The sequence below is a fragment of the Pandoraea iniqua genome, from assembly GCF_902459685.1.
GTDB lineage: Bacteria > Pseudomonadota > Gammaproteobacteria > Burkholderiales > Burkholderiaceae > Pandoraea > Pandoraea iniqua.
This window is the reverse complement of sequence record NZ_CABPSF010000007.1, coordinates 55739-110520: the sequence shown is the minus strand read 5'-3', so window position 1 is coordinate 110520 and position 54782 is coordinate 55739. Positions and strand designations below refer to the sequence as shown.

The following is a 54782-nucleotide window of genomic DNA, read 5'->3' as shown; positions in this document are numbered from 1 at the left end:
CGGCGGCACTGCGCGCAAAGCTCGACGATCTCTCCACCTTGCTGGGCGATCTCGGCTTGCCCGACAGCGTCGTGAAGATGCCCGAGGCCGGGCCGCAGAAGGCGCTGTGGGAAGTGCGCAAGGCGGGACTGAACATCATGATGAGCATGAAGGGCGACGGCAAGCCGGTGTCCTTCATCGAAGACTGCGCCGTGCCGCTCGAGCATCTGGCGGAGTACACGCGGCGTCTGACCGAGGTGTTCCATCGTCACGACACCGAAGGCACGTGGTATGCCCACGCGAGTGTCGGCACGCTGCACGTGCGTCCGATTCTCGACATGCGGCGCGACGGTGCGCACAAGATGCGCGCGATTGCCGAGGAAGCGGCGGCGCTCGTGCGCGAGTACAAGGGCGCTTACTCCGGCGAGCACGGCGATGGTCTGTGCCGCGGCGAATGGGTGGCTTGGCAGTACGGGCCGCGCATCAATGCGGCGTTTGGCGAGATCAAGCAGTTGTTCGATCCGGAGAATCGCTTCAATCCCGACAAGATGGTGCGCCCGCCGAAGATGGATTCGCGCGAGCTGTTCCGCTTCGCCCCGGGGTATGCGGCCAAGCCGCTGACGCCCGCGCTCGACTGGAGCGCATGGAACGTGAAGCGCGACGCGCTCACGGGCGAGCAAACCGCGCCCGGCACCGGTAGCGACGCCTCGAATGGTCTCGCGTCGGCCGTGGAGATGTGCAACAACAACGGCCATTGCCGCAAGTTCGACGCGGGCACGATGTGCCCCAGCTATCGCGTCACGCGCGATGAGCAGCACGTCACGCGCGGGCGTGCCAACACGTTGCGCCTCGCCGTATCCGGGCAGTTGGGCGAGGACGGGCTGGCCAGCGACGACGTCAAGGAAGCGCTTGATCTGTGCGTGTCGTGCAAGGGCTGCAAGCGCGATTGCCCCACGGGGATCGACATGGCGCGCTTCAAGATCGAAGCCCGTCATGCACGGGCGAAACGGCACGGCGTGTCGCTGCGCGACAAGATGATTGCGTATCTGCCGCGTTATGCCCCGTGGGCCAGCCGCGTCGGTGGTCTGCTCGATGCCGCGCAGCGCCTGCCGGGCGGGAATGCCGCCAAGCGCTGGCTGGGGCTCGCGCTGGAGCGCTCGGTGCCGGCGCTGCGGCGGTCGTTCCTCGATGGGCAGGCAGCGCTCCCGAATCTTGCGAACGGGCATCAGACGACGGCAGCGCAGGGCGAGCGCGAAGTGCTGCTCTTCGTCGATACGTTCAATAACTACATGGAACCCGAGAACGCGCTGGCCGCGAAGCAGGTGCTCGAAGCGGCGGGATATACGGTGCATGTGAACCGGCGTGAGGGTGAGCGGCCGCTGTGCTGCGGACGTACATTCTTGGCGGCCGGAATGGTAGACGAGGCGAAGGCCGAAGCGCGCCGGTTGCTCGATGCGGTGCTGCCGTATGTCGAACGCGGCGTGCCGATCGTGGGGCTGGAGCCGTCGTGTCTGCTGTCGCTGCGCGACGAAGTGCTCGGCTATGGTTTTGGCGACACGGCACGCACCGTGGCCGATAACGCGTTCCTCTTTGAGGAATTTCTGGTTCGCGAGCAGAAGGCAGGCCGTTTTTCGGTGAACTGGCAAGCGTTGCCCGATGGCGTCGGCGAGGCGCTCGTGCACGGTCATTGCCATCAGAAGGCGTTCGACGCGTTCTCGCCGGTGACGGCGGTGCTTGGTTGGCTGCCGGGGCTGAAGGTATCATCGATCGAGTCGTCATGCTGCGGCATGGCGGGCAGTTTCGGTTACGAGGCCGAGCACTACGACACCTCGCGCGCGATGGCCGAATTGTCTTTGTTGCCGGCGGTCCGGCAACGTAACGCCAATGCCATCGTCGTGGCCGACGGCACCAGTTGCCGTCATCAGATTCACGATGGTGCGCACACGCAGGCGCTTCATGTGGCGCGCGTGCTGGCGAAGGCGCTGCCCGCATCGCTGCCCGCGTAATTTGCCGCGCGCTTCCGTCAAAGGATTGTTATGCCTGATTCGGTCAACGCTGTTTCGACGTCTGCTTCCGTAGTGTCTTCCGCCGCGCCGCCGGTTGCCGGCGGTATCGCCGTGCCGCCCGTGGCGAAAGTGGGCGACGCGCTCGCCCAGATCGCCACGCCTTCGCTGGTGCTCGATCTCGACGCCTTCGACGCCAACATCGAGCGCATGGCGAGCGCGGCCGCAGCCCGGGGAGTCGCGGTGCGCCCGCACGCCAAGGCGCACAAGTCGACGAGCATTGCCCGTGCGCAAATGGCTGCCGGCGCTGTCGGCGTTTGCTGCCAGAAGGTCACCGAGGCTATTCCGTTCGTCAATGCCGGCATCGGCAATATCCACATCAGTAACGAGTTCGTTGGCGAAGCACGTGTCGCGCTGGCAGTGGCGATGGCGGCGCGCGTGACGTTGTCGGTTTGCGTGGACGATGTGCGTCAGGTCGCGCCGCTGGGCATGGCCGCCAAGCGCGCGGGCGTGCGCATCGCCGTGTTGCCCGAAGTCGACGTGGGGCAGGGACGTTGCGGGGTGGATTCGACCGATGCGGTGGCGGCACTGGTCGATGCCATCGATCACTACGAAGGGCTGCGCTTCGGCGGCTTGCAGGCGTATCACGGCAGCGCGCAGCACATCGCCAGTTGGGATTTGCGACGCGACACGGCGCGGCAGGCGGCAGACAAAGCGGCCGCCTATGTCCGCTTTCTCGAGGCGCGCGGCATCACGTGTCCGGTCGTGACGGGCGGCGGCACCGGCACGGCGGAATTCGATATCGAAAGCGGTGTGTACACCGAGATTCAGCCGGGCTCGTACGCGTTTCTCGACGGGCACTACGGCTCGCTCGAATGGCGCGACGACTGGCGCTTCCGGCACGGGTTGTTCCTCGCGTCGACGGTAATGAGCACCGCCCGTCCGGGCGTGATAGTGTGCGATGCAGGACTCAAGAGCGTGGCGACCGATTCGGGCTTGCCGCGCTTCTGGTCATCGCAGAAAGCGGGTAAGCCGCATTACCGTACGGCCTCCGACGAACACGGCGTACTTGAGCTGGCGTCGGCGACCGAAGACAGTGCGCCGTGGCTCGGCGAGACGATTCTGCTGGTGCCGGGGCACTGCGACCCGACGGTGAATCTGTATGACCGGTATGTCGCCGTGCGGCACGGACGTGTTGAGGCGCTTTGGGCAATCGAGGCGCGCGGGCTGAGCCAGTAAAGGCTCGGGTGTTGTCGAAATTCTCCAAAAAAATTGGAGAGGGGGCTTCACAACTTCAAAAAGCTGCGCTATAGTCTCACTTCTTCGCCGCACGGGGGTATAGCTCAGCTGGGAGAGCGCTTGCATGGCATGCAAGAGGTCAGCGGTTCGATCCCGCTTACCTCCACCAAACGGAAGACTTTAAGTCCCCTTCGTCTAGAGGCCTAGGACATCACCCTTTCACGGTGAGTACAGGGGTTCGAATCCCCTAGGGGACGCCAGATTCATCGGCGTGACACTCGGTTAGCTCCGGTTGCACGTCAGATAATCGGTTGTCGGCAAACGCGCTTGGCTTCATCGCCAAGCGCGTTTTGTTTTTTGTGCCGCAGAAATTCACCTTCAGCGCACCGGCGTACTCGCCATCTTCCCTACGACAGTTTTCCACGGCCGCACGCGCCACGATTTCACCAGCCCGTTGCGCACATACGGATCGGCATTGGCAAACGCCTCGGCCGACGCGGCACTCTCGCCCTCGAACAGCAACGCCGCCGTATCGACGGGATCTTCCAGCGCACCCGCCAGCAACAAATCACCCCGATCCACCGCTTGCCACGCGAGCGCCAGATGCGCGTCGCGATATTCGGCGCGCCGGTCGAGATAGTCGTCGACGAGTTCGTAAGTCAGCAGGTAATGCATGGGGATGTCTCCGTAAACGATCAGCGATCAGCGATCAACGATAAAACGCTGACGGCGGCACGCCGAAGTGCCGCTTGAACATCGCGGCAAACGCGCTTTGACTAGCATAGCCGTGATCGAGCGCCACGTTGACGATCTTCTCGCCATGCGCGAGCGCTTCGAGTGCCTGTAGCAAGCGTGCCTGCTGACGCCACCGCCCGAACGTGATCCCCGTCTCTGCCGCAAATCGCCGCTGGAAGGTCTTGGCCGACAGGCTGACTTCGCGCGCCCAGTCGTCGAGTGTGGCGGCATCGGCCGGCGTTTGCACGAGCCGGTCGCACACACGGGCGAGCCGCGCGTCGCGTGGCCACGGCAGATAGAGCGGCAGCACGGGCAGGGCGGTCAGCTCGTCCAGCAGCAGCCGCATGAGCCGGGCGTCGCGCGAGTCCGGCGCGTAGTCGAGCGGAATGGCGATGGCAGCCAGTATCAGTTCGCGCACGAGTGGCGAGATATCCACCACGCAACTCGCTTGCGGCAGCTTGGCGGCATCGGGTTCGACAAACACCGTGCGCATTTTCACGTTGCCGCTCATCTGCACCGTGTGTTCGAGCCCGGCGGCCAGCCACACGCCACGTGTCGGCGGCACCACCCAGCGGCCAGACGGCGCCGCGACGATCATCACCCCCTCAATGGCATAAAGCAGTTGCGCGCGCCGATGCCGGTGCGAGGCGATGAACGTGTTGTGGGCGTAATCGACGGCCATGGCGGCCATCGGCATGGGCGTGCGTTCGAAGCGAAGATGATCGGTCGAAATCAGATCCGTCGGCGGCATGACGATGTCTTTTTTGAGATAGGTTTGGTTATTTTAGCGTGAGACACCCAAAAGGTTATCGCCGACGATGGCCCTTCCTTTTTCTGACTCTCGTGGGAATCGTCATGGGGTACATCCTGTATCCGTTGGGCGCCATGCTGTTGTGGGCCGGCAACGTCATCGTCTCGAAACTCTCTGCCAGCGCGATCGCGCCATCGGCGATTACGTTCTATCGGCTAGTACTGGCCGTAGCGGTCCTGACACCGTTTGTCATTCGGCCGCTGATGCGCAACTGGTCGCATGTGCGCCCGCAGTTGGCGAAGCTCGGGTTCCTCGGCTTTCTGAGCATGTCGTTCTATCAGAGCCTGTCGTATCTGGCGGCGCATAGCACCACGGCGACGAACATGGCCATCGTGACGGCGCTCGCACCGCTGCTGACGTTGCTCTGGAGTGTGGCGCTGCTGCGCGAGCCGCCGACCCTCGGCATGCTCGTCGGCGGTTTGCTCTCGCTCGCGGGGCTGGTGTACCTGATCGGGCGAGGCCATCCGGCCACGCTGCTCGACGGCGGTATCCATCTGGGCGACGTGCTGATGCTGATCGCCTCGGCGTCTTACGGGCTGTACAGCGTGTTGCTGCGTCGCTGGCATGTGGCGGTGCCGTCGACACAGTCGGCGTATGTGCAGGCGTGGGCGGCATTGATCACGATGATTCCGATGGTCGCGCTGGTGCCCGCCGGTCAGGCGCAACTCAACGTGGCGACCGTGCCGCTGGTGTTGTACGCGGGGCTGGGCGCATCGATTCTGCTGCCGATTCTGTGGATTCAGGGCATTCGCCATCTCGGTCCCAATCGTTGCAGCATGTTCATCAACGTGCTGCCGGTGATGACGGCAGTGCTGGCCGTGCTGATGCTCGGTGAGCAGTTGCATACCTTCCATATTCTTGGTGGTGGCGTGGCGCTGGTGGGTGTGGCGATCGCGCAGCGCTGGAAGCGTCCGTTGCCGGGCTTCGGCGGGGACGATGCCGCAGATTCGGATGAGGTGCCGGCATGACAGGCACCGCGTGGAAATCGACGGCGCACCGGGAGCGAGGAACCACACCGGCCAACGGTCATGAGGCCGTGCCGGGACAGGGCGCGGGCGACCGCGCTTCGACGGACGCGCCGTTGTACAGCGGGCAGCAGGGGCCGGGGGGCACCTCGCCCGTGGCGCGGGCGTCGGCAGCGCAGGCATCGCCATCCATCAACTCAGGAACGACACCGGGCGGCGCACCCGGCAACGGCGGGGGGCAAGACGCCCTCGCCCCGTTGTGCGCACGGCTGGATCGCCTCACGGCGCTGGTCGAACAGTGGCTGACCGGCGATAAGTTGTCGACGGTCGACTGGAGCGCGTCGGTGGCCTTTCACTGGCGCGGCTCGCGGGGTGGACAGGGCGGGCAGGGCGGTGCAAGGCTGGTACCCGTGACCGATCCGCAACTGATCTCGTTCGACGACTTACGCAACGTGTCGCGTCAGCGCGAAGTCATCGAGCGCAATACGGCGCAGTTTGTCGCGGGGCATCCGGCTAACAACGTGCTGCTTACCGGCGCGCGTGGCACCGGTAAGTCGTCGCTGGTCAAAGCGTGCCTGTACCAGTTCGCGCCGTTGGGGCTGCGGCTGGTCGAAGTGGATAAGGCCGATCTCGACGATCTGCCGCATATCGTGGGCTTGCTGCGTGCGCGCCCAGAGCGATTCGTGTTGTTCTGCGACGATCTGTCGTTCGAGCCGGGTGAGTCGAGCTACAAGGGATTGAAGACGGCGCTCGATGGCTCGGTGTCCGGCGGCGCGGCGAACGTGCTGGTGTATGCGACATCGAATCGCCGGCATCTCGTGCCGGAGTCCGCCAGCGACAACCTCGACACGCACGCGGGCGCGAACGGCGAACTGCATCCCGGCGATGCGGTGGAGGAGAAGATCTCGCTCTCGGAGCGCTTCGGTCTGTGGCTAACGTTCTACGGCTTCACGCAGGACGAATATCTGGCGGCCGTGGCCCTTTGGCTGGGGCATCAGGGCTTCGACGATGCACAGATCGCCGAAGCACGAGAAGCCGCATTGCAGTGGGCACTCACCCGGGGCGCTCGCTCCGGGCGCATTGCCGCACAGTTCGCCCGTGACTACGCGGGGCGGCGCTTCGCGGCGTCGCTGGACGCTGTCCCATCGGACGTCCCGCCCACGGCGACCCCGTAAGTGCTCACTATGCGACGGTCCTGCTCGGCGGCGGAAAACGCCTCCCAGAGCAGGCCGTTGCAATCGGTGCTGCTGCTGTATTCCGGTGCGGTATCGTCTTCGAAGCCGACGTGGCGCAACTCCCCTGCCCGCGAGGGCGACTGGTTGATCGAGAAGTTGAGCAGATCGGTGCGCCACATGGCGTAGGCGCCGGGCACGACGGCCGAGGGCGGCTGGCCGAGGCGGACCGAATAATCTTCGATGGACTGGTCGAGGTCGCGCACAGCGAGTGCGATGTGAAAGCGTTTCATGGGGTCTCCCTTTTTCAATGACGAACGACGCGTGCGACGGATGCGACGCGAGCGATCACTCGCTTACCGTCGGCGGTCGTTGTCAGAGATCGTAGGAGAGGCCGGCGGGGCTAACCAGACGGCGCGTTATCCCGGTACCGGAAGTGATGGGGTAGCGGGATGGGCCGGAAGAGCGGGAAGAGCGGGCGGGCCGCGTGTTAGCGGGCGCTTACTGGGGCCGTTGAAAGTCGTTGGCGACCCACGCCTGAGCGCTGTTGCGCGAGAGCTTGAAGTTCGGCTGGACTTTCACCGACGCGATGGTTTCGCCGAAGCGGTCGATAGCGCTGAGGGTGGCGTACGGATCGTACTCGTCGGGCACGATGTCGAGCGTGACTTCGATGTCGCCATCGGGGCCGTCGACGCTCACCCGCTTGTGCATTTGCGCGCGCAGTTGCTGCTCGTGACGGCGCAGCACTTCCGCCGCGGTTTTCACCAGCGTATTGAAGGCGTTCACGTCGAGCGGTTTCGGATTCTTCTTGTCGCGGCCCATGGTCCACGGGCCGACGAGGGCGGGTTCGGACTCGCCGTCCTTGTACATCGCGACGGCCCAACCGTCGTCTTCCTCGTTCTTGATCACCTTAGCCGTCCAGCCGTCGTCGCACCACAGACGTGCCTCGTGGATGACGCCATCGTTGTCGATGAGGTCAGCGTCGGCAGGGGTCTCGAGGGCGTTCGGATCGGTGTTGGCGGGTGTTGCAGTCACGGTCGGGTCGGGAGGGAGAAAGGCGAAGTGCGCAATTTTACCGCGTCCGGCGTTGGCGCGGACGCGGCCGTAGCTGACGGGGCTCGGGGAAGAAGTTCAGTCCCGAAGTTCAGCCATGAACTTTAGCCCCGAGGATTAGCCTCGTCAGCCTTTCACCAAGCCCCCGTCCACGATCAAATTCTGCCCCGTCACCGCGCGCGCCCATGGCGAGAGGAAATACAGCACGGCGTCGGCGAACTCTTCCGGCGTCGTGACACGGCGCAGCGGCGTGAGGCTTGCAATGAGGTCGAACACGGCCTCGGGCGTGGCGGCGCTCGCATCGGTCACGCGCAGCAAGCCGCCGGAGACCATGTTCACCGTGATGCCGTCGGGGCCGAGATCGTTGGCGGCCGTGCGTGTCAGTGACAGCAGCGCGGCCTTGGCGGTCGTGTAGTCGTGGTACGGCACCACCGGGTTCTGGAACAGGTTGGTACCCACGTTCACGATGCGCCCGAAGCCGGTCTCGCGCATGCCCGGCAACGCGGCCTGCATGGTATTGAGCGCGCCTTTGACGGCGCCTTCGAACTGTTGCGTGAAGCGCGACCACGAGATATCGGCCAGTTGCGGGCGCGCGTCGCCGTCGAAGCGGAAGTCGGCCAAGGCATTGTTCACCACCGAGACGATCGGTGCGCCGGTGCGCTCGCGGGCTTCGGCAAAGAGCCGGGCGACGGCTTTCTCGTCGGTCACATCGGCTTGCAAGGCGATCGCGCGCGGCCCGAGCGATTCGGCCAAGGCGCGCGCGGCGACATCGCTGCGCAGATAGTTGATGATTACCCCCGCGCCCTCGCGCGCCACGGCGCGCGTGATGGCCGCACCCAAACCGCGGGCACCGCCCGTGACGAGCACCCACTGCGATTCCAGCTTCATTCCGATGTTCCTTGTCTTGGTTTGTGATGTTCTGAGGTGCGCCGCGCGCACCGGGCGTCACTGAGGCGCGCCGGGCGTCATTATCGCGCGTTCTGCGCAGTGCCTGATGCCTTGCGCCCCGAGGCGTCACTCATTTGCTGCGGCTAGCGCACTCAGTAGCGCCACGGGCAACAGCACGCACCAGAAGCTCGTCCCGTGATACGCGAACCCGCCGAAAACCGCGCCGACGGCAAACGCCGCCAACGCGGGAATCATCTTCTTCAGGCGGGTGCGCGCGGCCTTGTCGTCGCCCGAATTGCCGCTCGCCAGTTCCACCATGTCGATCACGATCTGTGTGGTGTTGCCCGTCATGATCGTCGTGGGAGCGAGGTCGGCCAGCAGCAGCCGTCCGACGGCGTTTTGAATGGCCAGCGCCGCAACGCCGAGCATGCCCGCCAGAATCGCCAGCGGGGCATCGGCCGAGACGATGGGGCGCGCGATCAGGCCCACGATCATGAAACCGAGCAACAGCAGCGTCTGCACGCCCAGCAGCAAGCGCAACGGACGGCGCCCGGCACGCGAGAAGCCCTGCACCGCGAGTTTCACCATCGCGACCACCGCGACAAACACCGGCAACGCGAGCAATTTCGCAAGCACACCGATATGTGTGCTCGCCACGAGCTGCACGCCAATCATCACAAAGTTGCCGGTGACGTGGGCGGTGAACAGGCCGAACAGCGCAATGAAGCCCACGACGTCGATATAGCCGGCGACAAAGGCCAGCGTCATGCCGATGTTGGTCGGTTTCGCGAAATGCGTGACACAGAGGCGGGCGAATGATGCGGCCTGCGTCGGCGTGGGGATGTGACGGGGCGTTCCCATGAGGACTCCTGTTCGCAAGGCGGGACAGTGCGGTGCAGTGCGTACGTGGGGCATGGCGGATGCTGATGAAGCATATCACCGCAAGTTGGATGTCACCGTCAGGTCGACCCGCTATACTTCAACCCACTGCGGGGCACACGGTATGAAACACTGAACAACACGCCGCGTCTCACGTATTGTCCGAACCAATGAATGGAGATTCCCGATGAAGACCAGCGCACGTAACCAGTTCACCGGCAAGGTCGTCGCCCTGCAACGTGGTGCTGTCAATGACGAAGTGACGCTGCGCACCGATGCGGGTCAGGAAATCGTCGCGGTCATCACGCACGAGAGCACCGTGAACCTCGGTCTGAAAGAAGGCAGCGAGGCCGTGGCGCTGATCAAGGCATCGTCGGTCATCGTGATGGTCGATGCCGACGCGAGCAAGGTGTCGACGCGCAATGTCATCACCGGCAAGGTGTCGCGCGTGGAAACCGGCGCAGTGAACAGCGAAGTCGAGATCAAGGCCGATAACGGCGCGGTGATCGCGGCCATCGTCACGAACGAAAGCGCCAAGCGCCTCGGCCTGCAAGCCGGTCGTGAAGCCGCTGCACTGGTCAAGGCATCGAGCGTGATCGTGGCGGTTGCCTGAGCGACCCTGCCGACCCTGCTGCATGACGATGGAGACATCGTTGACGCCTTTGCAACCTTCGCACGCGCGCCCTGAGGGCGCGATCTTCGCCGCGTTGTTCGTCCCGAACGCGACGCCCGAGCGGGCTGCCCGGCTCGGGCTGTCGGGGGCCGCATTCGCGGAATTGCTGCGACGCCATTTCGCCCCCGTGCCTGCCGAGTGGCGGGCGCTGGTGGCGGATCTGCCGACGCCCGCGTGGGCGGCCCACGCCACGTTCGTGGTGGAAATGCGCGAGATGCTGCGCCGCCGCGCCGACCCGATTCTGCATCCGACCGACGCCGCCGATATGGCGACGATTCTCGCCACGGCCTGTCTGCGTCCCGATCACCTTTGGCGCGATCTGGGCTTGTCCGGGCGTGACGATGTCACGGCACTGCTCACCCACTTCTTCCCGGCCCTCGCGGCGGAAAACACACTGAATCTGCGCTGGAAGCGGTTTCTCGCGGAAGCCTGCGCCAGTGCCTACGGCCGTGCGCCTGCGCCGGCACCGGGGTGCCCCGGCTGTGAAGCCTACGGCGAGTGCTACGCGCACCTGCGACAGCGCTAAGTAGCGGACCTAGCAGACCTAGCAGCACTAGCAGCACGCGCTCGGACGTGACGGGGGCGTGAAGGGGGGTGGGTCCACGGCGAGAATTTCCACGCGCTGATAGCATGTGCGTTTGCACGGCGCAGTGCCTGCTGCGCCCACGTCCCTGCCCCCGGAAGGAGCCTCACTATGTCGATTTCCCTTTATCGCGCCACCGTTCCCGTCTACCTGCGCGGCCTGACCGTCATGGCCGACTACATCAAGAAAGCGCGCGCGCACTGTGAGGAAAAGGCGCTCGATCCCGAGTCGATTCTCAAGGCGAAACTGGCCCCCGACATGCTCGATTTCACCGCTCAGGTGCAGCGCGTCAGCGATACGGCAAAGTTCGCCGTGTCACGGCTGACGGGTGTGGAATCGCCGAAATTCGAAGACAACGAAACCACGTTCGATCAACTGCGCGATCGCATCGCCAATACCGAAGCGTTTATCGCGGGCGTGCTCGAAGACCGTTTCGAAGGCGCGGAGTCGCGCGAGATCACGTTGAAATTCAAGGCGCATCAAACGACGATGGACGGCGTGGATTACCTGCTGAAATTCGGCTTGCCGAACTTCTACTTCCACGTGACGACGACGCACGACATTCTGCGCGCGCAAGGCGTGGCCGTCGGCAAGACCGACTACCTCGGCCCGTACGAAATGGAAAAGATCTGAGCCTGAACCGCCGTCGTCAGCGCTCAGTGCGTCGAAATCGGCAGGTACATGCGTAATTCGTCCTGATACGTGTTGCCGATGCGCATGGCATCGGGCTCACGGCCGATTTCGACAAAGCCGAACGATTGATAGAGTGCGATCGCCGCCCGGTTAGTCGCACTCACTTGCAGCGTCAGATGGCGCAGGCCGGGTTGGGAACGCGCGAGCGCCACCGCCGATTCGATCAGCGCCCGGCCAATGCCGCGCCCGACGCTGTCGGCCTGCACATACATCCCCCACAGAAAGCCCACGTGCGCGAACTTGCTGGCCTTCTGCCGGCCGAGACCGAGTACGCCCACGAGACGCTCGTCGCCGCCTTGGCGATCGAACGCACCGAAGACGCCCACATCCGGGCGCACCTCCAGCCACTCGCGCACGCGCTCGATCGGCCAGTCTTTCTCGACTTCATAGCTGGAACCGAACGCTTCCGGGTGCGCCTGTAAGCCGGCGAGACGCAGCGCCTGAAAGGCGAGTGCATCGGCCGGCACCAGACGCCGCACGTCGACATCTGCGGCCACGGCCGTGGCCGTCGTTTTCGCCATCGTCGGGCGGGCAGGAGGACTCATGGCAGACGTGGCTCCATCATGGCGAGCACCGTGCGGGCCGCTTCTTCGGACGAGGCGGGATTCTGGCCGGTCACAAGGCGGCCGTCGCCGACGACGTGCGATTGCCAGTTGTCGGCCTTTTCATACAGTCCGCCCAGTTTCGCGAGTTCGGTTTCCACGAGGAACGGCACGATGTCGGTCAGCCCGACGGCCGCTTCTTCATCGTTGGAGAAGCCCGTCACGTGACGTCCGCGTACGAGCGGCTCGCCATTGGCGTCGCGCACTTTCAATAACACCCCGGGCGCGTGGCAGACAAAGCCGATGGGCTTGCCGGCGCGCTCGAAAGCTTCGATCAGACGGATGGAATTCGGGTCTTGCGCGAGATCCCACAGCGGGCCGTGGCCGCCGGGATAAAACACGGCGTCGTAGTCGTCCTGCTTGACGTCGGCCAGCCGCAGCGTGGTGGCGAGGGCCTTCTGCGCGTCGGGGTCTTCGCGAAACCGGCGCGTGGCGTCGGTCTGTGCGTCGGGCTCGTCGCTCTTCGGATCGAGCGGCGGTTGTCCGCCGGCCGGTGAGGCGAGCGTGACGGCGAGCCCTTCGTCGATGAAGACGTAATAGGGGGCGGCAAATTCTTCGAGCCAGAAACCGGTCTTCTTGCCCGTGTCGCCCAAGCGGTCGTGCGAGGTCAGAACCATCAGGATGTTCATGAAACGTCTCCCTGTCGAGTCAGCCGTGCGAATCATTTTACCTGCCATAGCGTTCACTCGCAGGCGACAGGTTGTGGATTCACATGTTCCCGGCAAAGATGACCGAATTCAGCGAACCGCTCAAGGTCACTGGCGCGGCTTGTGAGCGGAATTGGCAGAAAGCCGCAAAGGAATTCGATTTGCGGGCCGCGGCGCGTCCGCTATGCTTGTGCGGATGCGGGCCACGCCCGAAGCCCGAAGCCCACTGGAGCGAGACATGCAATTGATCGGAATGCTGGATTCCCCGTACGTACGCCGCACGGCCATTTGTCTGAAGCTGCTTGGCCTGCCGTACGAGCATCGCTCGCTGTCGGTGTTCAGCACCTTCGACGCCTTCGCCGCCATCAACCCGGTGGTGAAGGCCCCGACGCTGATCACCGACGATGGCACGGTGCTGATGGACTCGACGCTGATTCTGCAATATCTGGAATCACTGGTCGATGCCGAACAGCGCTTGATTCCGGTCGATCCGGCCGAGCGGCTGCGCGCCTTGCGCCTGACGGGGCTGGCACTGGCGGCCTGCGAAAAGTCGGTGCAACTGGTGTATGAGCGCGAACTGCGTCCGCTCGAGAAGCGGCACGAGCCTTGGACGGATCGTGTGCGCACGCAGGTGCGTGCAGCGTTTCGCGGGCTGGAGGTGGAGTTGGCGCAGGTGCCGATTCAGGCAACGCCGGACGCGATCGGCGAGCATGGCGTGACGATTGCCGTGGCGTGGCGCTTTCACCAGTTGCTCTTGCCGGAGGTCGATTTCAGCGCGGAGTTTCCGGAAGTGGCCCGGTTCTCCGCGCAGGCAGAGGGGATGCCCGCGTTCCGCGAGACCCCTCCGATCTGAAGCTGAACGAAGTCAGTTCTTGAGACGGTAGCCCGTCTTGAACATCCACGCGATCACGGCGACGAACACGGCGAGGAACACCAGCGTCATGCCGAGGCTCACGCCGACGCTGACGTCGGCCAGCCCGTAAAAGCTCCACCGGAACCCGCTGATCAGATACACCACCGGGTTGAACAGCGTCACCGTGCGCCAGAACGGCGGCAGGATATGCGTCGAGTAGAAGCTGCCGCCGAGGAACGTGAGCGGCGTGATGATGAGCAGCGGTACGAGTTGCAGTTTCTCGAAGCCGTCTGCCCAGATGCCGAGGATGAAGCCCAGCAGGCTGAACGTGATCGCGGTGAGCACCAGAAACAGAATCATCCAGAACGGATGCTCGATGCGCAGCGGCACGAACAGTGCCGCAGTGCCGAGCATGATCACACCCAGAATGACCGACTTGGTTGCCGCCGCCCCGACATAGGCGAGCACGATCTCCATGTACGACACCGGTGCCGAGAGTAACTCGTAGATGGTGCCGGTAAAGCGTGGAAAGTAGATCCCGAACGAGGCGTTCGACACACTCTGCGTGAGCAGCGAGAGCATGATCAGGCCCGGCACGATGAACGCGCCGTACGGCACGCCCTCGATCTCCGGAATGCGCGAGCCGATGGCCGCGCCGAACACCACAAAGTACAGCGACGTCGAAATCACGGGCGAGATGATGCTTTGCATCAGCGTGCGTCGCGTGCGCGCCATCTCGAAGTTGTAAATCGCCTTCACGGCGTAAAAATTCATGGCGCGGCTCATCCTTCTTTTTTGTGCACGAGCGAGACGAAGATGTCTTCGAGCGAGCTTTGCGTCGTATTCAGATCCTTCACAGCGATGCCGGCGCGCTCCAGATCGCGCAGCAGGGCGGCGATGGTCGTCTGTTCGATGTTGGCATCGTAGGAGAAGACCAGTTCGTTGCCTTCCTGTCCGATCGTGAGGCCGTAGCCGCCCAGCGCATCGGGCACGGCCGAGAGCGGTTCGCTCAGTTGCAGCGTCAGGTGCTTGCTGCCGAGGCGGCGCATCAGTTCGGTCTTCTCTTGCACCAGCGTGATTTCACCGCCGGTGATGATGCCCACGCGGTCCGCCATTTCTTCGGCTTCTTCGATGTAGTGCGTGGTGAGAATGACGGTCACGCCGGTCTCGCGCAGCGACTGCACTAGCCGCCACATGTCGCGGCGCAGTTCCACGTCGACACCGGCGGTCGGTTCGTCGAGAAACAGCACACGCGGCTCGTGCGAGAGCGCTTTGGCGATCAATACGCGCCGCTTCATACCGCCCGAGAGCTGCATGAGACGGTTGTCTTTTTTCTCCCAGAGCGAGAGCGAGCGCAGCACCTTTTCGATGTGCGCCGGGTTCGCGGGCTTGCCGAACAGGCCGCGCGAAAAAGAGACCGTGGCCCACACCGATTCGAAGGCATCGGTGGTCAGCTCCTGCGGCACGAGACCGATGGCTTCACGCGCCGCACGGTAGTCGGTGACGATGTCGTGACCGTCGACCGTGACCGTGCCCGAGGTGGGCCGCACGATGCCGCAAATGGTGCTGATGAGGGTTGTCTTGCCGGCGCCGTTGGGGCCGAGCAGTGCGAAGATCTCGCCGCGATGGATATCCAGGCTGATGTTCTTGAGCGCCTGGAAGCCCGATGCGTACGTCTTCGACAGATTTTGGATTGAGATCACTGGAGGCATGGCGGCGACGATAGCACAGGCTTGCGGAATCTGTTGGCGAGGGGCGACGGTTGTGCCGCATGCGAAACGGGCATCGCGTTGTTGCCAACCCGATGCCCGCAGACCCGCCCTTGAGCGGGCGGGCCGATGCATTGCTTGCTGCTTGCTTGCTGCTTGCTTTCTTCTTGCGGCCGATCGTCAGGCCTTCGGCATCTCGCGCGGCACGATGACCATCCAGTTCATGCCGAAGCGGTCCTTGACCATGCCGAACGTGATGGCGAAGAAGGTCGGCCCGAGCGGCATGCCGATCTCGCCGCCGTCGGCCAGCGCGTTGAAGGCTTTTTCGGCGTCTTTGCTGTCGGTGAAGTCGACCGACAGCGAGAAGCCGCCGAAATTCGGCTTACCGCTCACGCGTCCGTCGGACACCATGACCATCGTCTCGCCAATGGTGATCTCGCCGTGCATGATCTTGTTGTCGCTGCCCGGCGGCAGCATGCCTTCCGGACACGATTCCGGGCTGTCGCCGTAGCGCATCAGCATGCCGGGCTTGGCACCCAACGCCTTCTTGTAGAACTCCAGCGCTTCTTCGCAACGACCTTCGAAAAACAGATAGGAATGAACTTGCATGGAATGCTCCTCGATCTCTTCTGGGGATGGGGGGCTGACACCCGCAGGCGACGGCCCTTGATGCGCTCAAACAAGATGAATCAACGGTGACAGCTCAACACGGTGCCAGCGCCATCGGCACCGACGCGTGCTCGTGCACGACCCGCCAGCGGCCCTCTGTCTTGCGATAGCAGACGGTGGCACGCACGGTGGCGCCGCGCGACTGGCCGTCCGGGCTCGTATTGCGCACAGTGTTCACGCTGTGGCTAAACGCCAGTTCGCCGGCGAGCGTGAGTTGCCACTGCGCCACTTCGAAATGAATCGGCCCGACCGCATGGCTGAACCAACTCTCGAGCAACTGGCGGTACGCCTCGATACCGCGATGCTCGGTGGGTGGCATCACGTCGAACAGCACGACCTCGGGGTCGTAATGCGCGAACAGTGTGCCGACCTTCTTGTTGCGCACGGCGTCGAGCCATGCCGCATTGATCGCACGAATGGCGGCTTCGTCGCCGTGTGCGGGATACGTCTCAACCATAGTGCCTCCTGATGCAAAGCGTGTGACTTCGGGGGGACTGCAACGGCGACGAAATGAAACGAATCGAAACGAAATGAAACGACTGAAATGAACGCGGGCGCGGCATGAAAGCGGGAGGGAATAACGCCTGCGTCGACCATCCCGGCGAGTGCAAATGACGCTTTTTGCGCACTGCAACTTGCCTTTGTGGACAGTGTACACAAACAATAGCAGACATAATGGACACTGTCCACAAGGAGTTGCAATGACAGAAGAAGACACGACAGCGGGGCCGGTGCGCACGACTTACCGTCACGGGGACCTGCACCGGGCCTTGCTGGAGGCGGGGATTGCGCTTGCGCGCGATGGTGGACCGGACGCCGTGATCCTACGTGAAGCGACCCGCCGCGCCGGGGTGGTTCCCAACGCGGCGTATCGGCACTTTGCCAACCGGCAGGACTTGCTGGATGCGGTGCGCTCCGCCGCACTGGCCGAATTGGCGGTGGCGATCGAGCGCGAACTGGCGACGCTAGACGCGATGCCGCAGGACGACGCGGTGGCCCTTGCGCGTGCTGGTCTGCGGGCGGTGGGGATTGGCTATCTGCATTACGCACGCCAGCATCCGGGGCTGTTTCGCACGGCGTTTGCGAGCTCGGAGAATGTGCGCGGGCCGGCCGATCCGGAAAAAGCGGGCGCGAGCGGGTTGAACCCGTTTCAGTTGCTCAGTGCGGCGCTCGACCGGATGCTGGCGGCGGGGGTCATTGCGCCGTCGCAGCGGCCCGGCGCGGAATATCTGGCTTGGGCCGCCGTGCACGGCTTGTCGGTGCTGGTGATCGACGGGCCGTTGCGCGACCTGCCCGATGCGCAAGTCGATGCTCTTGGGTATCGGCTCGTGGCGATGGTGGAGCAGGGGCTGTAAGGCACATCGCGGCATCCGGCGCGGGATGACGTGCTGGCCGATGTGCTGGCTGATGTGCTGGTGTGCCAGTTGTGCCTATTTGCCCTCGGTTGCCGTCAGCTTCGGTGTGAGCAAATCGGCGAGCCAGTTCATGAAGGCTTGCGCGCGGCGGGGCAGGTGGCGGCGGTTGGCGTAGAGCAACGTCACCGCCAGCGGCTCGGCCTGAAAGTCCGGCATCACCTCCCGCAACGTGCCTTCTGCCAGATGCGTGCGTACGCCGGTTTCCGGCGCCTGAATCAACCCGAGTCCCGCGAGACAGGCCGACTGATAGGCATCGGTGTTATTCACGGTCAGCACGCCGTCCATTGGCCACTGGGCGTAACGCTCGCCATCGAAATACTCCCAGCCGATGGGGCGCGTGCCAAGCGTGGTCGTGTAGTGAATCAACCGATGCTCACGCAGGTCGTCGAGCGACTTGGGCTCGCCATAGCGCTTCAGATACGTCGCACTCGCGACATTCACCTGCCGTAACGACCCTAGCGGCCGCGCAATCAGCGTCGAATCGGCATTGGTGCCGATCCGCAACACACAATCAAACCCCTCGCGCACGAGATCGACACGCCGGTCGGTGCTAGACAATTCCACACGCAGCGCCGGGTGCAGCGCCAGAAACGCCGGGAGTTGCGGAATCACGACGGTGCGTGCAATCGTCGCCGGCAGATCCACGCGCAGCCGCCCCGTGAGCGCTTCGTCGCGCGCCACGAACATCGTCTCCCACTCTTCCATATCGGCGAGCAGGTCTTTGCAGCGCTCCAGACACGCCTGACCGTCCTGCGTGAGTTGCACGCGCCGGGTGGTCCGATGGAGCAGGCGCGTGCCCAGTTTGGTTTCGAGTTGCTTGATGGCGTTGGATACGCTGGCGCGCGGCAGTCCCAGACTGTCGGCGGCCTGCGTGAAACTGCCGGTCTCCGTCACCCGGACGAAGATGCGCATGGCGTCGAGTTGATGCATGGCGGGGAGTATCCGGCAAACGTGCCGGTCGATTGTTATCGGAATTTGATCAGTTTAATCAAATTCATCGGGTTTATTGGTGGAATTCGTTGCAATAGGATGTTGATACCGAGGCGTTGACAGCACCTACCGCATGCAGCGCTCGAACTCAGGAGTTACACCATGACCCGCAAGATCGTTCTAATCACCGGTGGCAGCCGCGGTCTGGGCCGCGCTTCGGCACTGGCCGCCGCCCGTCGCGGTATCGACGTCATCCTTACCTATCGCAGCCAGCGTGCTGAAGCCGACGCGGTCGTCGCCGAGATCGGCAAGCTTGGCGCCAACGCCGTCGCCCTGCCGCTCGACGTTGCCGACAGCGCCCAGTTCGCTCCGTTTGCCGCCGAAGTGAAGCGTGTGCTCAAGGAAGTCTGGAAGCGCGACACGTTCGACTTCCTCGTGAACAACGCCGGCACGGGGTTGCACGCACCGTTCGCGGAAACGACCGAAGCGCAGTTCGACGACCTCGTGCGCATTCACCTGAAGGGGCCGTATTTCCTCACGCAGACGCTGCTGCCGTTGATCGCCGACGGCGGACGCATTCTGAATGTGTCGAGCGGTCTGGCGCGCTTCTCGCTGCCGGGGGCATCGGCCTACGCGATCATGAAGGGCGGCATCGAGGTGTTCTCGCGCTATCTCGCGAAAGAGTTGGGCGCGCGCGGCATTCGGGCCAACACCGTTGCGCCGGGGGCGATTGCCACCGACTTCAACGGCGGCACGGTGCGCGACAACTCGGGCGTGAATCAGATGGTTGCCGCGAACACGGCACTCGGTCGAGTGGGCGAAGCCGAGGATATCGGCGGCATGGTGGCGGCGCTGCTGGCCGATGAAACGGGCTGGATCAACGCCCAACGCATCGAAGCTTCGGGCGGTATGTTTATCTGATCGGCGGCAGTTTGTTTCACATTCACACACAGGGGCTCCGGCCCCTGTTTGTGGTTATGGCCGCCGGAATCAGTGGGCGCCGCGACGCCCGCGCATCCAGCCGGACCATGCAACGGCCCCGACGATGCACGCGCCGCCCACGAGCATCTTCAGCGTGGGCGAGGTGCCGAACAGTACCCATGCAAACGCAATCGCATACACCGGTTCCAGCGCAATGACGACGGCGGCCTGACTCGCTTTCACGGTGCGCAAGGCGTGGATGAATAACGTGTACGCGAGCGCCGTGCATACGATGCCGAGGCACGCAAGCCAGCCCCATTGCGATGCGGGCAGGTCGAGCGCCTCACGGCCGACGAAGGGCGCGAGCACGATCACGATGGCGAGGCACTGCCACCAACTGGCCTGCAACGGCGACGCCTGCGCACCGAGCACCCGATTGGAGAGCGCAATGACGGCGTAGATCGCCCCGGAAAGCACGCCCCACGCGAGGCCGATGGTGGCGTTGGCCTGCCAGTCGAATTGCGGCGTGACAAGGGCAAGCCCGATGCACACCAGCGCAATGACACCCGCGTCGCCGAGCGTCGGACGCTCACGGCGCAATGGCCATTCGAGCAGGATGACGAACGCCGGGAAGCACGCAAAACCGAGGGTGCCGACGGCGACCCCGCCTTCTTTGATGGCGAGAAAGAAGGCCAGCCAATGCACGGCGAGCAGGACGCCCGCGATGAGCAGGCGCACGGCCGACGACGGGGCGAGACCCTGCCATGGCGCGCCGCCCGAGAGCCGCGCAGCACTGCGCAGGCCGGCGAGTCCCGCCATGGCGATGACGGTGAGCGCCAGCCACGAGAACAGCCCGCGCCCGAACACGATCATCGTGCTCGATGCCGCAATATGCTCGCCAAACAACGCCGACGCGCCAAAGAGCATGGCGGCCGTGTGCAAGGCAAGTTGTTGACCGACGTGCGACGTGCCCTCAGGCATCGCCGGACGCGTCGGGTACCGGCACGGCAGTCGTGTAAAGCACCTGCTTGAGGGCGAAGCTGGAGCGGATGTTACGAATACCGGGGATGCGCGAGATGCGATCGGTGATCAACGTCTCGTAGGCGCTCATGTCGGCCACCATCACGCGCAGCAGATAGTCGGCGTCGCCCGACATCAGGTAACACTCCATGACGTTGGGCAGGGCGGTGACGGCGGCTTCGAAGGCGTCGAGGCCGTCGCGATGCTGGTTCTCCAGCGTGACGTGAATGAACACGTTGATGTGCAACCCGAGACGCGCCGGGTCGAGCAACGTCACGCGCTGCCGGATGTAACCCGCCGTTTCGAGCGCTTTCACCCGCGCCAGACAAGGCGAGGGCGAGAGGTTCACGCGCGAGGCGAGTTCCACGTTGGTGAGGCGGGCGTCGGCTTGCAGCTCCCGCAGAATCTTCAAATCAATGGCGTCGAGTTCCATACCACAATGCGCTGCGGCCCCTGATAAGGACCGGCGTTCCAGTCAATTGGCCGCCCGGTAGGCGACAGTGCCGCAATACTAGCTTATTTATCGCGGATTTCGCGCTGGTATCGACGCCCCCTCGATCCCCGCTCAGTCCTCGCTCAGTCCTCGCTCAATCCCCGCGGCTCACACGCCGAATGCCTCCCCGCCGATCCTGATGCGCTCGCGTCGCAGGGCGCCTGACAAAAAACACCGCCGTCGTCAATATTCCCCGCGCTGTAAGGATTTGGAATGTTGTGAATGTTGTATTTGGGTGTTGTTTCTCCCGGCACGGCTCAACGTTTGTTGACGATGCGTAACAGTCTGCTACCATCCCGCGTCACGAATGAGAACGTTAACGATTCTCATTAACAAAATTAGCAAACAGGCTTTTTGCCTCTGTCACTCGGGATTTTTGTCATGTCTTTCGATTACGCCTCACGTGCGCGCCGCACGGCCGGCCGCCGGATTTCCGGCACCCAGTTCGTTCGGTTCACGCCGATCACCCTCGCCGCTATGCTGGCATTGGGCGTGAGCGCCCCGGCGCTGGCCCAGTCGGCCGATGCAAGTGCCCAGACGCCTGCGCTCACCACGGCACCCGCCAACGACGCGAGCACGGCGCAGGCCACGCAGGCCACGCTCAAGGCCACGACGGTGACCAGCTCGGTGCTGCGCGAAACGCCGCAGAACCTGAAGCAGTCGGTGTCGAACGGCGCGCTCGGCTCGCGCAGCCAGCTCGATACGCCGTTCTCGACCACGGTGGTGAGTCAGGAACAACTCGAACAACGGCAACCGGCCAAGCTCGGCGACGTGTTCTCGACCGATGCTTCGGTTACCGACGGCAGTAACGCGTTCGATGCGTGGGCCGGTTATGTCTATGTGCGCGGCATGCCGATCGACTGGCAATACGGTTTCAAGCTCGACGGCCTCCCGGTGATGACCTACGGCGTCACCATGCCGTACGAACAGTTCGATCGCGTGGAATTGCTCAAGGGCCTGTCGGGCTTCATGTACGGCTTTGTGGCGCCGGGCGGCGTGATCAACTACGTGACGAAGAAGCCCACCGACGAGCGCATCGCCAGCGTGGACGTGGGCTTCCACTCGGAGGGGATCTGGCGTGAGCACGTCGATCTGGGCGGGCGCGCCGGGCCGGACGATATGTTCGGCGCTCGCCTGAATTACACGCACGAAGAGGGCCGCACTTATACGGACGGCAATCTGAATCGCGATACGGTATCGGTCGCGCTCGATGCCCGCATTACGCGCGATCTGACGTGGAATTTCGGCGCGATGTATCAGGACCGCCGCGCAACGGGCACGTCGCCGTCGCTGTCGACGTACAGCTTCACGGGCAATCAACTGCCCGGTCCGATCAACGCGTCGACGTCGAACCTGCAAACGCAGGCTACGCACCTGAACACGATCACGCAGTTCTACACGACGGGTCTGCAATATCAGATCAATCCGGACTGGAAGGTGTCGGCGAACTACGCGTTCAACAAATCGACGCGCGACCGTAACGAAGCGACGCTGTATCTGCTGAACGGTGCCGGCGACTTCAGCGGTCAGAACGATCTGGGCTCGGAGACGAACATGTTCCGCGCTTGGCAGATCACGGCCGAAGGCAAGCTGCGCACGGGCCCGTTTGCCCATCAACTGACGTTCGGCATCGCCTCGCAGTACCAGACGAACGACTACGCTTACGTCTACAGCCCGACCTATCTGGGCAATCTGTATCAGGGCACGTCGTATCAGTACTACGGCAACGGCACGCCGCTTCAGGCACAACGCTCCAGCGCGATCGAGCAACGCTCGGCGTTCGCGTCGGACACGGTGCAGCTCACGGATCGCTGGTCGGTACTCGCCGGGGTTCGCTTCACGAACTACAACCAGACGAACGCGCAGGGCGTGTCGACGTACTCGAAGAACGGTGTGGTCACGCCGACCATCGCGGTGATGTACAAGCTCACGCCGAATACCACGGCCTATGCGAGCTACGTCGAAGCGCTGGAAGCAGGTGAAGTGGTCGCCGTGCAGTACGCGAATGCGGGTGCCGTGCTGAACCCGGTGAAAAGCCGCCAGTACGAAGTGGGCGTGAAGACGGAACAGTCGAACTGGAGCGCAACGGCGGCGCTGTTCCGCATCGAGCGCGGCGCCGTGTACACGGATGGCAGCAACGTGCGTGTGTCGGACGGGCAGTCGATCTATCAGGGCATCGAAATGGCCGGCTCGGTGAAGCTGGGTACGCAATGGACGCTGGGCGCCAGCGCGATGGCACTCGATAGCTGGTACTCGCGCACGAACGGCTTCGACGGCAATCGTGTAGGCGGTGCGCCGCGCTTCGTGCTCTCGGGTAACGTCGACTACAAGATTCCGTATGTGCCGGGCCTGTCGGTGGGCGGCGATATCCGCTACAACGGCCGCACGGTGCTGAACCCGGCGAATTCGCTCACGGTGTCGGGCTACACGCTGATCAACATCGGCGCGACCTACCGCACGCGCGTTGCCGGCAAGGACGTGACGCTGCGCGCGGCCGTCAGCAACCTGACGAACCGCAAGTACTGGGAATATCAGTACGACAACTACATCAAGCCGGCCGACCCGCGTATGGTCAGCCTGAACGCCAAGATCGATTTCTGATCGACGCGCCGGGCCGCAGTGGCCCGGTCGGCAAGCCTTGCCAGACCAGACAGCGGCTTTCGGGCCGCTGTTTTCTTTTGGCCGGGCAGGTGTCGGCGATGCCAACTATCGCCCTGATTGAAAGAAACAATCGAGGTCGGCCGAAAAACATCTTGCTTATCTATCTACCAGTAGATAAACTTCGCTACATGAATCGCACAACGACATCGCCGGGAACCCCCACCGTCAGGGAACAACTGCTGGAGCAAGCGCAGACGTTTCTGATGACGCGAGGCTACAACGGCTTCAGCTATCGGGATCTGTCGGAGCGGGTCGGTGTGAAGACGTCGAGCATCCATTACTACTTCCCCGCCAAAGAAGATCTGGCGCTCGAAGCGGTGAAGGCTTATGACGAGTCGATCAGTACAGGGCTGGCAAGCATCGATGAGGCATTGCCGGCGGCTCAGAAGTTGTTGCTGTATGCCGAAGCGTTTGGCCGTATTGCTGCCGACGGACACCGCATCTGCTTGTGCGGCATGCTCGCGGCAGACATCGAAACGCTGCCCGAGCCGGTGCGCGAAGCCGTACAGAAGTTCTTCGCGTACCACGAGGCTTGGCTGGCACGGGTGCTGGCAGATGGCGTGGCGGATGGATCGCTGAAGTTGACGTCCTCACCGGAAGCGGCGGCACGAGCGCTGTTCGCGGGGTTTCAGGGCAGCGTGATGGCATCGCGGCTCTTCCGGTCGCCGTCGCGGCTCGGCGATGTGGTGACGTCGGTGTGCGCGATCGCATGAGCGCGTGAGCGCACGGCAGATTTGAAGGAACACGGGAGCGAGACTCCCGTTTATTTGAATTCATTTATCTATCTATGAGTAGATAAATAAATATGAGGTTGTTGTCTAAAGCCAGACAAACGGGACGCGTGAAATCGGTTAGCGTCACGGTTATCGTCAGGCAGGTGCATTAAGATCGTTTTTCCACTTACCAGGAGTTCGTCATGTCGATCGAAAAAGTGCTGTACACCGCCCATGCCACCGCTACCGGAGGCCGTGACGGCCGCGCCGTCTCGTCGGACGGCGTGCTTGATGTGAAGTTGGTGGTGCCTAAGGAAATGGGCGGCCCGGGCGTGGGCGGTACCAACCCGGAACAACTGTTCGCCGCCGGTTACTCGGCTTGCTTTCTGGGCGCGCTGAAGTTTGTCGCCGGCAAGGAAAAGGTCGCACTGCCGGCGGAAACGAAGATCGACGGCAGCGTCGGTATCGGCCAGATCCCGACGGGCTTCGGCATTCAGGCCGAACTGAAGATCAGCGTGCCGGGTCTGGATCGTGCCGTGGTCGAAGCGTTGGTGCAAAAGGCCCACATCGTGTGCCCGTATTCGAACGCGACGCGCGGCAACATCGACGTGACGCTGACGGTGGTCTGAGCAGGACGCTGCGCCGATTCGCCGATGTCGATGCTTTGACGTAGATTCATTGAGGCTGATGCATCGGCAGCGATGCAAAAAGGGCTGAGCGCCATACGGCAACTCAGCCCTTTTTCATTTTGCAGATCGCATCGCGTCGCTTCGGCTACTTCGTCTTGACCTCGACCTTGATGCCGTCGGGCAGCACGGTGATCGCGCCGGGTTCGACGTCGCGTCCGCCGTAGCGCAGTTGTTCCGGCTTGAACGTGTAGATCGCGTATTGGTTGAGCACCTGCTGGGCGACGGTGCCGCCCACGGCGCTCAGTTGCTGGCCATAGGCGGGGGGCATGCCGTCGACATCCACGCGTTCGACGCTCGGATTGTCGAGCACGACCGCCCGTTTGACCGGATCGTATTTGAGCGCACTCGACATCGCGATCACGCCTTTGAGCGGCTGCCCGCCGATCAGCACGTTTGCGACCTGCGCATCGACCTGTGTGTTCACGCGATTGGCCTGCGGATTGAAGGCGAGCTGCGGATGCGTCAACTCCACCGAAAGCAACTGGCCGTAACGCAGCGTCGTCGGAAAGCGCTTGTCGACCGCGCTCTCGATTTCCTGACGCGTCATCGTGTATTCCCCGGTCCAGATGTTGTACGCGGCGTGGGCCGGACGTACGACAGGCACGAGCACGAGACCCAGTGCGCCGGCAGCGGCGAGACGCAGCATGTCGCGGCGTGACGGCGCGGCGCGCTCGTCGGTGACGCGGGCGATGCGGCCTACATCGGCCGGGGAAATGCGGGGCAAGCTACGGCGTGAAGTCATATCGCGATAGGCCGGGAGGCCTCGGGAGACGTGATCGCACGGGAGGTCCGTGCGCAAACCGTCGATGGTGCTGGGACTGCGTTGGCGCCGATTCGTTCGGAATGGACGCGCCGCGTGCCCGATGCCATCAATAGTGCGGGGGGATTTCGTGGCGCGGATTGCTGTCGTTGCCACCCTGACCCTGCGACAGCATTTGTTGATACAGCGCGCTGAATTGCTTTTGCAGCAGATCGATCTGCCGCTCCTGACGCGTGACGATCTCGTTGAGCGTCTCGATCAGGTCTTCCTGAAACGCCGTCTTGACTTCGAGTTCGACGATGCGCGATTCCAATGATTCCATGACCTTCTCCGGTGAACGCGGCATTGTAGGCCATCAATCGATGCATTGACGCACGCGATGTAGGCCTTTGCCGGACGTGGCAGGGGTTCTGGGCATAATCGCACCATGAAAACCTTTCTGCTTTATGTCGTCACGGCGGTGGCGGAAATCGTGGGCTGCTATCTGCCGTGGCTGTGGCTGCGACAGGATCGCAGTGCATGGCTGCTGGTGCCCGGCGCGCTGGCGCTCGCGCTGTTCGCGTGGTTGCTTACGTTGCATCCGGCCGCGGCCGGGCGTGTTTACGCGGCGTATGGCGGCGTGTACATCTCCGTTGCGATCGTCTGGTTGTGGGCCGTCGACGGTATGCGCCCCACCCCGTGGGATCTGGCGGGCGTGGCGGTGGCACTGCTGGGCATGGGCCTGATTGCGTTTCAGCCGCGCTGAATCTACGTAATCCTCGGGTCTCGCATCAGTTTTCGCATCAGGCCTCGTCGGCCTGATCACCCGCCGCTCAGTTCGTCCGAACGCGATACGTGCAGCGTTGCCCGCCCGCGAGAATATGCGTTTCGCGCGTGACGGTGCCGCGCGCGCCCACCAACTCCTGAAACAACTCCAGCTCGGTGCTGCAAAAGCCCTGACACGTCTTGGCGGCGGCGCAGATCGGGCAGTGATCTTCGATCAGCAGCCAGTCGTCGCCATCGCGCTCGACACGCGCCATATAGCCCTCTGCCGACCGAATCTCAGCGAGCCGCGTCAGCCGTTGCGGCAGCGTCGGCAGCGGATCGACCGCGTGCTTGTACTGCGCCCGCGTTTCGGCCGCACGCTGCGAGATCAGGCGATGCAGCCCTTCGTCGCCGAAGAGCTGCTTGATCGAGCCGATCAATTGAATCGTGAGATGGGAGTGGGCATCGGGAAAACGGTTGTGACCGGCGCCGGTGAGCATCCACGCCTGACGCGGGCGCCCGGCACCACGTGACGGCATCGTCTCGCCCACGACCAGACCGTCGGCCACCAGCTTCTGCACCTGTTGACGCGCCGCTTCCGCCGTGATGCCCAGCCCGGACGCGACCTCTGCCGTCGACGCCGGTCCCTGTGTCTTGAGCCAATGCAACACACGCTCGTGTGCGGCATTCGGAACCGTTGCCCTATTATCCAAGTGGTTATTTGGGTAATTCATTGTGCCGCATGTAATATCCAAGAATTATCTTGCATATTAGTCGGCCTGCGGTCGACTGTCCATCCATGACAACAACAACGACGACAAATGCTGCGGCGCCGGGATGGCGCGATCTGTTGACCGGCAACAACGGCTGGCGATCGCTGGCGCTGGCGGGTGGTGTGGCACTGCACGCCACCAATGTGTATGTCGCGACGACGGTATTGCCGTCGATCGTGCGCGAAATCGGTGGTCTGGATCTCTATTCGTGGAACACCACGTTGTTCGTCGTGGCGTCGATTCTCGGGTCGGTGTTCGCGTCGAAACTCTTCACGTCACTCGGGCCGCGCACGGCGTACGTCGCGGCCCTGATCGGTTTCAGCGCGGGCACGATCGTTTGCGCAGCAGCGCCCACGATGGCGTGGATGCTGGCCGGGCGCACGTTGCAGGGCTTCGGCGGCGGCATTCTGCTCTCGCTCAGTTATGCGCTGATTCGCGTGGTGTTCGCGCCGCCGTTGTGGTCGCGGGCGATGGGACTGGTCTCGGGCATGTGGGGCGTGGCCACGTTGTGCGGGCCTGCTGTGGGCGGAGTGTTCGCGCAATTCGGCCATTGGCGCTGGGCGTTCTGGTCGCTGTTGCCAGTGGTGGTCGGGCTCGCGCTGATCATTCGTGCGCAGGTGCCGGCCGGGCGTGCATCGCAAGCGTCGGGGAGTGCAGAGGCAACGCAAGCCGATGAAAACCATGCGTTGCCTTGGTTCAAAGTGATGCTGCTATCGGCGTCGGTCGTGGCGATTTCGTTGGCCGCCGTGGTCAGCTCGCATCTGATGGCCGCCGCGTGGGTGATCGTCGGTCTGGTGCTGGCGTGGTGGCTTGCCCAGCGTGAGCGCAGCGCCCGCCATGCGGTGCCGCGTCTGCTGCCGACCGGGGCGTACTCGATGCGCACGCGGCTTGGCGCGCTGTACGCGGCGATGAGCCTGCTCGGCATCGCGACGACGAGCGAAATCTATATCCCGTATTTCCTGCAAACCCTGCATGGCCAGACGCCGTTTGCCGCTGGTTATCTGGCCGCGCTTATGGCGGCAGGCTGGTCGATCGGCTCGATGACGAGTGCAGGACGCCACGGTAAGGCGGCTGAACAGCGCGTGCGGCTGGGGCCGGTGATCGTCACGCTCGGCATGCTCGCACTCGCTTGGTTGTTGCCGCAGGCCGCACTGTTCGAAACCGCGACGGGCGTCACGTCGCTCTGTGTCGCGTTGTTTGCGGTCGGCGTCGGTGTCGGCATGGGCTGGCCGCATCTGCTCACGCGAGTGATGACGGCGGCGCGTCCGGGCGAGGCGCATCTGGCGTCGGCCTCGATCACCACCGTGCAGTTGTATTCGATGGCGCTTGGCTCCGCATTGGCAGGGCTTGTCGCGAACTTGGCCGGTCTGGCCGATGGGCAATACGCCGACGTGCAGCGTGCGTCGGTCTGGTTGTTCGCCGTATTTGCGCTGGCACCGGCGGCGGCCGCCGTGCTGGCGTTGCGTGGCCGTGTGGCAGCGCCTGCGGTGCCCCTTTCAGAGCATTCCGAGCAGCAGTAGGAGACATCATGATCGATCGGATCACCGCCATGCGCACGTTCGTGCGTGTGGCCGACGTCGGCAGTTTCACCAAAGCAGCGGCCTCGCTCGATCTGCCGCGCGCCACGGCGACGACTCAGGTGCAGCATCTGGAACGCTGGTTCGGCGTGGCACTCTTCACGCGCTCGACGCGGCGTGTCGCACTTACCATCGAAGGCGCCGTCTACTACGAGCGGTGTGCGGCGATTCTCGCCGACATCGAAGAGGTGGAGGCGGGGCTGTTCGGTGCCGAAGTGCAGTTGCGCGGACGCCTTGCTGTCGTGCTGCCGCCGGTCATCGCGCGTGAAGTGGTGATGCCGGCGATGGCCGAGTTTCAGGCGCGCTATCCCGGGCTCGAAATCGCCATCGATGCGACACCCGCGCACGGCGACTGGCGTGGCGATGGTGTGGAGTGCGGGGTGGTGCTGGGCGAGTTGCCCGATTCGCGGCTGGTGGCGCGGCATCTGGGGGACTTACCGCGCGTGACGTGTGCAAGCCGCCGCTACCTTGAAACGCATGGCGTGCCCGACGATCTCGAAGCGCTGACCGCACACACCTCGGTGAAGTGGCTGACGGCGCCTGCGGAGTCGCTGTCGTCGGCTTCAGTGCAGGCTTCGGCAGGGCAGGCGCCGCACTCGGCCTCGGCGGCGAATGACGCGCTGCCTGCGCTCGGTTCGACGCTTGTCACATCGTCGCCGCCTCCTGCACTGGTCACCGCCCGTTGCGGCGATCTGACGTTGATGGTCGGCGATCGGGCTACGTGCGTGCGCACGCGCGGACAACTTCATGTGGGTGATGAGGCCGCGTATCTTGCCGCAGGGCTCGAAGGGCTCGGTCTGATTCAACCGACGCTGCTGGCAGCGGCCCCGTATCTTGCCTCGGGACGTCTGGTGCCGGTGCTGCCGAAGTGTCCGCCACCGCCGTTGCGGCTCTCGGTCGCGTACCCGGCGCAAAAGCGCGTGTCACCGCGCGTGCGCGCCTTCGTCGACTGGCTCGCGCAGATTTGCGAACCGCTCGCGACGCAGCAGAGTTATGCGCCACCCACGCCGCCCGCCGGTCCGCTGCCGGAGGGCAAGCCGTCCAGCACGCGACGTTCGTTCAGACTGCCCGCGTAGTGATTGCGCTTCTCTTCGTACATCAGCAGATCGGCTTTCTGCACGGTGGCTTCGAGGCGCTCACCGGCCTCGCACGTGGCCATGCCCATCGAGAACGACAGCGGCGTGCCCGGATAGAACGAGTTGTTGAGTTCGACGAGTTGGCGAATGCTCTCCATCATCGCCGCACCGCCCGTCGCATCGGTTGACGGCAGCAGCAGCGCAAATTCGTCGCCGCCAATGCGCGCTGCAATCTGCGGCGCCACCACCGATTTGCCGAGCACTTCGCCCGCACGGCGCAGCAGCGCGTCGCCTGCGGCGTGTCCGAGCTGGTCGTTCACCGCCTTGAGTCCGTTCAGATCGGCGACGATCACCGTCACCGGGAACGGACCCTTGCGCTCCAGACGGTTCAATTCATCCACGTAGAACGAACGATTGCGCAGCTTGGTGAGCACGTCGTGCTTGCCGAGGAATTCGAGATACGACTCGGCCTTCTTGCGCGCGGTGATGTCCGTGAGCGCGACGAGCACCAGATCCCAGCGCGGCTCGTGCCCGGGGAGCACGGCAAATTGCAGGTGGACGTTGATCTCGTTGCCATCAAGCGCGTAGTTCACGACTTCACGCTGCTGGAAGAGTTTGTTCTCCCACAGGTCGATCAACTGCTCGCGGAAGTTATGCCGCATGTCGTCGCGGAACACATCCGGCAGACGCGAGAGCAGGGTGGCTTTGTCGGTCGCCACGAACATCGCGAGCGTGTGACGGTTCACGTCGAGCACGTGGATCTCGTTCATGCAGCGCTCGACAAACTCGGGGTGCACGTCGGTGAAGGTGCGAAAGTCGGTGATGCCGCGCGCACGTGCGTCGTCGAGCAGCAACTTGATCGCGCTGAAATCTTCCACCCACAACGAGACCGGCGAGTACTCGAAGAGGCCCCGTGCGTATTGCTCGCCCATGGTCACGCGCTCGCGTGCATGTTCGAGTTCGGTGACGTCTTCGAGCGAAATCAGCACGCGGTCGAGCGTGGTTTCATGCCCCGGGAGGACCGAGCCGTTGAGCAGCACGTCCAGACGCCGTCCGTCGAGCGTGTAATTGACGGTCTTGCTGGTGAAATGCGTGCGGCCATCCCAAAGCTGGCAGAGCTCTTCGATATGCGTCTTGAGCATGTCGTCGCGAAACACGCGCGGCAGGTTGGCCACGAGCGCGTCAAGCGACGGCGCGTTGAACATCGAGAGCGTTTTGCGATTGACCTTGACGACGCGAATGCGCTGCGAGCACGCCGACACGTGTGCCGGATCGGTCTTGAAGTGCGCACGCAAATCGGTCACGCCCTGTGCCCGCCATTCGTCGAACAGATGCCGCACGCCGCTGAAGTCTTCGAGCCAGAGCGAGACCGGCGCGAGATCGAACATGACGGCGTCGTCGCTGGCGGCGCTCGGGAGGGCAGCCGCTGGGGCAGCGGAAGACGTGGAAGGTACGGCGGGCATGGCGTCCGGCATGTGGCACCTGAAGTCGGGTCAGGCCGTCATTCTAAGGTGAAACGGGCCCTAACCCCTATGGGGCGAAATGGGGCCGTAATCACGAAGCCACAGGGAAGAAACCGCACCGAATCACAGCAGTGGCGCACCGGTGTCGCGTTTGACTTCGCGCAGCGAGAGCATCGACTCGATGGAGGAGACGCCGGGCAGGGCGCGCAGCACGTCGCGGGTGAACAGGCCGTAGTCGTCGAGATCGGTGGCCACCACGCCGAGCAGGTAGTCGGCGCTGCCTGAAATGTTGTGGCACGACACGATGCGGTCGATGGCCTGCACTTCACGCTCGAACTGCTCGGAAAGCGCCCGGTCATGCACGGCAAAGCGCACGTGCACGAAGGCGACCACGCCTAAGCCCAGTGCGCGGCGGGAGAGTTCTGCCCGGTAACCGGTGATATAGCCGTCGGCTTCGAGACGCTTGAGGCGCCGCGCACACGGAGTTTCAGAGAGCGACACGCGCTCGGCGAGCTTGGCGTTGGAGATGCGACCGTCGCGCTGGACGATGGCGAGAATCGCCCGATCGATGGCGTCGAGTTCGTTCATGGTGGGTATCCCGCTACAAAATCTGCTGCAAAGACGGCATTCCACCACGATCTGCGGTGCTGGGGAAGTGTTACCCCTCATCCGCACGGCTTAGGTCGTCTGGATATCGGTGAAAAGTGGTCTTGAAGGATTACCTTTTCATTTCTCCAGTTATGGAGGAATCAACTAAATATGGCACTTATCGTGGATGGAAAACGCCACGTTTCACTGCATGATTAGCGTGATCATGAATGCCTTTCCGGTCATCGTGACCGGCTCCGGAGACGTTTCATGGTTTCGCTTCAGTTGCTCACGGTTTTCATCGGCGCGCTTGTGGTGGTGTACGCATTGCCCGGCCCGGACATGGCGCTGGTGATGCAGACGAGCATGGTGCGCGGCGTGCGGCACGGGCTAGCAACGTCGGTCGGGCTGGCACTGGCACGCGCGGGGCATGTGACGCTCTCGGCCTGTGGTGTGGCGGCACTGCTGCGCGCGGCCCCGTGGCTGTTCGAGACGGTACGCATTGCCGGTGCGATCTATCTCGCGTGGATCGCCATCCAGATCTGGCGCTCGCCGGCGTTCGGCATCGAGGCACTGTCGACATCGCGCGAAGCGGCGCCGCCGCTGACACAGGCGGTGCGCCGTGGCGTGTTGTCCAGCGTGCTGAATCCGAAGGCGTTGCTGTTCTGTTCGGTGCTGCTGCCGCAGTTTGTGCGCCCGGAAGCCGGGCCGGTGTGGTCGCAGGTGCTGGAGTTGGGCGTATTGCTCGTGGCAGTCGGCGCAGTGTTCGACGTGACGCTCACGTTCGGCGCAGCCCACATCGCGCGCTGGCTGCGCACGCGCCCGCTTGCACAAAAAGTACAACGCTGGTCGTTCGCGGCGGCGCTCATGGCGTTCGCCCTCAGGCTGTCACTCGATTGACCTGACTCGCGGTAAGCTACCGCACTTCCCTCTGGGCAAACCATTGCACCAACCCGGTGCATTTCGCTGCGACACCGCAATTATGGGTGCGACAGAACGTCGCACCTATTGAAAAATGGGAACGTTCCCCAATTGCTGCATTGCACAGCGTTTGCCGTCAAAAGCCCCCATAACTACGTTGAAAACGTCGCGCGCGTACGCGGGTGACCGGCGCGACACATTGTCGCGCAGCCGTGCCCATCATGTCCGGCCTTATTAAACTTCGGCATAATGCCGCACCGTGATGGAAGTAAAAGACAAGAAGTCGGACAGTGACTTGAGGTCTGCGGGCGGCAACCTGCCCCGGTTCCCGTCTTTTCGATGACACAGTCGTCGTAGTTCGGCCGGTGCAATACCGGCGCGGCGACTGCTCCCGTCTCACCTTAACCCTTGCCATCCTCCTGCGACCCTGCATCAGGCCGGTAAGCCCGTGTTGTGCCGTTCGCTGGCCAACTCAACCCTGTCGTGTGACATGAAGAAACACAGAAACCCGCGATTGCTTAGGCTCCTCGCCTTGTGTTCGCCGCTGCTTTTGGCTGGCTGCGACATGGCGCTGCTCAACCCCAAAGGGCAGGTCGGAGAAGAGACCAAATCCCTGATCCTCACGGCCACTTGGCTGATGTTGATCGTTGTGATTCCGGTCATCGTGATGACGCTGTGGTTTGCGTGGAAGTACCGCGCGACCAACAAGTCGGCCCGCTACGAGCCGAATTGGTCTCACTCGACGGCCATTGAGGTCGTGGTGTGGCTCGTGCCGATCATCATTATTGCGATCCTCGCGCGCATTACCTGGGTCAGCACCCACGAACTCGATCCCTACAAGCCGCTGCAAAGCGACGTGAAGCCGATCACGGTCGAAGTGGTGTCGTTGAACTACAAGTGGTTGTTCATCTACCCGGAACAAGGCATCGCGACGATCAATGAACTGGCCGTTCCGGTCGATACCCCCGTGAATTTCAAGATCACGTCGGAATCGATCATGAACTCGTTCTTCATTCCGGAACTCGGTAGCCAGATCTACTCGATGGCCGGCATGGAAACGAAGCTGCATCTGATCGCGAATCACGTCGGCACGTTCGACGGTATTTCGGCGAACTACAGCGGCGGCGGTTTCTCGGGCATGCGTTTCAAGACGCTGGCGATGACGGACAACGACTTCCAGCAATGGGTGACGAAGGTGCGTGAGTCGAAGAAGGTGCTCGACAAGTCGACCTACGCGTCGACGCTGGCACCGATGAGCGAGAACACGCCGGTAACGTATTACAGCTCGGTCGACGCGAACATGTTCCAGTCGATCCTGCACGCCCCGATGGCCGCGGGCATGGCTCAGCAGCACGAGGGTCACGCCGCCGGTCACGATGCCCATGAAGGCATGGACATGAAGGGCATGGACATGAAAATGGAAATGAAGGGCGCGGGTACTGACGCGGTGGCAGCTCCGGCTGCGGCAGCGAACGTGCAGAACGGCCAGCCCATGACCATGGCCATGGACGCCGGCACACCGCACGCAATGCATGCGATGCAAGCCACCGGTACGGCCGCGCACGCGCACAAGGAGTAAACAACAATGTCAACGCTGTTTGGCAAACTGACCCTCGAAGCCATCCCGTACCACGAGCCGATCATCGTCGGCGCCGTGGGCATGATGGTGCTGGGTGGGCTGGGCATCCTCGCGCTGCTCACCTACTTCGGCAAGTGGAAGTACCTGTGGAATGAGTGGATCACGTCGGTCGATCACAAGAAGATCGGCATCATGTACGTGCTCGTGGCGCTGGTCATGCTGTTGCGCGGCTTTGCCGACGCCATGATGATGCGTACCCAGTTGGCACTCGCCCACAACTCGCCTGGCATTCTGCCGCCGGAACACTACGACCAGATCTTCACCGCCCACGGCGTGATCATGATCTTCTTCGTGGCAATGCCGTTCATGACGGGCCTGGTGAACCTCGTGGTGCCGCTGCAAATCGGCGCACGCGACGTGGCTTTCCCGTTCCTGAATACGCTGTCGTTCTGGCTGTTCGTGGCCGGTATGGCGCTGGTGAACCTGTCGCTGGGCGTGGGTGAATTCGCACGCACGGGCTGGCTGGCTTACCCGCCGCTCTCGGGCATTCAATTCAGCCCCGGCGTGGGCGTGGATTACTACATCTGGGCTTTGCAGATTTCAGGCTTGGGGACGTTGCTCACGGGTGTGAACTTCGTCGTCACGATTCTGAAGATGCGCGCTCCGGGCATGAACCTGATGAAGATGCCGGTCTTCACGTGGACGGCACTGTGCACGATGGTGCTGGTGTGCGCCGCGTTCCCGGTGCTGACGGTGACCCTGGCGCTGCTCTCGCTCGACCGCTACCTCGACTTCCATTTCTTCACGAATGAGTTGGGCGGCAACCCGATGATGTATATCAACCTGATCTGGATCTGGGGTCACCCTGAGGTGTACATCCTGATTCTGCCGGCGTTCGGTATCTTCTCGGAAATCATCTCGACGTTCTCGGGCAAGAAGCTGTTCGGCTACAAGTCGATGGTGTACGCCACGGCCGCGATCATGGTGCTGTCGTTCCTCGTATGGGCGCACCACTTCTTCACGATGGGCTCGGGTGCCAGCGTGAACGCGTTCTTCGGTATCGCGACGATGATCATCTCGATCCCGACGGGCGTGAAGATCTTCAACTGGCTGTTCACGATGTACCGCGGTCGCGTGCAAATGACCGTGCCGGTGCTGTGGACGCTGGGCTTCATCGTGACGTTCGTGATCGGCGGTATGACGGGCGTGCTGCTCGCCGTGCCGGGCGCCGACTTCGTGCTGCACAACTCGTTGTTCCTGATTGCTCACTTCCACAACGTGATCATCGGCGGCGTGCTGTTCGGTTACATCGCCGGCATGAACTACTGGTTCCCGAAGGCTTTCGGCTTCAAGCTCGACGAACGTCTGGGCAAGTACAGCTTCTGGTGCTGGATCATCGGTTTCTACCTCGCCTTCATGCCGCTGTACGTGCTGGGTCTGATGGGCATGACGCGCCGTCTGAACCACTACGACAACCCGGCCTGGCAGCCGTGGCTGATCGCCGCACTGATCGGTGCGCTGTTCATCGCCGCCGGTATCGCCTTCCAGGTGCTGCAAGTGGTGGTGTCGATCAAGAACCGCAAGGCGCTGGCCGATACGACGGGTGACCCCTGGAACGGCCGTACGCTGGAGTGGATGACGTCCTCGCCGCCGCAGTTCTACAACTTTGCCGAAGAACCGCGCGTGCACGATGTGGACGAGCTGGCCTACCGCAAGGAACACGGCATCAAGAGCGATCTGAAGACGAGCTACGCCCCGATTCACATGCCGAAGAACACCGGCGCCGGTTTCATCATCAGCGCGTTCTCGCTGGTGTTCGGTTTCGCCGCAATCTGGCACATCTGGTGGCTGGCTATCGTTGGCTTCGTCGGCATGATCGTGGCATTCATCTGCCGCAGCAACGACGATTCGATCGACTACTACGTGCAGTCGCCGGAAGTGGTGGCCATTGAAAAGGCCCACCATCAGGCACTGGCTGTAGCAGCAAAGGCTTAATCATGACGAGCGAAGTTCTTAAACACACGGGCTCGCATGCGGATGCGCATGCGCATGACCACGCGCACCACGACACCGGCGGCAATACGATCTTCGGTTTCTGGGTGTACCTGATGACCGACTTGGTGCTGTTTGCCGGCCTGTTCGCCACCTTCGCGGTGCTGCGTGACTCGTCGGCAGGCGGCCCCACCGGCAAGGAACTGTTCGACCTGAAGTTTGTGCTGGTCGAAACGTTCATCCTGCTGTTCTCGTCGATCACCTACGGCTTTGCCATGGTCGGCCTGCACGGCGGCAAGAAGGGCACGGTCATGGGTTGGCTGGCGGTGACGTGGCTGCTGGGCGCCGCGTTCATCGGCATGGAACTGTATGAGTTCCATCACCTGATCCTGGAAGGCGCCGGCCCGCAACGCAGCGCATTCCTGTCGTCGTTCTTCGCGCTCGTGGGCACCCACGGTCTGCACGTGGCCTCAGGCCTGCTGTGGATGGCCGTGCTGATGTTCCAAATCGGCAAGAAGGGCCTGAGCTCGACGAACACGACCCGCCTCCAGTGCCTCTCGCTGTTCTGGCACTTCTTGGACGTGGTCTGGATCGGCGTGTTCACGGTCGTGTACCTGATGGGAGCGATGTAAATGAGCAATAGCAAATCGGTGCAATCGCACGGCCACGAAGCTGGCCATAATGCCGCCGGTGGCAGCCACGGCAGCGTGAAGTCGTATCTGATCGGCTTCGTGCTCGCAGTGATCCTGACCGTGGTGCCGTTCAAACTGGTGATGGACGGCACGATGCCCCCGTCGACAGTGCTGCCGCTGATTCTCGGCGCAGCCCTGATCCAAATGATCGTTCACCTGATCTACTTCCTGCACATGGACCGCTCGTCGGAACAACGCTGGAACATCATGGCGTTCCTGTTCACCGGCCTGATCGTCGTGATCGTGCTCGTGGGCTCGCTGTGGATCATGCACAACGCTAACTCGCTGATGATGCCGGGGATGTAAGTCTTTCCTTCTCGGTGTTAGTGGTAAACAAAAAGGGCAGTTCGAATGATCGAACTGCCCTTTTTGTCTTGAGGGTTACGATGCGATGACGCCGACCGTTCCTCAACCCACATCGCTCTTTCCCGCCACCCAGGCCCGCGGCGCTTGCCGGCCCTCCGGCTCACTCCAATTTAAAGTCGCTCCGCCAGAGGGCCGACAATCACCGCTCATATTTCCCGTCGTTTCCCCACTCCCACCCTATCCATGCGATCCCGGATCGTCCGCCGGTGTATCCGTCGTCGGTGCAGCCAATATCACACCCGGTCTCACCGGCAAGTCCGGTCTGATCCCCAATAAGGGCAACGCCTGTGACGCGATTTCCGCAAACGCAGGGCCCGCCGCTTGTCCCCCAAAGTGCTGCGACGCCTTCGGCTCATCCACCGACACCGCAATCACCAATCTCGGCGCCGACAACGGCGCAATCCCCACAAACGACGCCCGATACTTCGAGTGATCGTAGCCGTGCACGCCCGCCTTGTACGCCGTGCCCGTCTTGCCCCCAATGCTGTATCCCGCCACCTGCGCCGTCGTCGCCGTACCACCCGTATCGACCACGGCCGCCAACATCTTTCGCATCTCCGTCGCCGTGCGACTGTCGATGACGCGTACTCCCTCCGGCTGCACCTGAGCATCCGGCTTGATGATCGTGATCGGTACCAACACACCATCGTTCGCAAAGATGGTGTACGCACGCGCCAACTGGAACAACGACGCCGAAATACCATAGCCATACGCCATCGTCGCCTGCTCAATGCGCCGCCACGATTTATACGGGCGTAATCTCCCCGAGACAGCACCCGGGAAACCGAGCTTCGGCTGCTGACCCAACCCAATCTCGGTGAACATGTCCCACATCTCCTCCGCCCGCAACATGGTCGACACCTTGGTCATGCCAATGTTGCTCGACTTCTGAATCACACCCGCCGCCGTCAATACCCCGTTCGCGCTGTCGTCGCTGATGGTGGCACCCTCGAACACATACCGGCCCGGGCCCGTGTCGATGAGGGTGGCCGGCGTCAGACGATGCAGGTCCAACGCCAACGCCATAGTGAACGGCTTGAGAATCGAACCCGGCTCGAATACGTCGGTAAACACCCGGTTTCGCAACTGCTCACCAGTCAAATGCTCCCGATCATTGGGGTTGTACGTCGGGAAGTTGGCCAGTGCCAGCACCTGTCCAGTCTTGGCGTCGATGACGACGGCCATGGCGGCTTTGGCGCCAGTGCGATCCAGTGCGTTCTTCAACGCCTCGTACGCGATGTACTGCACGCGGGTGTCGAGCGTCAGGCGAATGTCCTTGCCGTCGCGCGGCGGACTGGAATCGTCGAGATCCTGAATGGTGCGGCCGATACGGTCCTTGATGACGCGCCGTACCCCGGCTGCGCCTTCAAGCAAGGGCTCTTCGCCCAACTCCATGCCTTCCTGTCCCTTGTCCTCGACGTTGGTGAAACCCACGACGTGGGCGGCAACGTCGCCTTCGGGATAGAAACGCTTGTACTCGCTGCTCTCGTACACGCCGGGAATGCCCAGCGCTTCCACCTGCTTGCCGATCTCGGGCGATACCTGACGCTTGATGTAGACGAATTTCTTCTCGCCGATCAACTTGCTGCGCAAGTCCTTGGCCGGCATGTCGAGCAATTTGCTCGCTTGCTGAATATCGCTGTCGGACAGGTCGTCCGGCACTTCGGTCGGCACGGCCCACACGGTACGCATGGGCAGGCTGGTGGCAAGCACGCGGCCATCACGGTCTTCGATCTTGCCGCGCACGGCCGGCATGACGATGGTGTGCTCGTAACGCTTTTCACCCTGCGCGATGTAGAAGCCGTTGCCGGGGCCCGCAATCCAGAAGGCACGCACGACTAAGCCGATGAACGCGAGGGTGATGACGATGACGACGAGTTTGGAGCGCCACAAAGACATGCGCGATTGAAGGACCGGACTGGCGGAGAACGTGACGTCCTTGGGCTGGCGTTTCTTTTGCATGGCGCTCGCGGGGCGTTGAGATGCGATGACTGCGGTGAGCCAATCAACAGACTCTGGCTCAAATTCTAGGCCAGATAGCGTAGCACGCAAGCGACTGTTGCAATAGCGCAAAAGCCCCGTCAGACGGGGCTTGCAGCGTTTTTTTCGATGACGTTGCGACGCGATCGCGTATGGGTGTCAGCAGGTGAAACCGGACACGAAAAATCGGCGGGAAAACATCCGTACGCACCCGCTCCCATTCGCTTCTTTCCGCGTCGGTGCCGCTACTTCGCCGCTACTTCACCGCGCCGAACCGGACGTCGCCGTACCACGCGTGCGCACTCGCGTGAGTGTTGTCGCTGTCGGTGAAAACCCCATAGCCCATCAATTTGCCGGGCTTCTGGTGATAAACGCGCTCGTAGTCGGCCGCGAGATTGCGCGAGAAGGACTGCCATTTGCCGACGCTGGCATCGGCACCCGCCACGACGAGCATCTGCACGCGGTCGGTATGCGGGTTCTGGATGACGCTGCCCGGCGTTGCATCGTTGGACCAGATGTACATCAGCGTGGCGTAGGGCAGGTCTTCGCCACCCGCTTTGGCGAGGCTCATTGCCGCCCGGTCGCCGAAGGGTAACGACGATTTGTCGCCGTCGAAGAAGAAGACGATCCGTGCCGGTGAGTCTTCTTTGTCGGCTTCGCGGTTGTCCGCCCCGGGAATCGCGCCCGCCACTTTCCAGCGCCACGAGACGCTCGGAGTGGCCGCGAGATCGATGCCGTCGCCCTTGTACATGAGCGCCGAGGCCGAATCCACGGATTTGGCTTCGATCACATTACGTCCGTCGTCAGCGACGACGTTGTACTGGGTGAGCTTCTTGCCTTTGACGACGGGCAGGTTCTGCGCGCCAACAGGCAACGCACTCCCCACGGGGGCTTGCGAGAAGAGGGCACCGCTCGCTCCATCGCCATCCGCCGCGAAGGCCACGCGCGGGGCGAGGCCAACGAGGGTAAGGGCGAGTGCGGCGGTGCACGCGGCGCGAAGGGCGCGCGCCCCCGGGGAGATCAACGGGCGGCGGAGGGTGCTGGAAATGCGGGAATTGCTGGAATTACTGCAATTGCGAAGCGGCGAGACGATGCGTTGCATAGTGAGCGACTCCGGCTTTGTGAGGGGCGCGGCAGGCCCCGGAACACTTACCGCTGTTGCATGGCGACGCGCAAACCCAGTCCGATGAAGATGGTGCCGATGATCTTGCCCTGCCAGCGCAGCAGCCACGTAAAGCGCTTCACAAAGCGGCCGAGCGGGCGTACCGACAGGGCAATCGCGGCCGTGTACACGGCGCTCATGGCGACGAACACCATGCCCAGCACCAGAAACTGCATGAACACGTTGCCTTCGCTCGCATGCACGAACTGCGGCATGAAGGCGAGGAAGAAGAGGGCGGTCTTGGGGTTGAGCACTTCGGTGGCGACGGCTTGGGCAAACGCGCGCGTGGGCGATACCTGCGGCGCCACGGGCAACTGCGGATCGCTCGGGCGCTCACGCAGCGCCTTGATGCCGAGATAGATCAGGTAGGCCGCCCCGATGTATTTGACGACGTCGAACGCGAGCGCCGAGGTCATCAGCACGGCCGACAGGCCCACGGCGGCGCACAGGGTATGGACGAGATCGCCCAGCGCGATGCCCATGCCGGTCATGACGCCGGCGCGGCGCCCGCCCTGCACGGTGCGGGTGATGGTGAGCAGCACGGCAGGGCCGGGAATCAGGAACAGCCCGAGCACGACGGCGAAGAACGTGGCGAGGGTGGCAAAGGTCGGCATGGGGTCTCCGTGGAACAGGGCCGTCTCATAGTGGTGGGCGGCGGGTGGCCGGTGACCGGGCAGTCGCCAGCAGGCAACGGCGGCCGGACGGCACGATTGCGACATCATCCCAGATTTGGCGGCGGCCTGCTCAAAGGCGCCGAGGGCCGGTGCGGGCGCGCGCCGGCAAGCCCTTTGCCATAACGCCGCGAGCAATCCCGCAAGCTGGCACGGTGCCGCCACGACATGCTGCGCGCTTCGTCAATTACACCGAAGGTATACGAATGCCACTGTCCATCGACACACTCGCACGTCTGGTCGATCTGGGGCCGTTGTTGGGCCGGCATCTGGCGGCGTTCGCCGGGCATGAAATGGGGGAAGCGCTAGGTGCTATGCGGAACTGCACACTGACCCACGGCTGCTGCGAAGTGACGCGGAACAAATCGTTCGACCTGATTCTTTCGCATTGCGGCGAAGGCCCCGACTCGTTCTACGACGATTTCATCTACGCGTACAGCGCGTACAGCGAGTATTGGGCACCGGTGACGGCGCTGGCCGGCGCGGGCCTTTGCTGGACGTCACGGGCCGCACTCGACAAACTATTCTCGCCTTGGTTGCGCTCTGACAACTGGATTCCGCCGACCCTCGGCGGGGCATTTCCGCGGCCGGTCGGCGAGGCGGCCGCCACGGCGCCATCAGACATTTCGCCGGACGAGTTGCATGCGAATCAGCAGTACGACGTCGCCCGTCAACTGACAGCATGGCGAAAGCCCGGCCTGCCGCAGGCAGACGCCGATATTTCCCGGGCCTTGATCGTGCACCTGTCGAACACGCCACGTGCGAGCGATCTGGATAGCTGGCACATCGTCGCGTTGTGTGGACTGCTGGCGCATGGGCTCGACTTTCAACTCAATGCCGCCGACGAACAAAGTCTTCGCATCATTCCCGCCATGCCTTCGTTGATTCGGCGTGACGAGATGTTCGGGCTGCTCCACGACGTGCTGGTGCCGGACTGGACATCGGATGCGCCGGGGACGCCGACGTTTTCAGTGCACCCGGTCGACGTGCAGTTGTTCGATCCGGAGGAAACCACCGACGATCTCGAGGCACCACCGGCGGCACGCGTCGATGCATCGACACCGGCGCCATCACGCGACGCGCGAAAGCAGGAGATCCGCGAGACCCGGGAACGGTTGACGGACCCAGCGGCGCTCGCGCGCGTACGTTCGCGTGTGGTGTCGCTGATCGCTGCCAGCGTGCGCAACGACTGTGGCATACGAGCCGATTGGCAATACCTCTTCAATATGCGGATGTCCACCGCGTCGGTGTATATCGAAACCTGCGCAGAGGTGCTGGAACGCATCGGAAACAGCGTGATGGCCGACGTCTCGACGCGTGACATCTGGAAGTGGCACGACGCGCCCCCGGCAGGTACCCATGGGCCATGGCCGCCGTCGATGCCGATGCACGTGGCGCAGTGGCTGGCACGCGTGCTGATTATCGAAGCCGGAGTTCAGGCAACGCCGGCGGCGCGCTCGGCCTCCGGATTTGCGGCGATGGCACGGATGGACACACCGCCTGCGCTGGTCATCGGCTCGCTGGCGTGGGGCGACCTCGTCAAGGGCGTGGAGGTCATGGGCAACGCGCACTGGCATGCGTCGTTCGACACGGTTAGCCGCGCTGGTAAAACCGGCGTAAATCCGATGCCGGATGCGAGCGGGCAGGACGCCCCTGAGCGTGAAGCATCGTCGCGCAGGCAAAAGCCGAAGCGAGCCCACAAGTCACGCCACAAGCACGGCGCGAACTGGCGCCACGCTTGAGCGTATCGCTTACAACCACGCGCCGCCGATCAACCCCGCAACGCTGCCCGCCGCCAACCACCACAACGGGTGGACACGCGTGCGGATGGCAAGCACGGCCACGCTCGCGGTAATGCCCGCAAGCAGCCACGATGTGGCCGATGCCTGAGCAATCAACGCCGCACTCGCGGCCACGAGCCCTGCCGTCATCGGCATCAAGCCGGCCTGAACGATGCGCCGCCATGGCCGGTCTTTGAAGCGCTGCCACAGATGCAGCACGAAGATCGTAATCAGCGACGACGGCCCGAACTTGGCGAGCGTGGTGACCAGCATCCCCTGCCAACTGGCCACATGCCAGCCGACCAGCGTGACGATCATGAGATTCGGGCCGGGCGCGGCCTGCCCAAGCGCGAACAGCGCGCTGAATTCTTCGGAGGTCATCCAGTGGTGGATGTCGACGACCTGACGTTCCATCTCCGGCAAGATCGTGTTGCCCCCGCCGAAGGCGAGCACGGACAACTGCGTGAAGATGAGCGCGAGCGAGATGAGGGTGCCGGTCATTGCGAAACCCTCCACGTGGCGTAGATCGACAGCGGCGTCATGATCAGCATGGTGAGCACGAGCGGCACGCGCAGCACGGCAATCATGATGAAACACGCCGCCGCCACTCCGGCCAGCACGGCAGACTTGCGCAGCGGCCACGACACTTTCCACGCCATCTGTATCAGCAGACCGGCCGCCGCCGCCGCGAGCCCGGCGAAGAGATGCTTCACGTGCGGGTCGTTCTGAAAGTGCTGATAGACCATGCCGAGCATGATCACGACGGCAGAGGGCGCCGCAATCAACCCGAGAATCGACGCCAGCGCGCCGCGCCAGCCGTGAAAGCGCATACCCAATGCCACGGACAGATTGATGATGTTGCCGCCGGGCAGAAACTGGCACAGCCCGAGCAGATCGGTGAATTCTTCTGAAGTCAGCCAACGATGCCTGTCGACGATCATGCGGCGCGCAAGCGGCAGTGCGCCGCCGAACGCGGTCATGCCCAAGCCGAGAAAGCCGAAGAAAAGCTGACGAATGCTCGGGACGACGGTGTTGGCGGTGTCGAGGGTGTCTGGGGTACCGGAGATCGGGGGATCGGGCGGACGTGTCGCCGGCGGGGCGAGCTTGGTGGACGGAGCCGGAATGCGCATGGCGGGAATCTTCTAGAACTACAACAGCCGTGGGGGCCGCCCGGCAGGAGGTGACATCGCTGAAGGAGATGCACGGGCGCCGCGTGGGACAACGTCAGAGTAGGTCGATTGCGCTATATTGTCCAATATATGGAAGTGACTGAAATCATATCGAACTAATATGGCAAACATCGACATCCGGCTGCTGCGTTATTTCATTGCGGTGGCCGAAACGGGCCACATGACGCGCGCGGCTGAACGGCTCGGCATTGGTCAGCCGCCGCTCTCCCAGCAGATTCGCGTGCTGGAGACACAACTGGGTGTGACGCTCTTCGAGCGGTTGCCGCGCGGTATGGCGCTCACCGACGCGGGGCAGGCGTTTCTGGGCGACGCCTATGACGTGGTGCGCAAACTCGATCAGGCGGTGGATGACGTCCGGCGCGTGGCCGCAGGCGTCAAAGGGCGGCTGGCGGTGGGCTTTACGAGTTCGTCGGCGCTGCACCCGTTCGTGCCTGCCGTGATTCGTGCATTCCGGGCGGATGCGCCAGCGGTTTCTCTGATGCTCGATGAGAGCAGCACGACGGAATTGCTCGATGGCCTGCGCGACGGTCAGCTCGACGCGGTCTTCATTCGTCAGCCGCTGGGCGACATCGCGCAGATTGCCATCGTGCCGGTGTTGGAAGAACCGATGGTGCTGGCGGTGCCCTCGTCGCATCCGCTCGCGCTCAAAGGGCGTGCGGGCAAGGCAGCGGTGCCGCTGACGGCACTCTCGGCGGAGAAACTGATTCTCTATCGACGCCGCACGGGGCAGGGGTTGTACGACGCGATCATTGCCGCGTGTCACGGGGCTGGGTTCAGCCCGCATATCGAGCAGGAGGCGCCGCGTTTGCCGTCGACGCTATCGCTGGTGGCCGCCGGGCTGGGGGTGTCGATCGTGCCGGCATCGCTCATGCGCATGCAGGTGGAAGGCATCGTCTACCGGCCACTGACACCGGCACCGCGCGCGCCGCTGCACTTCGCGTATCGGGATGGGGTACTCGCAGGGCCGACGGCGCGTTTGCTCGACCACGTGCGAACGGCGGCGAAAACCGGTGGATGGGGGGATGTGAGTTTGTTGAACGAAATGAGTGGGGAGAGTGGAAAGAGTGGCAAACGTGGGAGATGACGTTCGCCGGAAAGTGATCGATATCCGCCGCAGCCATCTCCCATCGATGGATGTCCTCAAGCCGTAGAACCCCCGCCGCCCTGTTGCAGCAACGCCTCGATATGCCCGTGCAGGCCGACGTCGGTCCATTCGAGTTCGCCCATGCGCCAGAAGCGCGCATTGCCGGCGCGGTCGACGAGGTAGGTGGCCGGTAACCCGATCGCACCGAAGCGCTTGAACACGCTGCCGTCGCGATCGAGCAGCACGGTGCCGTCGATGGGCAATTTCGAGAGAAACGGTTTGACGGTCGGGGGCGACTCTTTCACGTTCACGGCCACTAGCGCCAGACCGCGACTGCGATACTGCCGGGCCACTGCGCCCATCGCCGGAATCTCTTCGCGGCACGGCCCGCACCACGTGGCCCAGAAGTTGAGCACCACCACACGCCCACGCCATTCCGATAACGCATGCTGCTGACCGTCCAGCCCTTCCAGCGTGAACGCCGGGGTTGCCCCGCGCCACGCCGAGAGCGTGCCGCCGGAGTTGCCCGCGAGCGCGCTGTCGTCGACTTCGGCGCCGGGCTTGCCCGGCCCTGCGGCCAGCGCTGGGGTGTCGATTCCGGCCAGCGCCCCGGCTGTGCCGAGTGCGCCCAGCGTCTGAAGAAAATGACGGCGTTGCATGGTGAAGCTCTCCTTCGTTGTCTGACGCGAGTCCCGAGAGACCCGCAAGTCCCGCAAGTCCAGATCAGGCCTTGAGTTCGCGCGCGCTCATGCGATAGCGGAAAGCGTCCGGGTCCAGACTGTCGAGCCGGCCTTGTGCCACTTCGCCATTCGGATACATAAGGAACGGGACCGAGCCGTCGCGCTTGTCGCGCGCGCCCGGCAGCGGCACGTCGGCACCGTGATTGAACGCGACCCAGTTCATTTCCCACTGGCCGAACAACATCGCCCGCGCCGCCCGCACGCGCAGATCGTCGACGGGCAGACCGCCCGGCACTTCTTCGAGCACGACCTTGCGCACGTCTGCCGGATCGACCGGCACCCAGCCATAGCCGGCGGCATAGAACTCGGCGCGGCAATGCTGCGCACGCGTCACGTCGCCTGCTTTGCCGAGACTGTTGAAACCGTGATTCGATGTCGCCACGCGAACGCCGTACGCATCGCGTGCGGGAATGCCGACCGAACGTGCAAGCGCGGTGAACAGCGCGTTGATGTCGGCGCATTTGCCCGCGAGGTCGCCCGTCGTGAGGATGTAGCGCACGTCGCCGGTGCCGCAACCGCGCACCGACCCTTCGCGGCGGCAGTTGTCGACGATCCACTGATAGATGGCCTGTGCTTTCGCCACGTCACCGTCTTGCCCGCGCGTGATGCGCTGGGCCGTTTCGCGCACGAGACCGTCGGTCGGCTGCAACTCGGTCGGTTGCAGATAACGGCGCAGCACTTCGGCCGACTCGCGCGGTGCATTGGCCGACGGCGGCTGCGACAAATCGACGCGGCGGTCGCGTGTGGCAAACGTGTTGATGAGGGTCACCGTGCGCGCCGGGGCACCCTGTGCAGGCGCATCGGGCCACGCGACGGCGAGCATCGGCACATCGACGCCAGCAGCACCGCGCACCTTGCGCAATTCCGCTTGCGCGCCCGGCGCTTCCCAACGGGTGCCGAGTGCTTGCTGGTACGTTGCGGAGGGCGAAATCGCGACCGGCAGCCAGACGTTGGCAGGGCCGGCGGAGGAGGGCAGGTCGACTTGCGTCGTCAGCTCGAAGGTGCGCCAACCGTCGGCCGCATTGGGCGTATTCGTTGCGGCGGGTTGTGAGGTGGCGGCTTCGGCCCGGCCAGTGACCAGCGCGGCGGGCAGCATGGCGGCGGGTACGGTGGACGCGGCGAGCGAGAGAAAACGACGACGTTGCATGATGGAATCCCCGTCAGAATCAGCGCCCACGGCGCATGGTGGTTGGGATGTCGTTCGACCGGCGACGCCATAGCACGGGCCATCGGGCGAAAGCTGCTCCATAATACGTCGACTTTTGGCAAACTGTCGTCATTGCACCGCAGGGTATGTACGTAGTCTGAAACAGACATGCCGCACATCCCTTCCGCGCGCCACGAGCGCCACGAATGCTACCCAATCCAACGCCAACGACCATGACCGCACACGATGCCACTCAGGTGGATGCTTCACAGCCCGCTTCGCAAGCCGCTCCGCAGACGACGCCTGCCGTCCCGCGATTGACTTCGCTCTCGCACGGTGGCGGCTGCGGCTGCAAGATCGCGCCGGGCGTGCTCTCGGAACTGCTCGCACGCAACGAGTCGCCCATGCCGATGCCGGCCGCCCTGCTGGTGGGCACCGAGACCTCGGACGACGCGGCGGTCTATCAGTTGAACGACGAGCAGGCGATCATCGCCACGACCGATTTCTTCATGCCGATCGTCGACGATCCGTTTGACTTCGGCCGCATCGCCGCGACCAACGCGCTCTCCGATATCTACGCCATGGGCGGTAAGCCGATCTTCGCGCTGGCGATTGTCGGCATGCCGATCAACGTGCTGCCGCGCGAGACGATCCGCGACATTCTGCGCGGTGGCGAATCGGTGTGCGCCGAAGCCGGTATCCCGATTGCGGGCGGTCACAGCATCGACTCGGTGGAACCGATCTACGGGCTGGCGGCGATGGGCGTGGTGCATCCGAAACGCATCAAGCGCAATGCCGACGCGCAGGCGGGCGACGTGCTGGTGCTGGGCAAGCCGCTCGGCGTCGGCGTGATGTCGGCGGCGCTCAAGAAGGGCCTGCTCGACGCTGACGGCTATCGCAGCATGATCGATGCGACCACGCGTCTGAATCGTGTCGGCCCGGCACTGGCCGCACTGCCGGGCGTGCACGCGCTCACCGACGTGACGGGCTTCGGCTTGCTGGGACACACGTTGGAAATGTGCCGTGGCGCCAACCTCGCGGCGTATCTGCGCATGTCCGACGTGCCGCTGTTCGATGGCGTGCGCGAACTGGCCGACAAGGGCTGCATCACGGGTGCGTCGGGTCGCAACTGGGCGTCGTACGGCAGCGCCGTGGAACTGGGCGAGCGCCTCACCGACCGGGATCGCGACCTGCTGTGCGACCCGCAGACGGCGGGCGGGCTGCTGGTGTCATGCGCCCCGGGCGCGGTCGACGATGTGCTCGCCGTGTTCCGCGCCGACGGTTTCGCCGAAGCCGGTATCGTCGGTGCCATGCGGCCGGGCAAGCCAAGCGTGCGTGTGATCTGATCCGGCTAACAAATCGCCGAGCAGATCGCTGATGTGGATGCCGTTCTTGGCGGCGTCCATCTGCTCATCGGGGGCGGGGCCGTTGCGCCGCAAATCGACGAGCGCCTGATTGAGATCGACGTAGGGCCGCATGCGCCCTTCGTACTCGGCAAACGCATGCGCCGGATTCGGCCAGTGTTGCGCCAGCGAATACGCCAGCACGGCGGCACCGACCAGCGCAAGGCTGGTGCCCTGTCCAGAGAATGGCGAGGCGCAATGCGCTGCATCTCCGGCGAGCGCCACACGTCCCTTCGACCACGACGCCATGCGTATCTGCGCCAGTTCGTTGTAATAGAACTCGTCGGTGGTCTGCATAGCTGCGATCAACGCGGGGATGTCGCCGCCCAAGTGTTCGCAATGCGCCGTGACGAGGCGCTTCTGCGCGGCCATGTCGTTACGCGGTAACGCCGGAGCGGGGGCCTCGAAGCCCACGCCGATACGCAACGAATCCTGATCGAGACTCGGGTAGATGATGTACCCCACGCCGCCCTCGCGATGGCCCAGTTGCCAGTCCTTCAGATCGATCAGGTTGGGCGTGGAGAACAGGGCCAGCACCATGTTCAACGGCCGCACGACTGACGCCTCGTCGTCGAAGCACAGGCGGCGCACGTTGGAATAGGTGCCGTCGGCGCCAATCACCAGATCGAAGGTGCGCGATGCACCTTTCTCGAAACTCACCACGACCCGATCGCCCTGATCGTCGATGGCACGAATGCTGTCGTCGTAAAGCCACTCGACGTCCTCGCCCAGTGCACCCGCCAGCAGCTCGCAGAGATCGTCACGGAAGACCTCGATGTCGCCGATATTGATCCGGCCGCCGCTGAAGGTCCGCTCTTCGGAGCGATCGAGCTCGTTGCCCTGCGCGTCCAGCATCGACATGCCTTTGAGTTGCGTGCGCAACGCCTTTGCCTGCCCCAGCAATCCCATCGCTTCGACTACATCGAGCGCAACGCCACGAATGTCGACCGCCTGACCGCCCCGGCGCAGTTCGGGCGCGCGCTCGACCACCGTGGTGGCGAAGCCCGCTCGGTCGAGCCAATACGCCAGCGCCAGACCGCTCACGCCAGCGCCGGAGATCAATACGTTTGCCTTCATGAATGCCTCTCGTTCGGATAAGTCGTTCCGGACATCGACGGGACGGCGGTCGCCATCCCTGCATCAATGTTTCCAGTGGAAAGATTTTGACGAGACTCCCGATTGCCGTCAACATATTTTTCCGTTGGAAACATTGACCTCAGGTATGACAGACAAATCCCCCGGCAAGCCTGCCGACAAGGCCGCCGATGAAACCGCCCGGGCACCGCGTGCCGGCCGTGGCGCGAAAGTGCGTCCGTACCATCACGGCGGTTTGCCCGAAGCGCTCTTGCAGGCCGCCGAGACGGTGCTCAAGCGCGATGGCCTGCGCGGGCTGACGTTGCGCTCGATTGCGCGCGAGGCGGGGGTTTCGCACACCGCGCCGCAGCATCACTTCGGCGATACGGCGGGGGTGTTGAGCGAACTCGTGGCGGATGGGCATCGGCGGCTGGCGGCGGCGATGTCGGCGCGCGCCAGCGAAGCTACGCCCGGCCCGGCGCGTCGCAAGGCGGTCGCGCATGCGTACATCGATTTCGCGGTGGCGAATCCGGACATGTTCCGTCTGATGTCGCGCAACGAATTACTCGATCTGGAACGGACATCGTTGCAAGACGCGCGCCGCAACTCCATGCGCTTGCTCTCAGGCGTGCTCGATCCCGCGCCGGTAGTGGATGCGCAGGGCAATAACGAGTGGTGGGGAGAGTTGGATGCCGAGCGTGCCGTCACGATGGCGGCGGGCTGGGCGTATGTGCATGGTCTGGCTGCGCTGCTGGTCGATCAGCGCTTTGCGGGGCTGGTGCGCCGCACGCCGTCCATCGAAGATGCCAAGGCGCTGGTGTATCGCGCCATCGAAGATATGGCGATTGCGCCGGAGCGTTGAGCCCGCCCCGGCGCGGTGAATCCGTGAATCTGCGAATCGTGAATCAAGCGGCGCGCTGATCGCCTGACGCTTCGAGCGCACCGCCGCCATCGATGAACGACACGATGGCTTGCGCGAGTGCCTCGGGGGCATCGCGATGGGGGGAGTGTCCGCAGTCGGGCAGCTTCACCACTTTCGCATGCGACACGTTGGCGGCAATGCTGTCCATCTGCGCCATCGTGCCGTACTCGTCGTCTTCGCCCTGAACCGCGAGCAGCGGCTTCTCGATACTCGCCACTGCACCGACGAGATTCCATTCGCGAAACGCCGGGTTCAACCAGATATCGTTCCAGCCCCAGAAGGCGCTCTCCACATCGTCGTGATAGCGCGCGAGCTTGGTGCGCAGATCGGTCGTCTCGAACACCGTTTTCGTCTTGGCAATACTCTCGACCGACACGTCTTCCACGAACAGATGCGGTGCCAGTACGACCGCCCCTGCCAGCCGGTCGGGGAACGCGGCCGAGAACAGCAACGCAATCGAACCACCGTCGCTATGGCCCACGAGCCACACGCGCCCGGCGGCTTCAGGGCCGACACCGACCGCATCGAGAAACGCAGGCAACACTTCGCGCGCCTGCTTGTGCATGAAGTCGACCGGCCACTTCTCGTCATGCGGGCGCGGCGTCGAGCGGCCGTAGCCGTTGCGCGAAAACACGAGGCCACGATAGCCGCCCGCATCGCACAACTGCTGCGGCCAGTCTTTCCACATCGCGACCGACCCCAGCCCTTCGTGCAGAAAGACCAGCAATGGCGCGTCGGTGCGCTCACGATTGAGCCACCGGTATTCCAGCGAGAGCGGCCCGTGCGAGGCCGTCTCGATCCGGGCGAACTGTACGTCCGACATCGTCTCGTCTTCTCCTATAGCAACTCGCGCAGTTTGAAGCGCTGGACCTTGCCCGTCGCCGTCTTCGGCAGATCGTCGACGAACACCAGCTCGCGAGGGTATTTATGCGGCGCCAGACGCGCCTTGACGAACGCCTTGAGCGTCGTTGCCATCTCGTCATCGGCCACGACACCGGGCTTGAGTACGACAAACGCCTGCGTCTTTGTCAGACCGTTGTCGTCGCGGCCGACCACACCCGCTTCGAGTACTGCGTCGTGCTGCATGAGCACCATCTCGACTTCGATGGGCGAGACATATTGGCCGCTGACCTTGAGCATATCGTCACTGCGCCCGGCATAGACGTAATACCCATTGGGCAGACGCTGGTACTTGTCGCCGCTCTTGAGCCAGTCACCGAGGAACGTGGCGCGCGATTTCTCGCGATTGCACCAGTACATCAGCGCCGCACTTGGCCCCTTGATGTACAGGTCGCCGATCTCGCCGTCGGGCACGGGCTGGCCGTTCTCGTCGCGCAGTTCCACCGAATAGCCGGGCACCGCTTCACCCGTCGTGCCGTAGGCCACTTGCCCCGCACGATTCGACAGGAAGATGTGCAGCATTTCAGTCGAGCCGATACCATCGAGAATCTCTGCGCCGAAATGCGCGGTGAAGCGCTCGCCGATTTCGCGCGGCAACGCTTCGCCTGCCGACGTGCACAGGCGCAGCGCGACGTCTGCGCGGGCCGGCAGGTGCGGCGACGCGAGCAGGTTCGCGTAGAGCGTGGGCACGCCGTAGAAGATCGTCGGGCGATGCTGTTTCAGGCGCTGCGCCACCGCTTCGGCGGTCGGGCGCTCGGCCATCAGCAACACCGTTGCGCCGACGGACAGCGGGAACGTGAGGGCGTTGCCCAGCCCGTAGGCGAAGAACAGTTTCGCGGCCGAAAAGACCACGTCCTCTTCGCGAATGCCGAGCACGTTGCGGCCGTAGGTTTCCACCGTCCAGTACAGGTTCGCGTGCGTGTGCACGGTGCCCTTGGGCTTGCCGGTGGAACCTGAGGAATACAGCCAGAACGCAATGTCGTCGCCGGCGGTGTCGGCGGGCACGGCACTGGGCGGCCCGTCGATGAGCGCGTCGAACGTGACGGGCGGGGTCTGTTGTGCGGCGTCGGCAGCATCGGCGACGGCCACGGGCTGAGACACCACACACGGCGGCGGCGCGCCGGTCTTGTCGAGTGCGGCCTGCACGGTGGGCATCAACGCGCCCGAGGCGATCACGAGTTGCGCCTTGCTGTGCGCGATCATGTACGCGTAATCGTCGGCCGTGAGCAGCGTGTTGACGACAACGGGCACCACACCGGCATACAGCGCGCCGAGAAAGGCGACGGGCAGGTCGATGGTGTCGAGCATCACGAGCAGGATGCGTTCTTCCCGATGCACGCCTGCGCGTGCGAGTCCCGTCGCAAAGCGCCGGCTACGCTCGGCAAGCTCGCCATAGGTGAGCGATTGTGTGTCGTCGAGATACGCCGTCTTGGCGGCGCGAGCGCGATTGAGCGCTTCAAGGTGCGCGGCGAAGTTGAAGTTCGCCGGCGGTGGGGTGAGTACGGCTTCCATGTTGCCTCCGGTGGATCGCCGCGCGTGCCCTGCACACGTGCGAGGGCAACGCGCACGTGGCGTTGGTTCTCTTCGGCGCTCTGACGGCGCCTGTATGAAACACCTTGACTACGACGGCTTGCGACTTTTTTCGACTGCTTTCGGCTGCTTGTTATGGCTTAGGACTGCTTGGCATTGATAACGGCGACTACTTCGGTAATTCAACGGCATCCGCCGTCAGGGATTCGACCAACGCTGCGGGGCCTTGGATTGCCGAGCGCACGTGATAGAAACGCAGCGCCCGCAGCCCGCCCAGTTCTTCACCGCCGCCGGCGCGGCCCGGGCCGCCATGCAACGACTGCGGCATGACGTTGCCGTGACCGGTCTGCGTCTTGGCGACCGACGGATCGACGGCATGCACGCGACCATGGGCATCGGCCAGTGCAACGGCGGGTGCGCGCATGGCGAGTGCGTCGTTGCTGAACAGCGACACGACGAGCGAGCCCTGACCGCGTTTGGCCAGTGCGACCGCCTCGTCGACATCGCGATAGCCGACGAGTGTGGCCACCGGCCCGAAGACTTCCGTGTTGTGCACACGCCGCCCCGACGCGCCATCGCGCAGGCCGAGCAGTACCGGGGCGACGCAGGCGCTATCCGCGGTGGCATCGACGAACGTGGCATCGCGATTGCCGTCATAAAGCGTTTCCGCTTCGGCTTGCAGATCGGCAATGCCTTCCAACACGGCGCGCTTTTGCGACAGGCTCACTAACGAGCCCATCCGCACGGTGTCGTTGCGCGGATTGCCCACGACGGTCTTCGCCAGCCGCTCGGCAATCGCTGCCGCTGCCGCATCGAAGTGTTCCACCGGCACCAATGCGCGGCGAATGGCGGTGCATTTCTGTCCGGACTTGACGGTCATCTCGCGGGCCACTTCGCGCACGAACTGATCGAACGCAGCGGTGCCGGGCGCGGCATCGGGCAGCAGCAGGGCGCTGTTCAGACTGTCGGCTTCGACGTTGATACGTGCCGAGCGCTCGGTGAACGCCGGGTTCGCGCGCAACGTGGCGGCCGTGGCTGCCGACCCGGTGAACGACACCACGTCGAACGGACCAATACGATCGAGCAGTCCGGCGGCGCTGCCGCAAATCACCGAGAGGCTGCCTGCGGGCAGCACGTTGGCGGCGACGACATCGGCCACCATGCGCTGCGTGAGCCATGCGGTGGACGTCGCAGGCTTCACGATCACGGGCACGCCGGCGAGTAGCGCTGCGGCAGCTTTCTCCCACAACCCCCACGCCGGGAAGTTGAAGGCGTTGATGAAGAGCGCGACGCCCGGCGTCGGACGCAAGAGATGGCGCACGGCAAACGAGCCATCTTTCGCGAGCGGCGTCGCAGCGCCGTCGAGCAGCGTATGCGCGTCGCCGAGTGCGGCGCCCAGCTTGGCGTAGGTCGACAGCGTGTAGATGGCCCCGTCGATGTCGACGGCAGAATCGGTGGCGACGGTGCCCGAGTTGGCCGTGGCAATCGCGTAGTAGTCGTCGCGATTCGCCTGCAACGTGGTGACGATCTGCGACAGCCGTTGCGCGCGCTCGGCGAACGACAGCGCCCGCAGCGCAGGCCCGGCGGTATCGCGTGCGAAGGTGAAGGCGGCGTCGAGATCCAGTCCGTCGCTCGACACACGGGCGAGGGTGTCGCCGGTGACGGGATCGGT

General features: G+C 63.6%; 57 protein-coding genes and 2 tRNA genes (2 of these 59 running past the window's edge). 28 read left to right on the top strand and 31 right to left on the bottom strand.

Features of this window, described 5'->3' with window-relative positions:
- From PIN31009_RS21565 to PIN31009_RS21550, 4 genes are all read left to right on the top strand, one after another.
- On the top strand, positions 1–1985 hold the 3' portion of the coding sequence (locus PIN31009_RS21565; protein ID WP_150791535.1) for an FAD-binding and (Fe-S)-binding domain-containing protein. The gene continues 1090 nt to the left of window position 1, outside the view; only the last 1985 of its 3075 coding nucleotides appear in the window; the start codon falls outside the window, past its left edge; the stop codon is at positions 1983–1985.
- Positions 1986–2015: 30 nt separating this feature from the next.
- Positions 2016–3221 carry a DSD1 family PLP-dependent enzyme gene (locus PIN31009_RS21560; RefSeq protein WP_150791534.1) on the top strand — a complete coding sequence of 402 codons (1206 nt, stop codon included), beginning with the start codon at positions 2016–2018 and terminating at the stop codon, positions 3219–3221.
- 93 nt (positions 3222–3314) lie between these two features.
- A tRNA-Ala gene (locus PIN31009_RS21555) sits at positions 3315–3390 on the top strand.
- A 15-nt stretch (positions 3391–3405) separates the two neighbouring features.
- Positions 3406–3481 (top strand) — tRNA-Glu (locus PIN31009_RS21550).
- 118 nt (positions 3482–3599) lie between these two features.
- On the opposite strand, the gene PIN31009_RS21545 is transcribed toward PIN31009_RS21550, so the two are convergent.
- Together PIN31009_RS21545 and PIN31009_RS21540 are read right to left on the bottom strand one after the other, a co-directional pair.
- Positions 3600–3896 carry a YciI-like protein gene (locus PIN31009_RS21545; protein ID WP_058377727.1) on the bottom strand — a complete coding sequence of 99 codons (297 nt, stop codon included), beginning with the start codon at positions 3894–3896 and terminating at the stop codon, positions 3600–3602.
- A gap of 34 nt (positions 3897–3930) precedes the next feature.
- Positions 3931–4707 carry an AraC family transcriptional regulator gene (locus PIN31009_RS21540; RefSeq protein WP_246185796.1) on the bottom strand — a complete coding sequence of 259 codons (777 nt, stop codon included), beginning with the start codon at positions 4705–4707 and terminating at the stop codon, positions 3931–3933.
- Between the two features lie 104 nt (positions 4708–4811).
- Here PIN31009_RS21540 and PIN31009_RS21535 point away from each other — a divergent pair, with 104 nt between their 5' ends.
- Positions 4812–5735 (top strand): DMT family transporter, encoded by a 924-nt coding sequence (locus PIN31009_RS21535; protein ID WP_150684920.1) that lies wholly within the window; start codon positions 4812–4814, stop codon positions 5733–5735.
- A gap of 266 nt (positions 5736–6001) precedes the next feature.
- Complete coding sequence (locus PIN31009_RS21530; protein WP_246185810.1) at positions 6002–6907, top strand: ATP-binding protein; 906 nt, start codon at positions 6002–6004, stop codon at positions 6905–6907.
- Here PIN31009_RS21530 and PIN31009_RS21525 read toward each other — a convergent pair.
- The 4 genes from PIN31009_RS21525 to PIN31009_RS21510 all read right to left on the bottom strand — a co-directional run bounded on the left by PIN31009_RS21525 (position 6835) and on the right by PIN31009_RS21510 (position 9706).
- Positions 6835–7197 (bottom strand): VOC family protein, encoded by a 363-nt coding sequence (locus PIN31009_RS21525; RefSeq protein ID WP_150684918.1) that lies wholly within the window; start codon positions 7195–7197, stop codon positions 6835–6837. The two genes, PIN31009_RS21530 and PIN31009_RS21525, sit on opposite strands and share 73 nt — an antisense overlap.
- Positions 7198–7405: 208 nt before the next feature.
- Positions 7406–7876 (bottom strand): hypothetical protein, encoded by a 471-nt coding sequence (locus PIN31009_RS21520; protein ID WP_058380153.1) that lies wholly within the window; start codon positions 7874–7876, stop codon positions 7406–7408.
- Between the two features lie 207 nt (positions 7877–8083).
- Positions 8084–8845: a 3-oxoacyl-ACP reductase gene (locus PIN31009_RS21515; protein ID WP_150791532.1), complete on the bottom strand. Its 762-nt coding sequence runs from the start codon at positions 8843–8845 to the stop codon at positions 8084–8086.
- A 126-nt stretch (positions 8846–8971) separates the two neighbouring features.
- Positions 8972–9706, bottom strand: coding sequence for a YoaK family protein (locus PIN31009_RS21510; RefSeq protein ID WP_150791531.1), 735 nt, complete (start codon positions 9704–9706; stop codon positions 8972–8974).
- Positions 9707–9911: 205 nt separating this feature from the next.
- Here PIN31009_RS21510 and PIN31009_RS21505 point away from each other — a divergent pair, with 205 nt between their 5' ends.
- The 3 genes from PIN31009_RS21505 to PIN31009_RS21495 all read left to right on the top strand — a co-directional run bounded on the left by PIN31009_RS21505 (position 9912) and on the right by PIN31009_RS21495 (position 11613).
- On the top strand, positions 9912–10337 hold the full coding sequence (locus PIN31009_RS21505; RefSeq protein ID WP_058377731.1) for a TOBE domain-containing protein: 426 nt from the start codon (positions 9912–9914) through the stop codon (positions 10335–10337).
- Positions 10338–10377: 40 nt separating this feature from the next.
- On the top strand, positions 10378–10923 hold the full coding sequence (locus PIN31009_RS21500) for a nitrogen fixation protein NifQ (protein WP_246185795.1): 546 nt from the start codon (positions 10378–10380) through the stop codon (positions 10921–10923).
- Positions 10924–11091: 168 nt separating this feature from the next.
- The gene (locus tag PIN31009_RS21495; RefSeq protein WP_150684913.1) at positions 11092–11613 is read left to right on the top strand and encodes a DUF1993 domain-containing protein; all 522 of its coding nucleotides are present in this window, start codon (positions 11092–11094) and stop codon (positions 11611–11613) included.
- Positions 11614–11636: 23 nt separating this feature from the next.
- Here the strand turns inward: PIN31009_RS21495 and PIN31009_RS21490 are convergent, their stop codons facing one another.
- Positions 11637–12218 carry a GNAT family N-acetyltransferase gene (locus tag PIN31009_RS21490; protein ID WP_150684912.1) on the bottom strand — a complete coding sequence of 194 codons (582 nt, stop codon included), beginning with the start codon at positions 12216–12218 and terminating at the stop codon, positions 11637–11639.
- Complete coding sequence (locus PIN31009_RS21485) at positions 12215–12904, bottom strand: type 1 glutamine amidotransferase domain-containing protein (protein ID WP_058377736.1); 690 nt, start codon at positions 12902–12904, stop codon at positions 12215–12217. The genes PIN31009_RS21490 and PIN31009_RS21485 overlap by 4 nt, the downstream gene beginning before the upstream one ends.
- 256 nt (positions 12905–13160) lie before the next feature.
- Between PIN31009_RS21485 and PIN31009_RS21480 the strand changes: the two genes are divergently transcribed.
- Complete coding sequence (locus tag PIN31009_RS21480) at positions 13161–13775, top strand: glutathione S-transferase family protein (RefSeq protein ID WP_150684911.1); 615 nt, start codon at positions 13161–13163, stop codon at positions 13773–13775.
- A 12-nt stretch (positions 13776–13787) separates the two neighbouring features.
- Here PIN31009_RS21480 and PIN31009_RS21475 read toward each other — a convergent pair whose 3' ends face one another.
- The 4 genes from PIN31009_RS21475 to PIN31009_RS21460 form a co-directional block, all read right to left on the bottom strand.
- The gene (locus PIN31009_RS21475) at positions 13788–14549 is read right to left on the bottom strand and encodes an ABC transporter permease (protein ID WP_058377738.1); all 762 of its coding nucleotides are present in this window, start codon (positions 14547–14549) and stop codon (positions 13788–13790) included.
- An 8-nt stretch (positions 14550–14557) separates the two neighbouring features.
- Entirely contained in the window at positions 14558–15487 is a 930-nt protein-coding gene (locus PIN31009_RS21470; RefSeq protein ID WP_150684910.1) for an ABC transporter ATP-binding protein, read from the bottom strand.
- A 177-nt stretch (positions 15488–15664) separates the two neighbouring features.
- The gene (locus tag PIN31009_RS21465) at positions 15665–16093 is read right to left on the bottom strand and encodes a VOC family protein (protein ID WP_150684909.1); all 429 of its coding nucleotides are present in this window, start codon (positions 16091–16093) and stop codon (positions 15665–15667) included.
- Between the two features lie 94 nt (positions 16094–16187).
- The gene (locus PIN31009_RS21460; protein WP_150684908.1) at positions 16188–16610 is read right to left on the bottom strand and encodes a YybH family protein; all 423 of its coding nucleotides are present in this window, start codon (positions 16608–16610) and stop codon (positions 16188–16190) included.
- A gap of 244 nt (positions 16611–16854) precedes the next feature.
- Between PIN31009_RS21460 and PIN31009_RS21455 the strand changes: the two genes are divergently transcribed.
- A complete protein-coding gene (locus PIN31009_RS21455) occupies positions 16855–17508 on the top strand; it encodes a TetR/AcrR family transcriptional regulator (RefSeq protein WP_150791530.1) in 654 nt (217 codons plus the stop codon).
- A gap of 75 nt (positions 17509–17583) precedes the next feature.
- On the opposite strand, the gene PIN31009_RS21450 is transcribed toward PIN31009_RS21455, so the two are convergent.
- Positions 17584–18498, bottom strand: a complete 915-nt coding sequence (locus PIN31009_RS21450; protein ID WP_150791529.1) for a LysR family transcriptional regulator — start codon at positions 18496–18498, stop codon at positions 17584–17586.
- A gap of 162 nt (positions 18499–18660) precedes the next feature.
- Between PIN31009_RS21450 and PIN31009_RS21445 the strand changes: the two genes are divergently transcribed.
- Positions 18661–19419: an SDR family NAD(P)-dependent oxidoreductase gene (locus tag PIN31009_RS21445; RefSeq protein ID WP_150791528.1), complete on the top strand. Its 759-nt coding sequence runs from the start codon at positions 18661–18663 to the stop codon at positions 19417–19419.
- A 69-nt stretch (positions 19420–19488) separates the two neighbouring features.
- Here PIN31009_RS21445 and PIN31009_RS21440 read toward each other — a convergent pair whose 3' ends face one another.
- The gene (locus PIN31009_RS21440) at positions 19489–20400 is read right to left on the bottom strand and encodes a DMT family transporter (protein WP_150791527.1); all 912 of its coding nucleotides are present in this window, start codon (positions 20398–20400) and stop codon (positions 19489–19491) included.
- A complete protein-coding gene (locus PIN31009_RS21435) occupies positions 20393–20872 on the bottom strand; it encodes an Lrp/AsnC family transcriptional regulator (protein ID WP_058377746.1) in 480 nt (159 codons plus the stop codon). The genes PIN31009_RS21440 and PIN31009_RS21435 overlap by 8 nt, the downstream gene beginning before the upstream one ends.
- A gap of 441 nt (positions 20873–21313) precedes the next feature.
- On the opposite strand from PIN31009_RS21435, the gene PIN31009_RS21430 reads away from it, so the two are divergent.
- The 3 genes from PIN31009_RS21430 to PIN31009_RS21420 all read left to right on the top strand — a co-directional run bounded on the left by PIN31009_RS21430 (position 21314) and on the right by PIN31009_RS21420 (position 24935).
- A complete protein-coding gene (locus PIN31009_RS21430) occupies positions 21314–23533 on the top strand; it encodes a TonB-dependent siderophore receptor (RefSeq protein ID WP_150791526.1) in 2220 nt (739 codons plus the stop codon).
- A 188-nt stretch (positions 23534–23721) separates the two neighbouring features.
- Positions 23722–24306, top strand: coding sequence for a TetR/AcrR family transcriptional regulator (locus PIN31009_RS21425; RefSeq protein WP_150791525.1), 585 nt, complete (start codon positions 23722–23724; stop codon positions 24304–24306).
- Between the two features lie 203 nt (positions 24307–24509).
- Positions 24510–24935 (top strand): organic hydroperoxide resistance protein, encoded by a 426-nt coding sequence (locus PIN31009_RS21420; RefSeq protein WP_058377748.1) that lies wholly within the window; start codon positions 24510–24512, stop codon positions 24933–24935.
- Between the two features lie 145 nt (positions 24936–25080).
- On the opposite strand, the gene PIN31009_RS21415 is transcribed toward PIN31009_RS21420, so the two are convergent.
- Positions 25081–25737 carry a DUF1439 domain-containing protein gene (locus tag PIN31009_RS21415; RefSeq protein ID WP_343039043.1) on the bottom strand — a complete coding sequence of 219 codons (657 nt, stop codon included), beginning with the start codon at positions 25735–25737 and terminating at the stop codon, positions 25081–25083.
- Positions 25738–25864: 127 nt separating this feature from the next.
- Complete coding sequence (locus PIN31009_RS21410) at positions 25865–26068, bottom strand: SlyX family protein (protein WP_058380156.1); 204 nt, start codon at positions 26066–26068, stop codon at positions 25865–25867.
- 114 nt (positions 26069–26182) lie between these two features.
- Between PIN31009_RS21410 and PIN31009_RS21405 the strand changes: the two genes are divergently transcribed.
- On the top strand, positions 26183–26500 hold the full coding sequence (locus tag PIN31009_RS21405) for a YnfA family protein (RefSeq protein ID WP_150791524.1): 318 nt from the start codon (positions 26183–26185) through the stop codon (positions 26498–26500).
- Positions 26501–26567: 67 nt separating this feature from the next.
- On the opposite strand, the gene PIN31009_RS21400 is transcribed toward PIN31009_RS21405, so the two are convergent.
- On the bottom strand, positions 26568–27170 hold the full coding sequence (locus tag PIN31009_RS21400; protein WP_343039042.1) for a helix-turn-helix transcriptional regulator: 603 nt from the start codon (positions 27168–27170) through the stop codon (positions 26568–26570).
- 128 nt (positions 27171–27298) lie between these two features.
- Between PIN31009_RS21400 and PIN31009_RS21395 the strand changes: the two genes are divergently transcribed.
- Together PIN31009_RS21395 and PIN31009_RS21390 are read left to right on the top strand one after the other, a co-directional pair.
- Complete coding sequence (locus PIN31009_RS21395; RefSeq protein WP_150791522.1) at positions 27299–28792, top strand: MFS transporter; 1494 nt, start codon at positions 27299–27301, stop codon at positions 28790–28792.
- 8 nt (positions 28793–28800) lie between these two features.
- Positions 28801–29925 (top strand): LysR family transcriptional regulator, encoded by a 1125-nt coding sequence (locus PIN31009_RS21390; RefSeq protein WP_150791521.1) that lies wholly within the window; start codon positions 28801–28803, stop codon positions 29923–29925.
- On the opposite strand, the gene PIN31009_RS21385 is transcribed toward PIN31009_RS21390, so the two are convergent.
- A complete protein-coding gene (locus tag PIN31009_RS21385) occupies positions 29841–31313 on the bottom strand; it encodes a sensor domain-containing diguanylate cyclase (protein WP_246185794.1) in 1473 nt (490 codons plus the stop codon). The genes PIN31009_RS21390 and PIN31009_RS21385 overlap by 85 nt on opposite strands.
- Between PIN31009_RS21385 and PIN31009_RS28375 the strand changes: the two genes are divergently transcribed.
- Positions 31312–31440, top strand: a complete 129-nt coding sequence (locus PIN31009_RS28375; RefSeq protein WP_281355893.1) for a hypothetical protein — start codon at positions 31312–31314, stop codon at positions 31438–31440. The genes PIN31009_RS21385 and PIN31009_RS28375 overlap by 2 nt on opposite strands.
- A 71-nt stretch (positions 31441–31511) precedes the next feature.
- Here the strand turns inward: PIN31009_RS28375 and PIN31009_RS21380 are convergent, their stop codons facing one another.
- Positions 31512–31976, bottom strand: coding sequence for an Lrp/AsnC family transcriptional regulator (locus PIN31009_RS21380; protein ID WP_058377755.1), 465 nt, complete (start codon positions 31974–31976; stop codon positions 31512–31514).
- Positions 31977–32246: 270 nt separating this feature from the next.
- Here PIN31009_RS21380 and PIN31009_RS21375 point away from each other — a divergent pair, with 270 nt between their 5' ends.
- The 5 genes from PIN31009_RS21375 (at position 32247) to PIN31009_RS27965 (ending at position 37466) form a co-directional block, all read left to right on the top strand.
- Positions 32247–32876 (top strand): LysE family translocator, encoded by a 630-nt coding sequence (locus tag PIN31009_RS21375; RefSeq protein WP_058377756.1) that lies wholly within the window; start codon positions 32247–32249, stop codon positions 32874–32876.
- 511 nt (positions 32877–33387) lie between these two features.
- Positions 33388–34476: a ubiquinol oxidase subunit II gene (gene cyoA / locus PIN31009_RS21370; protein WP_150684896.1), complete on the top strand. Its 1089-nt coding sequence runs from the start codon at positions 33388–33390 to the stop codon at positions 34474–34476.
- A gap of 15 nt (positions 34477–34491) precedes the next feature.
- Complete coding sequence (gene cyoB / locus PIN31009_RS21365; RefSeq protein WP_058380157.1) at positions 34492–36471, top strand: cytochrome o ubiquinol oxidase subunit I; 1980 nt, start codon at positions 34492–34494, stop codon at positions 36469–36471.
- A 2-nt stretch (positions 36472–36473) separates the two neighbouring features.
- Entirely contained in the window at positions 36474–37100 is a 627-nt protein-coding gene (locus PIN31009_RS27970; RefSeq protein ID WP_058377758.1) for a cytochrome o ubiquinol oxidase subunit III, read from the top strand.
- Positions 37101–37466: a cytochrome o ubiquinol oxidase subunit IV gene (locus tag PIN31009_RS27965; protein WP_058377759.1), complete on the top strand. Its 366-nt coding sequence runs from the start codon at positions 37101–37103 to the stop codon at positions 37464–37466.
- A 237-nt stretch (positions 37467–37703) separates the two neighbouring features.
- Here PIN31009_RS27965 and PIN31009_RS21355 read toward each other — a convergent pair whose 3' ends face one another.
- From PIN31009_RS21355 to PIN31009_RS21345, 3 genes are all read right to left on the bottom strand, one after another.
- A complete protein-coding gene (locus PIN31009_RS21355; RefSeq protein WP_150684895.1) occupies positions 37704–39488 on the bottom strand; it encodes a peptidoglycan D,D-transpeptidase FtsI family protein in 1785 nt (594 codons plus the stop codon).
- Between the two features lie 274 nt (positions 39489–39762).
- Positions 39763–40608 (bottom strand): DUF3047 domain-containing protein, encoded by an 846-nt coding sequence (locus PIN31009_RS21350; RefSeq protein ID WP_150791519.1) that lies wholly within the window; start codon positions 40606–40608, stop codon positions 39763–39765.
- A gap of 47 nt (positions 40609–40655) precedes the next feature.
- Positions 40656–41282: a LysE family translocator gene (locus tag PIN31009_RS21345; RefSeq protein ID WP_150684893.1), complete on the bottom strand. Its 627-nt coding sequence runs from the start codon at positions 41280–41282 to the stop codon at positions 40656–40658.
- A gap of 263 nt (positions 41283–41545) precedes the next feature.
- Between PIN31009_RS21345 and PIN31009_RS21340 the strand changes: the two genes are divergently transcribed.
- The gene (locus PIN31009_RS21340) at positions 41546–43081 is read left to right on the top strand and encodes a hypothetical protein (RefSeq protein WP_150791518.1); all 1536 of its coding nucleotides are present in this window, start codon (positions 41546–41548) and stop codon (positions 43079–43081) included.
- A gap of 9 nt (positions 43082–43090) precedes the next feature.
- Here the strand turns inward: PIN31009_RS21340 and PIN31009_RS21335 are convergent, their stop codons facing one another.
- Both PIN31009_RS21335 and PIN31009_RS21330 read right to left on the bottom strand, forming a co-directional pair.
- On the bottom strand, positions 43091–43621 hold the full coding sequence (locus PIN31009_RS21335; RefSeq protein ID WP_150791517.1) for a chromate transporter: 531 nt from the start codon (positions 43619–43621) through the stop codon (positions 43091–43093).
- Positions 43618–44250 (bottom strand): chromate transporter, encoded by a 633-nt coding sequence (locus PIN31009_RS21330; RefSeq protein ID WP_150791516.1) that lies wholly within the window; start codon positions 44248–44250, stop codon positions 43618–43620. Before PIN31009_RS21330 ends, PIN31009_RS21335 begins: the two co-directional genes overlap by 4 nt.
- A gap of 160 nt (positions 44251–44410) precedes the next feature.
- Here PIN31009_RS21330 and PIN31009_RS21325 point away from each other — a divergent pair, with 160 nt between their 5' ends.
- A complete protein-coding gene (locus tag PIN31009_RS21325; protein ID WP_150791515.1) occupies positions 44411–45394 on the top strand; it encodes a LysR family transcriptional regulator in 984 nt (327 codons plus the stop codon).
- A 56-nt stretch (positions 45395–45450) separates the two neighbouring features.
- Here the strand turns inward: PIN31009_RS21325 and PIN31009_RS21320 are convergent, their stop codons facing one another.
- Together PIN31009_RS21320 and PIN31009_RS21315 are read right to left on the bottom strand one after the other, a co-directional pair.
- Positions 45451–46053 carry a TlpA family protein disulfide reductase gene (locus tag PIN31009_RS21320; protein ID WP_150684888.1) on the bottom strand — a complete coding sequence of 201 codons (603 nt, stop codon included), beginning with the start codon at positions 46051–46053 and terminating at the stop codon, positions 45451–45453.
- A 64-nt stretch (positions 46054–46117) separates the two neighbouring features.
- Entirely contained in the window at positions 46118–47281 is a 1164-nt protein-coding gene (locus PIN31009_RS21315; RefSeq protein ID WP_150791514.1) for a transglutaminase-like domain-containing protein, read from the bottom strand.
- A 233-nt stretch (positions 47282–47514) separates the two neighbouring features.
- Here PIN31009_RS21315 and selD point away from each other — a divergent pair, with 233 nt between their 5' ends.
- Positions 47515–48627, top strand: a complete 1113-nt coding sequence (gene selD / locus PIN31009_RS21310; protein WP_246185793.1) for a selenide, water dikinase SelD — start codon at positions 47515–47517, stop codon at positions 48625–48627.
- Here the strand turns inward: selD and PIN31009_RS21305 are convergent.
- Positions 48511–49761 (bottom strand): FAD-dependent monooxygenase, encoded by a 1251-nt coding sequence (locus PIN31009_RS21305; RefSeq protein WP_150791513.1) that lies wholly within the window; start codon positions 49759–49761, stop codon positions 48511–48513. The two genes, selD and PIN31009_RS21305, sit on opposite strands and share 117 nt — an antisense overlap.
- Positions 49762–49906: 145 nt before the next feature.
- On the opposite strand from PIN31009_RS21305, the gene PIN31009_RS21300 reads away from it, so the two are divergent.
- Positions 49907–50620 carry a TetR/AcrR family transcriptional regulator gene (locus PIN31009_RS21300; RefSeq protein WP_150791512.1) on the top strand — a complete coding sequence of 238 codons (714 nt, stop codon included), beginning with the start codon at positions 49907–49909 and terminating at the stop codon, positions 50618–50620.
- Between the two features lie 43 nt (positions 50621–50663).
- Here the strand turns inward: PIN31009_RS21300 and PIN31009_RS21295 are convergent, their stop codons facing one another.
- The 3 genes from PIN31009_RS21295 to PIN31009_RS21285 all read right to left on the bottom strand — a co-directional run.
- Positions 50664–51503 carry an alpha/beta fold hydrolase gene (locus PIN31009_RS21295; RefSeq protein ID WP_150791511.1) on the bottom strand — a complete coding sequence of 280 codons (840 nt, stop codon included), beginning with the start codon at positions 51501–51503 and terminating at the stop codon, positions 50664–50666.
- Between the two features lie 14 nt (positions 51504–51517).
- Positions 51518–53092 (bottom strand): benzoate-CoA ligase family protein, encoded by a 1575-nt coding sequence (locus PIN31009_RS21290; protein ID WP_150791510.1) that lies wholly within the window; start codon positions 53090–53092, stop codon positions 51518–51520.
- A gap of 187 nt (positions 53093–53279) precedes the next feature.
- Positions 53280–54782, bottom strand: the 3' portion of a protein-coding gene (locus tag PIN31009_RS21285; protein ID WP_150791509.1) for a 3,4-dehydroadipyl-CoA semialdehyde dehydrogenase. Its footprint extends 75 nt past the window's final position; the window shows 1503 of its 1578 coding nt (coding positions 76–1578); its start codon lies off the right edge, out of view; it ends in the stop codon at positions 53280–53282.

Excerpts from the sequence above, each read along its gene's own strand:
- PIN31009_RS21560 (WP_150791534.1), top strand. The coding sequence starts at position 2,016 with ATGCCTGATTCGGTCAACGCTGTTTCGACGTCTGCTTCCGTAGTGTCT.
- PIN31009_RS21545 (WP_058377727.1), bottom strand. The coding sequence starts at position 3,896 with ATGCATTACCTGCTGACTTACGAACTCGTCGACGACTATCTCGACCGG.
- PIN31009_RS21540 (WP_246185796.1), bottom strand. The coding sequence starts at position 4,707 with ATGCCGCCGACGGATCTGATTTCGACCGATCATCTTCGCTTCGAACGC.
- PIN31009_RS21535 (WP_150684920.1), top strand. The coding sequence starts at position 4,812 with ATGGGGTACATCCTGTATCCGTTGGGCGCCATGCTGTTGTGGGCCGGC.
- PIN31009_RS21525 (WP_150684918.1), bottom strand. The coding sequence starts at position 7,197 with ATGAAACGCTTTCACATCGCACTCGCTGTGCGCGACCTCGACCAGTCC.
- PIN31009_RS21515 (WP_150791532.1), bottom strand. The coding sequence starts at position 8,845 with ATGAAGCTGGAATCGCAGTGGGTGCTCGTCACGGGCGGTGCCCGCGGT.
- PIN31009_RS21510 (WP_150791531.1), bottom strand. The coding sequence starts at position 9,706 with ATGGGAACGCCCCGTCACATCCCCACGCCGACGCAGGCCGCATCATTC.
- PIN31009_RS21505 (WP_058377731.1), top strand. The coding sequence starts at position 9,912 with ATGAAGACCAGCGCACGTAACCAGTTCACCGGCAAGGTCGTCGCCCTG.
- PIN31009_RS21495 (WP_150684913.1), top strand. The coding sequence starts at position 11,092 with ATGTCGATTTCCCTTTATCGCGCCACCGTTCCCGTCTACCTGCGCGGC.
- PIN31009_RS21490 (WP_150684912.1), bottom strand. The coding sequence starts at position 12,218 with ATGAGTCCTCCTGCCCGCCCGACGATGGCGAAAACGACGGCCACGGCC.
- PIN31009_RS21485 (WP_058377736.1), bottom strand. The coding sequence starts at position 12,904 with ATGAACATCCTGATGGTTCTGACCTCGCACGACCGCTTGGGCGACACG.
- PIN31009_RS21480 (WP_150684911.1), top strand. The coding sequence starts at position 13,161 with ATGCAATTGATCGGAATGCTGGATTCCCCGTACGTACGCCGCACGGCC.
- PIN31009_RS21475 (WP_058377738.1), bottom strand. The coding sequence starts at position 14,549 with ATGAATTTTTACGCCGTGAAGGCGATTTACAACTTCGAGATGGCGCGC.
- PIN31009_RS21470 (WP_150684910.1), bottom strand. The coding sequence starts at position 15,487 with ATGCCTCCAGTGATCTCAATCCAAAATCTGTCGAAGACGTACGCATCG.
- PIN31009_RS21465 (WP_150684909.1), bottom strand. The coding sequence starts at position 16,093 with ATGCAAGTTCATTCCTATCTGTTTTTCGAAGGTCGTTGCGAAGAAGCG.
- PIN31009_RS21460 (WP_150684908.1), bottom strand. The coding sequence starts at position 16,610 with ATGGTTGAGACGTATCCCGCACACGGCGACGAAGCCGCCATTCGTGCG.
- PIN31009_RS21455 (WP_150791530.1), top strand. The coding sequence starts at position 16,855 with ATGACAGAAGAAGACACGACAGCGGGGCCGGTGCGCACGACTTACCGT.
- PIN31009_RS21450 (WP_150791529.1), bottom strand. The coding sequence starts at position 18,498 with ATGCATCAACTCGACGCCATGCGCATCTTCGTCCGGGTGACGGAGACC.
- PIN31009_RS21445 (WP_150791528.1), top strand. The coding sequence starts at position 18,661 with ATGACCCGCAAGATCGTTCTAATCACCGGTGGCAGCCGCGGTCTGGGC.
- PIN31009_RS21440 (WP_150791527.1), bottom strand. The coding sequence starts at position 20,400 with ATGCCTGAGGGCACGTCGCACGTCGGTCAACAACTTGCCTTGCACACG.
- PIN31009_RS21435 (WP_058377746.1), bottom strand. The coding sequence starts at position 20,872 with ATGGAACTCGACGCCATTGATTTGAAGATTCTGCGGGAGCTGCAAGCC.
- PIN31009_RS21430 (WP_150791526.1), top strand. The coding sequence starts at position 21,314 with ATGTCTTTCGATTACGCCTCACGTGCGCGCCGCACGGCCGGCCGCCGG.
- PIN31009_RS21425 (WP_150791525.1), top strand. The coding sequence starts at position 23,722 with ATGAATCGCACAACGACATCGCCGGGAACCCCCACCGTCAGGGAACAA.
- PIN31009_RS21420 (WP_058377748.1), top strand. The coding sequence starts at position 24,510 with ATGTCGATCGAAAAAGTGCTGTACACCGCCCATGCCACCGCTACCGGA.
- PIN31009_RS21415 (WP_343039043.1), bottom strand. The coding sequence starts at position 25,737 with ATGACTTCACGCCGTAGCTTGCCCCGCATTTCCCCGGCCGATGTAGGC.
- PIN31009_RS21405 (WP_150791524.1), top strand. The coding sequence starts at position 26,183 with ATGAAAACCTTTCTGCTTTATGTCGTCACGGCGGTGGCGGAAATCGTG.
- PIN31009_RS21395 (WP_150791522.1), top strand. The coding sequence starts at position 27,299 with ATGACAACAACAACGACGACAAATGCTGCGGCGCCGGGATGGCGCGAT.
- PIN31009_RS21390 (WP_150791521.1), top strand. The coding sequence starts at position 28,801 with ATGATCGATCGGATCACCGCCATGCGCACGTTCGTGCGTGTGGCCGAC.
- PIN31009_RS28375 (WP_281355893.1), top strand. The coding sequence starts at position 31,312 with ATGACGGCGTCGTCGCTGGCGGCGCTCGGGAGGGCAGCCGCTGGGGCA.
- PIN31009_RS21385 (WP_246185794.1), bottom strand. The coding sequence starts at position 31,313 with ATGTTCGATCTCGCGCCGGTCTCGCTCTGGCTCGAAGACTTCAGCGGC.
- PIN31009_RS21380 (WP_058377755.1), bottom strand. The coding sequence starts at position 31,976 with ATGAACGAACTCGACGCCATCGATCGGGCGATTCTCGCCATCGTCCAG.
- PIN31009_RS21375 (WP_058377756.1), top strand. The coding sequence starts at position 32,247 with ATGGTTTCGCTTCAGTTGCTCACGGTTTTCATCGGCGCGCTTGTGGTG.
- cyoA (WP_150684896.1), top strand. The coding sequence starts at position 33,388 with ATGAAGAAACACAGAAACCCGCGATTGCTTAGGCTCCTCGCCTTGTGT.
- PIN31009_RS27970 (WP_058377758.1), top strand. The coding sequence starts at position 36,474 with ATGACGAGCGAAGTTCTTAAACACACGGGCTCGCATGCGGATGCGCAT.
- PIN31009_RS27965 (WP_058377759.1), top strand. The coding sequence starts at position 37,101 with ATGAGCAATAGCAAATCGGTGCAATCGCACGGCCACGAAGCTGGCCAT.
- PIN31009_RS21355 (WP_150684895.1), bottom strand. The coding sequence starts at position 39,488 with ATGCAAAAGAAACGCCAGCCCAAGGACGTCACGTTCTCCGCCAGTCCG.
- PIN31009_RS21350 (WP_150791519.1), bottom strand. The coding sequence starts at position 40,608 with ATGCAACGCATCGTCTCGCCGCTTCGCAATTGCAGTAATTCCAGCAAT.
- PIN31009_RS21345 (WP_150684893.1), bottom strand. The coding sequence starts at position 41,282 with ATGCCGACCTTTGCCACCCTCGCCACGTTCTTCGCCGTCGTGCTCGGG.
- PIN31009_RS21340 (WP_150791518.1), top strand. The coding sequence starts at position 41,546 with ATGCCACTGTCCATCGACACACTCGCACGTCTGGTCGATCTGGGGCCG.
- PIN31009_RS21335 (WP_150791517.1), bottom strand. The coding sequence starts at position 43,621 with ATGACCGGCACCCTCATCTCGCTCGCGCTCATCTTCACGCAGTTGTCC.
- PIN31009_RS21330 (WP_150791516.1), bottom strand. The coding sequence starts at position 44,250 with ATGCGCATTCCGGCTCCGTCCACCAAGCTCGCCCCGCCGGCGACACGT.
- PIN31009_RS21325 (WP_150791515.1), top strand. The coding sequence starts at position 44,411 with ATGGCAAACATCGACATCCGGCTGCTGCGTTATTTCATTGCGGTGGCC.
- PIN31009_RS21320 (WP_150684888.1), bottom strand. The coding sequence starts at position 46,053 with ATGCAACGCCGTCATTTTCTTCAGACGCTGGGCGCACTCGGCACAGCC.
- PIN31009_RS21315 (WP_150791514.1), bottom strand. The coding sequence starts at position 47,281 with ATGCAACGTCGTCGTTTTCTCTCGCTCGCCGCGTCCACCGTACCCGCC.
- selD (WP_246185793.1), top strand. The coding sequence starts at position 47,515 with ATGACCGCACACGATGCCACTCAGGTGGATGCTTCACAGCCCGCTTCG.
- PIN31009_RS21305 (WP_150791513.1), bottom strand. The coding sequence starts at position 49,761 with ATGAAGGCAAACGTATTGATCTCCGGCGCTGGCGTGAGCGGTCTGGCG.
- PIN31009_RS21300 (WP_150791512.1), top strand. The coding sequence starts at position 49,907 with ATGACAGACAAATCCCCCGGCAAGCCTGCCGACAAGGCCGCCGATGAA.
- PIN31009_RS21295 (WP_150791511.1), bottom strand. The coding sequence starts at position 51,503 with ATGTCGGACGTACAGTTCGCCCGGATCGAGACGGCCTCGCACGGGCCG.
- PIN31009_RS21290 (WP_150791510.1), bottom strand. The coding sequence starts at position 53,092 with ATGGAAGCCGTACTCACCCCACCGCCGGCGAACTTCAACTTCGCCGCG.